Source organism: Novosphingobium sp. 63-713 (assembly GCF_001898925.1).
Lineage (GTDB): Bacteria > Pseudomonadota > Alphaproteobacteria > Sphingomonadales > Sphingomonadaceae > Novosphingobium.
The window spans coordinates 111,499-168,988 of record NZ_MKVS01000027.1 but is presented as its reverse complement, the minus strand read 5'-3'; the positions used below and the strand labels follow the sequence as shown (position 1 = coordinate 168,988).

The window sequence follows — 57,490 nt, the reverse complement described above, 5'->3', positions numbered from 1 at the left end:
CTGCGTCATACCAGCCCCCGCATCATCGCGGCCATCGCATGGCTCCCGGTCTCTTCCAGCCCTGCGGCGACCTGTTCGCGCAGGTCCGCGCTCTTGTTCTGCGAGAGCTTGAAGGTCGGGCGCCACGCCTGCACCTCCATCTCAAAGCCGACAATCGCGCCCATCAACTTGTCGATATAGGCCGGGTCGGATTTCTCCATCGTCCATGCGGGCGGGGGCAGCTTGGCCTCCTCCTGCGCGGACAGCGCCTCCAGCAGGCCAAATAGCCCGTCGCGGTCCATCCGGCGCACCGGCCCTTCCATTTCCAGCGCGACATAGTTCCATGTCGGCACCTGATTGGGATCCTCGCCGTACCAGCGCGGCGAGACATAGGCGTCCGGCCCGTTGACCACCGCCAGCGCCACCATCCCGTCCATATGGCGCGCCAAGGCATTGCCGCGCGCCATATGGAATTGCACCGCCCCATCGCCGGTCGAAACCAGCGGCACATGCGCCACGCGCGGACCGTTCGGCGTGGTGGCGAACACCATGCCAAAGCCGATCTCGCGGATCAGACGTTCAAACAGCGCGCGATCATCATGACGAAAGGCCGGATTGGGGTGCATTAACGCTGGCCCCGGGGGGCGGGCGGCCTACCGGAGGGCTTGCCGGCGGGCCGACCTGCAGGCTTCCCCGCAGGTTTTGCCGCTTGGCGGGGACCGGTCGGTTTCGCGCTGGGCTTGCTGCCCAGGCCCTTTTTTGGGCCGGATTTGCGCGGGGCTTCGGGTCGTGCGCCGGGACTCTTTCGCGAATCGCTCTTGCGCGAATCGTTGCGCGCGCGGCCCGTGTCGGCCCGGCCGCGGCGTTCGCCCTTGCGCTCCTTGCGGTAGTCCTTGGCATGGGCCTTGGCTGCCGCCTTCTTTTCCTCGCGTCCCCATTCGCCGGTGGGATCGGGGATATATTCGCCTTCGGATTCCTCAAAACCCAATTGCGCAAGGCTGGCGGCCATATGGTCGGGCAGGGGCGCCTCAACGTCCAGCGGCGTGCCATCGGGATGCTCGATGATCAGGCGGCGGGCATGGAGATGCAGCTTGCGGCTGATGCTGCCCGAGAGGAAAGCGTCCGGGCCGCCATATTTGCCGTCGCCCACGATGGGATGGCCGATGGCGGCCATATGCACGCGCAACTGATGGGTGCGCCCCGTCAGCGGTTGCAGCTCGACCCAGCAGCAGCGGTTGCCCGCGCGGTCGATCACGCGATAGCGGCTTTTGGAGGGCTGACCATGTTCGGATTGGTCGACCATCATCTTTTCGCCGCCCGATCCGGGCTGCTTGGCCAGCGGCAGGTCGATCAGCCCTTCGTCGATCGAGGGAACGCCCACCACCAGCGCCCAATAAACCTTCTTGGCCGTGCGCCCGGAAAAGCGCTTGGAAAAGAAGGCCGCGCTGCCCGGCGTGGCGGCGACCAGCAGCACGCCCGACGTGTCCTTGTCCAGACGGTGGACAAGGCGCGGGCGGGGGCCGCCATTGGCATAGGCGTCGAGCAGGCCGTCGACATGCTCGAACGTGCCGCTGCCGCCCTGCGTGGCCAGACCGGGGGGCTTGTTGATGACGATGGCGCTGGGGTCGCGGTGCAGCACGATGGAATCGGCCAGTTCGAGCTGCGCTTCGGTCAGCGGCTTGCGGGCGCGCACGCCCTTGCCGCCGCCGATGCCGACAATGCTGTCGCCGGGTGGCACGCGCAGGGTCTGGCCCTTGGCCACGCGGTCTTCGGGGGCGGCGCGCTTGCCGTCGATGCGGATCTGGCCGGTGCGCGCCCAGCGGCTGATCGTGGCAAAGCCGATCTGGGGCAGGTGGCGCTTGAACCAGCGGTCCAGACGAATGCCGTCGTCATCGCGGCCGACGACAAATTGGCGCACCTGATTGGAAGAAGTTTCATGATTCATAGGCCGCCCCTAGCTTATGGCGGGCCTTGCGTATAGTCCGGGGCACCTGCCCGGGCCCGGCGCGGGGCATAAAATGCGGGTGGGGTGTTGTCATCGCGCTGTTTTTGGGCTTTAGAGCCGCTCCGCGCCGTGGTTGGCGAGTCACGTTTTGGTTGATCGCAGCTTGCCTTTGACCCGCGACTCTGCTAGCGGGCCGCAAATCCAGCCGACCCCACAGGGATTCGGCGCAAGTTTCGTTGCAATCCCTTGGGTGAACCCCCGCTCGATCGAGATGGGTGGGGCTCTGGCCGACAGATATTTGAGGTGGTTCTTTTTATGCAGATTCTCGTCCGCGAAAACAATGTCGATCAGGCCCTGCGCGCTCTCAAGAAGAAGTTGCAGCGCGAGGGGGTGTACCGCGAGATGAAGCTGCGTCGCCACTATGAAAAGCCCTCGGAAAAGCGTGCTCGCGAAAAGGCCGCCGCTGTGCGCCGCGCCCGCAAGCTGGAGCGCAAGCGCGCCGAGCGTGACGGCGCCAAGTAAGCGCCTTTCGGTCTGAATAGGCCGAATCAAAAAGCCCGCTGGCCCGGCTGTCTGTGAAGATGGCCATGGTCGGCGGGCTTTTTGCTGTGCGTGTTCCAGATCATCTTGGGCAAATTCATGGTCTTTAAGACCTGTGTTGCGCTTGCACAGTCTATGGCGCGCCTGTAGGGAGGCGGCCAAGAGTTGGGCCGTATCCGGCCATTGATCGCATAGGACAGGATTGCACCATGACCGAGATCACCCGCGTTCCCCTTCAGCCGCTGAGCAAGGGTTCGGTTTCGAAAATCTGGCTTGGCACGCTGGTGGCCGTGCTGGTGGGCGGGACCGTGGCCGTGGCTGCACGGCCGCCTCTGGTGGGCGTCAAGACGCTGAAGGCAGGCGAAGGCCCGAACCCCACCGTGGCCGATCTGGTGATGGTCAATTATGTCGGCAAGCTGGATAACGGCACCGTGTTCGACCAGAACAAGAATGTCGTGATGCAGATGCAGGGCACGATCCCCGGCTTCGCCAAGGCGCTCGCCCAGACGCAGCGCGGCGGCAAGTATCTGGTCAAGATCCCCGCCAAGCTGGCCTATGGCGACCATGCCGCTGGCGCGATCCCGGCCAATTCTAACCTGACCTTCGAGCTGGAAGTGATCGATTTCCGCAATCAGGCCGAGGTGGAAATGCAGCGCCGGATGATGGAGCGCATGATGCGCGCGCAGGGCGGCGCCGGTGCGGCTCCGAGCGGCGAAGCACCTGCGGCTCCGGGCGCGGAATAATCCCGCTTGCTTGAAGCGCCGCCTTTGCGGTGCTAGCGAATATACGGCGCGAGGGGCGAGTATGCCCCTCGCTTTGTTTGTGGGCCGGGATTTCCGGCTTGGTTTTAATGGCAAAGGTTGTTGCATGTCGGTCGATACCGCCACAGTGGCCCGGATCGCCAGTCTTGCCCGCATCAAGGTAAGCGAAGGCGAGTTGGAAGCGATGGTTCCTGAACTCAATGGCATCCTCAATTGGGTGGAACAATTGGGCGAGGTGAATGTCGAAGGGGTCGAGCCGATGACGGCCGTGATCCCCAATACGCTGCGCCTGCGCGCGGATGTGGTGAATGCCGATCCGCTGACGGGCGGCGGGATTCGCGATGCGGTGCTGGCCAATGCGCCGGCGGCCGAGCATGGATTTTTCGGCGTGCCCAAGGTGATTGAATAATGACTGGTTTGACCGATCTGGGCCTGATCGCGATCCGCGATGGCGTGGCCAAGGGCGAATTTACCGCTGTGGAAGTGGCGCAGGCATTCAATGCCGCTGTGGCCGAGGCGCAGGAAGCGCTGAATGCCTTTATCGTGACCACGCCTGAAGCGGCGCTGGCGGCGGCCGAAAAGGTCGATGCGACCCGCGCGGCGGGCAAGGAACTGGGCAAGCTGGCGGGCGTGCCCATCGGCATGAAGGACCTGTTCGCCACCAAGGGTGTGCAGACCTCGGCCGCATCGAAGATTTTGGAAGGCTTCAAGCCGCAGTACGAATCGACCGTCTCGCAAAAACTGTGGGACGCGGGCGCGGGCATGTTGGGCAAGCTCAACCTTGACCAGTTCGCGATGGGTTCGAGCAATGAGAGCAGCGCCTTTGGCCCCGCGATCAGCCCCTGGCGCCGCAAGGGCGACACGGCGGCGTTGACGCCAGGCGGCTCTTCGGGCGGTTCTTCGGCGGCGGTGGCGGCCCGGCTGTGCCCGGCGGCGACCGGCACCGACACCGGCGGCTCGATCCGCCAGCCTGCGGCCTTCACCGGTATTTCGGGCATCAAGCCGACCTATGGCCGCTGCTCGCGCTGGGGCATCGTGGCTTTTGCGTCCTCGCTGGATCAGGCCGGGCCGATGGCGCATGACGTGGCCGATTGCGCGCTGATGCTCGAAGCCATGGCCGGATTCGATCCCAAGGATGCGACCTCGCTGGACATGCCGGTGCCCGATTGGTCGGCGCTGCTGAACGCGGATCTGAAGGGCAAGAAGGTCGGTATTCCGCGCGAATATCGCATTGAAGGCCTGAACGCCGATGTTGCCAAGGCCTGGGATGATGGCATCGCCTGGCTCAAGGATGCCGGAGCCGAGGTGGTGGATATCAGCCTGCCGCATTCCAAATATGCGCTGGCGACCTATTACATCATTGCGCCTGCCGAGGCTTCCTCGAACCTCGCGCGTTATGATGGCGTGCGTTACGGTCTGCGCGATCTGCCCGATGGGGCGAACCTTCAGGACATGTATGCCGCCACCCGCGCCGCCGGTTTCGGAGCAGAGGTCAAGCGCCGCATCCTGATCGGCACCTATGTGCTCTCGGCCGGTTTTTATGACGCCTATTACACGCAGGCGCAGAAGGTCCGCACGCTGATCTCGCGCGATTTTGAAGAAGCCTTCAAGCAGTGCGACGTGATCCTTGCACCGACCGCGCCGACGCCTGCCTTTGCGCTGGGCGAGAAGAGCAATCCGCTTGATCTCTATTTGGGCGACGTGTTCTCGGTGCCGGCTTCGCTGGCGGGCCTGCCCGCGATGAGCGTGCCTGCGGGGCTGTCCTCGGACGGTCTGCCGCTGGGGCTTCAGATCATTGGGCGGCCTTTCGATGAACAGGGCGTGCTGAACGCGGGCCTTGCAATCGAACAGAGGGCGCAGTTCTCGGCCAAGCCGGAGAAGTGGTGGTAAGCCTGCTCGATCTGCTGGAACTGGCCGGGGATGTATTGGAATTCACTCCTCTGCGCCGGTTCCGGCGGAACGATGATGATGCCGCGCCGCGCCGGAAACGGACGGAGCGGTTAAAAGATGAAGGAGTGAAGGGGCAGCATCGGCTGTTCTCTCGCTCCAAGAGTGGACCGACAGACAATGGCTGAATCAACCTATCGTATTCAGGGCGCAACGGGCGAATGGGAGGTCGTGATCGGCCTTGAAGTCCATGCGCAGGTCACCAGCAACGCCAAGCTGTTTTCGGGCAGCGCCACGGCCTTTGGCGCCGAGCCGAACAGCCAGGTGTCTTTGGTGGACGCGGCGATGCCCGGCATGTTGCCCGTGCCGAACATGGAATGCATCCGTCAGGCGGTGCGCACCGGCATGGCGATTGAGGCGGCGATCAACAAGTGGTCGCGCTTTGACCGCAAGAACTACTTCTATGCCGACCTTCCGCAGGGCTATCAGATCAGCCAGCTCTATCACCCGCTGGTGGGCGAGGGATCGCTGACCATTGAGGCGGACGAGAAGGCGGGCATTCCCGAGCCCAAGGTCATCGGTATCGAGCGTATCCATGTCGAGCAGGACGCAGGCAAGCTGATGCACGATCAGCACCCGACCATGTCCTATGTCGACCTGAACCGCTCGGGCGTGGCACTGATGGAAATCGTCAGCCGCCCCGATATGCGTTCGCCCGCAGAAGCAGGGGCTTACCTGTCAAAGCTGCGCCAGATTGTCCGCTATGTCGGTTCGTGCGACGGCAATATGGATCAGGGCTCGATGCGCGCGGACGTCAATGTCTCGGTGCGCCGTCCGGGGGATGAATTCGGCACGCGCACGGAAACGAAGAACGTCAATTCGGTGCGCTTCGTGATGGCCGTGGTGGAATCCGAGGCCAAGCGTCAGGTCGCACTGATCGAGGACGGGGGCAAGGTGGTGCAGGAAACGCGCCTCTACGATCCGGACAAGAACGAGACGCGCAGCATGCGCTCGAAGGAAGATGCGCATGACTATCGCTACTTCCCCGATCCCGACCTGTTGCCGCTGGTTCTCGACGATGCCTTCCTAGAGGAATGCCGCGCGTCCTTGCCCGAACTGCCCGATGCGAAGCGCGCGCGTTATGTCGATGGTCTGGGCCTGTCGGCCTATAATGCGGGCGTGCTGACCAATGACGTCGATACGGCGCGCTGGTTTGAAGCGCTGCTGGCGGCCACGGCTTCGGCGCAGAATAAGCCCGAGGCCGATGTGGCCAAGCAGGCCGCCAACTGGCTGCTGTCGGAATTCTTTGGCGCGCTGAACAAGTTGGGTAAGGACCTTTCGTCCAGCCCGATCAGCCCTGAAGGCGCGGCGGAACTGCTCGCGCTGGTGGGCAATGGCACGATCTCCGGCTCCATCGCCAAGCAGGTGCTGGAAAAGATGCTGGAAACGGGCGACGCGGCGGGCGTGATCGTCGAGCGCGAAGGGCTCAAGCAGAACTCGGACACGGGCGCGATCGAGGCGGTGATTGCCGAAATCCTGACCAAAAACGCCGATAAGGTCGAGCAGTATCGCGGCGGCAAGGAGGCCCTCTTCGGCTTCTTCGTCGGCCAGACCATGAAGGCGATGCAGGGCAAGGCCAATCCGCAGATCATCAATGAACTGTTGAAGAAGGCTTTGGCTGGGTAAAGCAAGGGGGGTGCCTCCGGCGGGTTAAGGGCCTCGGCCCTTAACAATCCCCATACTGTATGCGTTGTGCTATTGGTTCGACTGAGGTTGAAGGGTGCTGCGTTTGAATTGAAAAAGCCTGCGGCGCCGATTGAATCGCGCCGCAGGCTTTCATTTTAATCGGCTTGCGGATCAGCGCCCCGGCCGAACCGAGGCGCTACCCCATAATGGGATTGCAAAGGGACCAAGTCCCTTTGCCCGCCGGAGGCAAACTTACTTGCCCCCCGACACCTCCACCGGCAACCCCACATCCTTCAACTGCGCCTCAACCTTGGCCTTGTCGCCCACGACCACGAAGGTCAGGCCATCGGGTTGCAGATATTCCGCCGCCTTGGCCTCCAGCGTCTTGGCATCGATGCTGCGATAGAGCGTGGGCAGCTTGCTGTAATAGTCATCCGGGCGGCCGAGGCGCTCATTGGCGGCAATCGCGCCCAGCACCTGTCCGTTGGTTTCAAACTTGTTGGGCAGGCCGCGGATATTGCCGTCGGTCACGCGCTGCAATTCCTCGGCGGTGACGGGTTTGGCGCCCGGAAACGCCTTCATGTCGGCAATCATCGCCTTGATGGAATCGCCGGTGCGGTCGGTCTGGACCGGGGCAAAGAGGATCATGCTGCGCGCGCCCAGAGGCTGGCGAACGGCGGTGGAGACGCCGTAGGACCATGCCTTTTCCTCGCGGATATCGAGGTTGAGGCGCGAGAGGAACCCGCCGCCCAGCACTTCATTGGCTAGGTCGAGCGCTTCCTGCCCCGGCGCCCGCCCGTCGATGGGTAGAACCTTGCCCGCCACGATCATGGATTGGGGCGAACCGGGCCGGTCGATCAGCACGATGCGCGGGTGCGCCGTGGGCAGCGCGGCATTCAGCGCCTTGACCGGCTTGGCGGCGGCTGGCGCCTTCCACACGCCCAGCGCCGTCTCCAGCTTGGGCAGCAATTCCTCCATCGTGATATCGCCGACAACCGTCACGCGGGCTAGATCGGGCCGCAGCCACTGGTCATGCGCGGCGTGCAGATCCTGTGAGGTCAGCGCCTTGAGCGAGGCGGCATTTCCCAGCCCGTCGGAGGCATGGCCATAGGGATGGTTCGGCCCGAACAGCAGTGGATTGATCGCGCGCAGCGCCACGCCGCGCGGATTGGCCATCGTCTGAGCCAGCGCGGCCAGGCGCTGATCCTTGACCCGCGCCACCTCGGCCGGGGCAAAGGCGGGATGCAGCAGCACGTCCGTCATCAGCGAAAGCGAGGGGGCCAGATTGGCAGAAAGCGCCGAGAGCGTGATCGAACTCGTATCCAGACTGCTGCCCGTTTCAATACTCGCGCCCAGCCGCTCCTCTTCCTCCAGCACCTGCACCGCGCTGCGGGTGGTGCCGCCGGTGGCGTCCTTGACCGTGCCTTCCTTCAGCATCGAAAGCATCAGCCCCTGCGTGCCGGGCGTGTTGAGCGAGTCCGCCGCGATCCCTGCATCAAAACCGATGCTGACCAGCACCTTGGGCACCGCCGTGCGCCGCGCCAGCGTGACGGGCATCCCATTGGACAGCGTCGCATGCTGAACCGAGGGGAAGGCCAGTTCGCCCACCGGGGCCACTTCGGGCACCTTGCGCGGGGGCGATTGCGGCACGGGCGGCACGGGGGCCTTGGCATCGGGCTTGGGCGCGGGGCGCGTTGCTTCATCGCCCCATCCGCCCAGCAATTCGCCCTTCTGCTTGCGTTCGCCGGGCGTCACGGCAATCGCCAGCACGGGCCGCTTCATCCAGCGCCCGGTCGCCGCCTTGATCTGGGCAGGCGTCAGCGCGGCCAGTTCGGCCAGATCCTTCTTATACTGTGCCGGATCGCCCGAATACATCAGCCCCTCGGCCAGCGTGGTGCCCTTGCCGCCAAAGCCGCCGACAACCTCCAAAGCGCCGATCTCCGCCGAGACCGAACGGGTGGCGGCCCGCTTGACCTCATCGGCATTGGGCCCTGTGGCCAGAAAGTGCGCTATTTCCGCATCCAGCGCCGCCTCGGCCTTGGCGCGCGGCACGCCCGGTTTCACATCCATCGAGATTTCGAGGAAGCTGACCTGTTCATGCGTCTCGAAATCGGCGCTGACCGAGACAGCTACCTGCTTGCCCCGGACCAGCGCATTGTCGAGCCGCGATGAGGCCAGCCCGCCCAGCACGCTCATGCCCATATCCAGCGCGGCGGCATCCTTGTCATTCAGCCCCGGCCCGGACCAGATCCGCATGATCCGCGTGGTGGCCACCTTGTCCTGCATCTCGACCCGCTTGGGGGCCTTGAGCGTTACAGGGCCCGCCGCAACGGGTTTCACCGCCGGACCGGAAGGAATGTCGCCAAAGTATTTTTCCACCAGCGGCCGGGCGCTTGCCGCGTCAATATCGCCCGTCAGCACCAGCACCGCATTGTTGGGCGCATAGTGATCGGTGAACCAGTGGCGCACATCCGACAGGCTGGCCGCATCAAGGTCGGCCATCGAGCCGATGGTCTGATGCCGATAGGGGTGGCCGATGGGGAACAGGCCGTCGGTTTCGGCATAGCGCAAGAGGCCATAGGGCTGATTGTCACCCTGCCGCTTTTCGTTCTGCACCACGCCGCGCTGCTTATCCAGCTTGTCCTGCGTCACCGCGCCCAGCAGGTGCCCCATGCGGTCGCTTTCCAGAAACAGCGCCAGCGGCAGCGCGCCGGTCGGCACGGTTTCGACATAGTTGGTGCGGTCATACCATGTGCTGCCATTGGTGCTGGTCGATCCGGCGGCTTCGAGCGGCACGTCGAAATTGGTCACATTCTCGCTGCCGCCAAAGAACAGATGCTCGTAAAGATGGGCAAAGCCGGTCTTGCCGCGCGGCTCATGCTTGGACCCGACGCGGAAATAGGTGGTCACCCCGATGATCGGCGCCTTGCGGTCGGTATGGACCAGAACCGTCAGTCCATTGGCCAGCTTGAAGCTCTCGTAGGGAATATCGACCTTCTTGACCAGTTCGGCCAGAGGCGTGGTCGATGGAGCTTGGGCAGAGGCGGGCTGGGTGGAAAGGGCGAGGGCAAGTGCCAGCAGCGGCGCGGAAATTTGGTGTCGCATGGTGTTTCCCGTCAATGGAATGCACCATGGGTAGTTTCATCCCCGGCCTGTCGCAAGGATGAACCGCGCGGCAGGCCGGAGAGGGAGGTCAGAAGCCGTAGATCATCCCTGCGACCACCTGATGGCGATCAAAGCTGACGCCGGTCTTGGCGCCGTTGATGCTCAATTCGCCATAATTGGTATATCGATATTCAAGGCGCATACGCACCTTGTTGAACATATATTCGGTGCCCACCCCGACGCGGATGCCGTCCATGGTCTGGCTGCCGTGATAGATATTGGCGCCGGTGGCATCGGCAATATCCAGCGTGCCCAGCGCATTGGAATAGCCCGCCTTGGCATAGGTCAGCAGATGCGGGGCGACCATATAGCCGAATTTGGCGCCGACAAAAATGTCGCGACCAACGCCCACCTTGAGCGAGCCGATCCCGTTTGCCGATTCGCGCAACGCCGCCGTGCTGCCCATCACTTCGACTTCAAAGCCAAGGCGGCTGCGCTCGCCCGTGCGCGTGTCAACGCCCACAACGCCGCCATAGGTCACGCCGCTGCGACCGATGGTCGTGGTTGAATCGCTGCCGATCACACTGTCATAGCCCACGATCGGGCCGGCATAGACCTCCATTTCGGGATTTTGATAATCGATGCGCGGCGATGCGGCCATGGCGGGCGATGCGGCCAGAGCGGTCATGGCCACGGTTGCCGCCAGGACATGGCGGGCGGCAAAAAGACTGGTCATTCAGGAAATCTCCGAGGAGTTGAAACGGGACGAACCTGTCTTTTTTGGCTGGACTAGGGTTAATTACTGGTTCTCGTCTTTGATTTTATTTTACAATTTTTACCCCCATTCCTGTGCATGGCCCATGCTTGCCTGTTGGGAAATCTTGCCTATGCTGACATGCGTGTCAGTTTCCCATAAAGAGAGATGCATGCCTGCTCTTGCCAAGTTTTCCGCCTGCCTGATCCCCGCGCTGCTGTTGGTCAGCCCGGCCCATGCCATTGAATCGGTCGAGGCGACCGAGGCCATGTATGAAGAAGCGGGCGCGCCGCCCGCCGCCAAGCCTGCAGCCAAGGTTGAAGCTCCGACGCGCGCCGAAGCGGACATGCCGCTCGACCCACGCTTTTCGGCCGAGCGCATCCGGTCCGACATCGCCTTCTTTGCCGACGATCTGCTCGAAGGGCGCGATGTTGGCAGCCGGGGCCATGAGATCGCCGCACGCTATGTGGCGCAGCGTTTCGCCTCGCTGGGCCTGACGCCGATGGGCGACATCGGCCCGGACGGCAAGCGCGGCTGGCTGCAACGCATCACCTTTCAAAAAACCTCCTATGCCGATGGCCCGGCCGGGATGGAGATCACCGGCCCGGCGGGCAAGACCACATTCGAGCATGGCAAGCAGGTGATGGTTTCGGCCAGCGCCAATGAGCCCAAGCTGGATATCGCCGCGCCGCTCGTCTTTGTCGGCTATGGCATCGACAATGATCTGTTGGGCATCAACGATTACAAGGGGCTGGATGTAAAGGGCAAGATCGTGGTCGTGTTGCGCGGCTATTCGGCGGGCATGGCCAGCGAGGAGGGCGCGCATCTGTCGGCCACCAAGGCGCAGATGGCGCAGGCCCATGGCGCGATCGGTGTGATCACCTTGAACACCAACGCATCGGCGCGGGTGCGGCCTTGGGAAAAGGCGCTGCAATATGCCTTCTATCCCAGCTATGCTTGGGTGGGCGAGGACGGCAAGGCGAATGAGGCCGCGCCGGGCATCCGTGTGGCCGGGGCGATCAGTGATGAGGCTGCCGCAGCATTCCTGGCGGGCGCGCCGCGCACGCTGGCGCAGATCCGCGCCGAGGCCGACAAGGTGGGCGGACGGCCCAAGGGCTTTGCGCTCAAGACCAGCTTGCGCGCCTTTTCGACCAGCAAATCCGAGCGCGTGACCAGCCCGAACATCGTGGCCATGCTGCCGGGCGGCGATCTGAAGGATCAAACGGTGGTGCTGTCGGGCCATCTGGACCATCTGGGCGTGGCCGCGCCCAAGCCGGGCGATGCGCCGGGCAAGGACCGCATTTACAACGGCGCGATGGACAATGCGGCGGGCAGCGCCACCACGCTGGAGGTCGCCCGTGTGCTGTCCGAGGACAAGAAAGGCCCGCGCCGCTCGGTGGTCTTCCTGATTTCGACGGCGGAGGAAAAGGGCCTGCTGGGCGCCGATTATTACGCCAACCATCCCACCGTCCCGGCGGCAAGCATTGTCGGCAATGTCGATCTGGATATGCCGGTACTGCTCTATCCGTTTACCGATGTGGTGGCCTATGGCGCGGATCATTCGACGCTGGGGCCGATTGTGGCTGCCGCGGTCAAGCCGATGCAGGTCAGCCTCTCGCCCGATCCGATTCCGGCCGAAACGATCTTTGTGCGTTCGGACCACTATCGCTTTGTGCGCAAGGGCGTGCCTGCGGTGTTCCTTGCCACCGGCTATGCCAATGGCGGGGCGGCGGCCAATGAGGCGTTTCTGGCCAAGACCTATCACCAGCCCAATGACGACATGAATCAGGCATGGGACTGGCGCGCGGGCGCCCGCTTTGCCGAGGCCAATTATCGCATCACCCGCGCCATGGCTGATGGCGATACGCCGCCACAGTGGTTCAAGGGCGATTTCTTTGGCGATACTTATGCGGCAGGGGCGGCCAAGGCAGCGAAATAAACCGGATTGCTCCGCATCAAAGAACGGGGAAACATGGGGCGGTAAATTCTTGTTGCAAGGGCTTGTGTGGCGATTTTGTCACACTACCTTGTGAGGCAACGGAGGAACCGACCCCATGAACCTCGAAAAGTTTACTGACCGCGCCAAGGGTTTCCTGCAAGCCTCGCAGACTTTGGCGATCCGCCTGAACCACCAGCGCATCACGGCGGAGCATATTCTGAAAGCCCTGCTGGAGGACAGCGAGGGCATGGCCAGCGGGCTGTTGCAGCGTGCGGGCGGTAACCCCGCCATCGCCAGCGCCGAGCTGGACAAGGCTCTGTCCAAGATCCCGGCGGTGTCGGGATCGGGCGCGCAGGCGCAGCCGGGCCTCGATAATGATGCCGTGCGCGTGCTGGACAGCGCCGAGCAGATTGCCACCAAATCGGGCGACAGTTTCGTCACCGTAGAACGCATCCTTGTCGCGCTGGCTTTGGCCACGACGACGGCCGCCGGTCAGGCGCTGAAAGCCGCCAATGTCACGCCTCAGGCGCTGGAGGCCGCGATCACGGCCCTGCGCGGCGGGCGCACGGCGGACAGCGCGGGGGCAGAAAACGCCTATGACGCGATGAAGAAATATGCCCGCGACCTGACTCAGGCGGCCAAGGACGGCAAGCTCGACCCGGTCATCGGGCGTGACGAGGAAATCCGCCGCACGGTGCAGATCCTGGCCCGCCGCACCAAGAACAACCCCGCGCTGATCGGCGAACCGGGCGTGGGCAAGACCGCGATTGCTGAAGGTCTCGCGCTGCGCATTGCCAATGGCGATGTGCCCGACAGCCTCAAGCATCGCCGGTTGATGGCGCTCGACATGGGCAGCCTGATCGCGGGCGCCAAATATCGCGGCGAGTTCGAGGAGCGCCTGAAGGCGGTTCTGGACGAGGTGAAGGGCGCGGAAGGCGAGATCATCCTCTTCATTGACGAGATGCACACGCTGATCGGCGCGGGCAAAAGCGAAGGCGCGATGGATGCGGGCAATCTGCTCAAGCCCGCTCTGGCGCGCGGCGAATTGCATTGCATCGGCGCGACCACGCTGGATGAATACCAGAAGTATGTCGAGAAGGACCCTGCGTTGCAGCGCCGGTTCCAGCCCGTTTTCGTGGGCGAGCCGACGGTGGAGGACACGATCTCGATCCTGCGCGGGTTGAAGGAGAAGTATGAGCTGCACCATGGCGTGCGGATCGCGGATAATGCGATTGTCGCGGCGGCCACCCTGTCGAACCGCTACATTGCCGACCGCTTCCTGCCCGATAAGGCGATCGACCTGATGGATGAGGCCGCAAGCCGCATCCGCATGGAGGTGGAGAGCAAGCCGGAAGAGATCGAAAACCTCGACCGGCGGATCATCCAGCTCAAGATCGAGGAAATGGCGCTGGCCAAGGAGAGCGATCAGGCGTCGAAGGACCGGCTGGCCGCGCTGCGCGAGGAACTCGCCAATGCCGAGCAGAAGTCGGCCGAGCTGACCACCCGTTGGCAGAACGAGCGCGACAAGATCGCCGCCGAGGGCAAGATCAAGGAGCAGCTGGACGCCGCGCGCATCGAGCTGGAACAGGCGCAGCGCAAGGGCGATCTGGCCCGCGCGGGCGAGCTGTCCTATGGCCGCATCCCCGATCTGGAACGTCAGCTTTCCGAGGCGCAGTCTCAGGCGCAAAACGCCATGCTGCGCGAGGAAGTGACCGCCGATGACATCGCGGGCGTGGTCAGCCGCTGGACCGGCGTGCCGGTGGATCGCATGCTGGAAGGCGAGCGGGAAAAACTGCTGCGCATGGAAGAAGTGATCGGCCAGCGCGTGATCGGGCAAAAGGATGCGGTCGTGGCCGTGTCCAAAGCGGTACGCCGCGCCCGCGCCGGTCTGCAGGACCCTAACCGCCCGCTGGGCAGCTTCCTCTTCCTGGGCCCGACGGGCGTGGGCAAGACCGAGCTGACCAAGGCGTTGGCCGGGTTCCTGTTTGACGATGACAGCGCGATGGTGCGCATCGACATGAGCGAGTTCATGGAGAAGCACGCTGTCTCGCGTCTGATCGGCGCTCCTCCGGGCTATGTCGGCTATGATGAGGGCGGCGTGTTGACCGAGGCGGTGCGGCGGCGGCCCTATCAGGTCGTGCTGTTCGACGAGGTGGAGAAGGCCCACAGCGATGTGTTCAACGTGCTGCTGCAGGTCCTCGACGATGGCCGTCTGACCGATGGGCAGGGCCGTGTGGTGGATTTCACCAACACGCTGATCATCCTGACGTCCAACTTGGGCAGCCAGTATCTGGCCAATCTGCCCGAGGGCGGCGATGTGGAAAGCGTCGAGCCGCAGGTGATGGAAGTGGTGCGCAGCCATTTCCGGCCTGAGTTCCTCAACCGTCTGGATGAGATCATCCTTTTCCACCGGCTGGGTCAGGAGCATATGGCGCCCATCGTCGATATCCAGGTCGCGCGGGTGCAGAAGCTGCTGAAGGATCGCAAGATCACTTTGGCCATGACCGATGCGGCCAAGCGCTGGCTGGGCCGGGTCGGCTATGATCCGGTCTATGGCGCGCGTCCGCTGAAGCGCGCGGTGCAGCGCTACCTGCAGGACCCGCTGGCCGAAAAGCTGTTGGGAGGCGAGGTGCCCGATGGCAGCACGGTCAATATCGAGGAAGGCGATGGCGCGCTGAATATCAGCGTGGCGTGATGAAAGGGGCCGGGATAAGATCCCGGCCCCTTTTCGCATCAGCTGGGCGGAATAAAGGCCTGCTGGATCGCCTGAAATTCCTCGCGGGCTTCGGCGCGAGCGCTGTGGGCGGCCAATGCGGGATAATCGCTGAGCGTTACCAGCCAGCCATAGGCTTCGGACACAAAGCGCGCGACCACGGCACCGGCGATGTCATCATGGCCCGGCGCATCGCCATGCCACCAATCGCCATCGCGGGCGGCGCATTGTGCGTTCAATGCGGCCATGCCATCGCGGATCTGGGCTTCGCTGCGCTGGGTGAAAAACGGATCGACCTCGCCGCCGAACCGGCGCGTGTAGAAATAGGCCACCGCCTTGTCGGCCACCGCCGTGGCTGTGGCGATGCGCTTTAACGCGGCGCGGCGGGCCGGGCCATGGGCGGCGATCAGGGCTTTATCGCGGCCATGGACCTCATCGAGATGGTCGAGGATCGCCCCGCTCTCGATCAGCACTTCACCATCGTCGAGCACTAAAGTCGGCACCCGCTTCAATGGATTGAGGTGGGCGAATTTGTCGCCATCGCCCATCACCGAGAACGGGCTGTGTTCGAATGCCATGCCATAAATCCTCAGGGCAATCCCGACGCGGCGGACAAAGGGGCTGTCGAACTGGCCAATCAAAAGCATGGGTATTTCCTTTCGGCCGCAGACTGCACGGGTGCGCAACTCTTGGCAAGAGAAGCGAAAAGCGGTTTCGGCGCCGCGTTCCATCGGCTAGGCAACCAGCAGGACACAGGAGTTTGAGCCTATGAGCGCATGGCATATCGGGGTGATTGGCGGATCGGGTCTGGCCGAAGGGATCGGGCTTGAAGGCGCGCAGGAGATCGCCGTCGAAAGTCCGTTTGGCGCGCCCAGCGGCAGCGTCACCACCGGCACGCTGGACGGCGTGCGCTTCACCTTTTTGCCTCGCCACGGGCCCGGCCATGCCATCCCGCCCGGCGAGATCAACTACCGCGCCAATATCGACGTGTTGAAGCGCTGCGGCGTGACGGATCTGGTCTCGCTCTCGGCGGTGGGATCGCTGCGTGAGGAATATGCGCCGGGCCATTTCGTCTGCGTCGACCAGATGATCGACCGCACGCAGGGCCGCTCGCGCAGCTTTTTCGGCAGCGGTATGGTGGCGCATCTAGCGCTGGCCGATCCGGTCTGTCCGCGCCTGTCGGAATTGCTGGCGCTTTCGGCGCATCACGCGGGCGGCACCGTGCATCCCAAGGGCACCTATATCGCCATTGAGGGACCGCAGTTTTCGACGCGAGCTGAAAGCCGGATGTATCGCGGCTGGGGTGCCGACGTAATCGGCATGACCGGCTTTCCCGAGGTGCGTTTGGCGCGTGAGGCCGAGCTGCCCTATGCGATGCTGGCGATGGTCACTGACTATGATGCCTGGCGCGACGAGGAAGCGGGCGTCGAGGCCCATGAAGTCTTCGCCACGATGAAGGCCAATGCAGCGCTGGCCCGCGCGGCGGTGCGTGAATTGGCGCGCCTCTTGCCCCCCGTGCGTGAGGGCAGCCCGATTGACCGGGCGCTCGACGGCGCCTTTGCCACGGCCCCGGCGCAGCGCGATCCGGCGCTGTTGGCGCGGCTGGATGCGGTTGCGGGTCGCGTTCTGCGGTAAACGGAAAACGCCCCCGCCGTTTCCGGCAGGGGCGTTTCCTGGCATCAGAACTGATCAGGCCTGACGGTTGCGCCAGCTGTCGGCATAGGCGTCACGCGCCACTTCCGAATAGGGCACCGAGGCGATCACGGCCTTGATCTCGGTCTGCACGTGGCGCTCGACGGTGGGCTTGCGCGTGCCGCCATCGGGTTCACCCCATAGCAGCGTGACCTGCGTGCCGGGTGTGGCGACGCTTTCGTCCACCATGGCCAGCGTCAGGAACTTGCCCTCATTGGCGGTATAGCCGATCCAGGTGGAAAGGCCGACCATCTTGCCATCCTGCAGCACCTGATCGAACGGGTGCATCGCATAAACGGCGCTGGGATATTCCATGAACTTGGCGCGGTCGCCCTTGGAGAGCGCCGAAGACTGGACGCGCATCACGTCTTCATTGTCCAGCGCCAGCGTCACCTTGCGGCGGTGGGGGCCAGCGGCCTTGGCTTCCAGCGCCTCACGGCCGATGAAGTCATGGTCGAATTTCACAAACGGACCATAGCCCAGATCCCACGGGGTCAGGTAATAGCCCTCGATGCTCTCGGGGATGTACGATCCGCCGATCGAGCACTTGGCTTCATAGGAATTGGCCGATGCCCATTCGCGGAAACCCTTCGAGCCTTCGCCGGTATAGGTGGCGGGCAGCGGCGAGGGGATCCAGCCCGATTCCAGCGTGTTCGACGAATAGGTACGGCCGCCGCACAGCGTCAGGCCATAATCCTTGCCCGCTTCGACCAGCGCGCCATGGACAGCGGCGTAATCTTCCCAGGGGCCGAAGAGTTCATAGCCCGGCTGGCCCGCCATGCCGTGACGCAGCGCGCGCACCTTGGCGCCGCCGAATTCCAGCGTGGTCATGTGGAAGAACTTGAGGTCGGGCGCGTCATAGCCCAGCGCCTTGGACAGCACGGCCATCGCATTGGGGCCCTGAAGCTGGAAGCGGTAGTTCTTGCGCTTGCCGTCGGTGCGCATGGCCCAGCGTTCGTCGCGCTCGACCTTGACGTCCCACTTGCCGGTGGCGGCATGATATTCGACCCATTCGATCGCGGGGGCGCGGCCCACCAGATTGAACAGGTTTTCGCCCAGATAGAACAGGATCACGTCACCGATCACATAGCCTTCGGCCGTGCAGGGCACGAACTGCTTGGCGCGGTCGGGCACAAAGCCCTTGAAGCTGTTGATGCCCAGATAGTTGAGCATGGCAAAGGCGTCGGGGCCCGACACTTCCAGATCGACCATGTGATACGACTGGTTGAACAGCACGGCGGTCTTGGCCCAGGCCTGCTGCTCGGTGCGCCAGTTCGAATATTCGGCCGGAACGCCGGGATAGACATTGGGGCCGACCTGCGCGTTGCGCAGCATTTCGACAATGTCGCCGCTGGCATCGAGGACATCTTGCAGGCTTTGGGTCATCTTACTCTCCTTATGTGGATCTTGGTGTTCAGGCGCGCTGGGTCAGCCAGCGGGCGATGATCTGGGTGAAGGCTTGCGGACGCTCGATGGGCAGGAAGTGGCCCGCATCGGGCACGATTTCCAGCGTCGCGCCGGGAATGGCTTCGGCAATGGCGCGGGCCTGCTCGGGCGGGCTCCACACATCCAGCGCCCCGGTGCAGGACAGCACCGGCATGGTCAGCGTGGGCAGCAAATCCTCCAGCGACGGGCGCGAGAGCAGGGCCTCGATCTGCGCCTCAAAGGCGGAGAGGCCCTGTTCAAGGCACATGGCGGTCAATGGACCCATCAGCGCGGGGCGATTGTCGGGCGCGATCATCGGCGGCAGCCAGTCGGCCACCAGCGCCTCCATCCCATATTCGCGGCCCTTGTCGCGCAGGGCATAGCGCTTGTCCGCCTCGCCCGCGCCCACAGGATGCGTGCCGGTGGAAACCAGCGCGAGCCGCTCGACACGCTCGGGCGCACGACGCGCGACTTCCAAGGCCACGCGCGCGCCCATCGAATGGCCCAGCAGGGCAAAGCGTTCGGGCGCCTGCGACAGCAGCCGTTCCGCCATCGCGCCCAGCGAATCCACCGTACCCCAACCGGGCAGGGCGGTGGCCTGCGGCAGGGCGGCGCACTGCGCGGCAAAGACCCGCGAATCACAGATCAGACCGGGAACCAGCAGCAATGGGAGGTTTTCAGGCATCGTTTCCCGCATTTTTCTCGTCCATGAAAAATTCATCTATACGAAATTATCGCCCTGCGCTAGAGGACACTTCAAGTCACACGCATTTCGTTTTAGTATGCGTCGCATACAAAATATCCGTCCCCGATGAGGCAGGCATCCAAGCCCCCATCGCCGGGCGCCAGAGAGAAAGGGCAGAGGACCATGGTGGCCATTTCACAGATCCACCCCAATTGGGAACGCGCGCCGGACGGTATTACCGACGGATTTTCCTTGGAAATCACGGCCAAGGATGTCGATTCGCTGCGCGCCGCCGCGCCCGCCATTCCGCCCGAAACGCCCATCGCCGTCACCTTCCTGCCAGGCGAGGAAGCGCCCGCGCGAATCGCCGCCGCCAAGGCCGTACGCGCGCTGGGTTTTGAGCCGATGCCGCATTTTTCCGCCCGCCGGATCACCAGCGAGGCTGAATTCCAGGATTACCTCGACACCGTTGTGCAGGAAGCGGGCGTGCGCCGCTGTTTTGTCATCGCGGGCGATCCCGAACATGCTGCGGGGCCCTATAATGATTCGAGCGAACTGATCGCCACCGGCCTGTTTGAAAAGGCCGGGATCAAGGCAATCGGCGTGGGCGGGCACCCGGAAGGGCACCCCAACATGAGCGAGGAGCAATGCTGGGAAGTGCTGGCCCGCAAATGCGTGGACATCGACGCGCGCGGCATGGCCCCGCTGGTGGTCACGCAATTCGGTTTTGACCCCGATGCGGCGCTCAATTGGCTGGTGGCCCTGCGCCAGCGCAGGATTGTTGCGCCCGTGCGCATCGGCGTGCCGGGGCCTGCGGGCATCAAGACCCTGATGCGCTTTGCCGCGCGCTGCGGCGTGGGCGCCTCGGCCAGCGTGCTGGCCAAATATGGCATTTCGATCACGCAATTGCTGGGCAGCGCCGGGCCGGACAAGCTGGTTGACGCGCTTGCCAAGGGCCTGAATGAAAGCCATGGACCGGTGCGGTTGCATTTCTATCCGTTTGGCGGGCTGGAAAAAACCGTGGCGTGGATCAACGGGTATCGCAAATCACGCGCCTGATACGGCGCGAACAGGAAATAAGCGCCGGCGCTCAAATGCGCCGTGCGGGAGAGAGAAAGGATCAATGCAAGTGACCACGTCTGACCACGACACTGTTTGTACGCTGAGCCTGTCCTGTGGGGACCAGCCCGGCCTTGTGGCCAAGGTGGCGGGCTATCTGGCGGGGCGCGGCGGCAATATTCTCGATGCCCAGCAGTTCAACGACCGCCTGACCGACCGCTTTTTTATGCGCGTGATCTTTGCCTTGCCCCAGGGCGATACGGCCGAGGAATGGCGCGCCCATTTCGGCGATCTGGCCGCCGAACATGCGATGGACTGGCGCCTGCGCGTCCATGGCGAAAAGCAGAAGGTCGTGCTGATGGTCAGCAAATTCGACCATTGCCTCGGCGATCTGCTCTATCGCTGGCGCATCGGCGAGATCGACATGGATGTGGTGGCGATCATCTGCAACCATGACCGCAAGCATATCACCACCAGCCTGATCGGCGATCTGCCCTTCTATCATCTGCCGATCACCAAGGACACGAAGGCGCAACAGGAAGCGCAGATCAAGGCCATCGTGACCGAAACGGGGGCCGATCTGGTGGTGCTGGCGCGCTATATGCAGATCCTGAGCGACGATCTGGCGGGCTTCCTGTCGGGCCGCTGCATCAATATCCACCACTCGTTCCTGCCCGGCTTCAAGGGCGCCAAGCCCTATCATCAGGCCTATGAGCGCGGGGTCAAGATGATCGGTGCAACGGCGCACTACGTGACCGCCGACCTCGACGAAGGTCCGATCATCGCGCAGGACGTGGGCAGCATCAGCCACGCCCATGCGCCCGAGGACCTTGTACGCAAGGGCCGCGATATCGAACGCCGCGTGCTGGCCGAAGCGGTCAAGGCGCATCTGGAGGATCGCGTGTTCCTCAATGGCCACCGCACCGTGGTATTCCCGGGCTGATACAGGAGGCGGGGTGTATGGATAGTGTGATCTCTCTGCGCCCCGCGCCTGTTGCGGGCTATGAGGTGGCCGAAACGGTGGTGCGCCTGTCAGGTTTCGAGGTGATGGCCGCCGTCGGTGTCAATCATGGCGAAATCGGGCGGCGTCAACCGCTGGTCATCTTCGCCGAACTGGGCCTTGGTGTGGGCGCCATCGACCGGCTGGAGCAGACCGTCGATTATCGCGATATCGGTGCGGCGGCGGAACGCCTTGCGCGCACCCACATCGATCTGATCGAGAGCTTTGCCCGGCAATTGGGTGAGGCTTGTCTGGGGATGGGGTCGGTTTTGTGGGCGCGTGTGCGGATTGATAAGCCTGAGGCGGTTGATAATGGGATGGCCTCGGTGTCGGTGATGGTGCGGGCGGTTTAATCGCGGATTTTATGCCTCCGGCGGGTTAAGGGCGGGGGCCCTTAACAATCCCAATACTGTGTTTGTTGCGCCATGGGTTCGGCCTTGTGCAAGTTTGCCGCGCCGCAGGCTATAAAGCCGCTTTGCGGATTAGCGCATGTCGGCCATGTTGCGCGCACCCATTAACGGGATTGCAAAGGGACAAGTCCCTTTGCCCGCCGGAGGCCAATTTTCCTCCTTCTACCGAGGATCAATCCGCAACCCCGCCGCCCTCCTGAACAGTTCTAGCACCAGCGGATCGCTCTCCTCGGCCCGGATCGCGGCCTGAAACTCGATCCCGCGTTTTGGCCGGGGCCACACTTCCTGCAGCCGCCCGTCTGCGACCGCCTCGCGCGTCATGGTTTCGGGCAGCAGGGCCATGCCTTGCCCCGCCGCGATGATGTCGATCAGCATCCGGGCGTTGTTGCAGGTGCGGATCGCGGGTAGGGCATCGCCCGAGAGGGTTTCGAGCATGACCTGATGCAGCGGCGACTGGCGGGGCAGGGACCAGAGCGGGGGCGTCGCGCCCTCGCGCATAGCCGCCGCCGTCGTGGGTGAGGCCAGCCATTGCAGCGCCACCCCGCCGATCGATGCGGTCTGCAGCCCCGGACTGGCCACTGGGCCGGCCAGAAACACCAGGTCGCTCGTTGCGCCCAGCAGATCCTGCAGCAATTGTGCGGTCAGGCTTATCGTGATGTCCAGCGTCACAGCGGGCATGTCGTGCTCGATCTCGGCCACGAAACCCGGCAGGCAGGAGGCCGCCGCGATCTCGCCGGTGCCGATGCGCACGACGCCGCGCGCGCCCGCCAGATTGTCCGCCGCCAGCGTCCGTTCCAGCGCCGCCCAAAGCGGTTCGGTATCGCGCACCAATTGCCGCCCGCGCACCGTCAGCAGCATCCGCCGCCCCTCGCGCCGGAACAGGGGATAGCCGATCTGCGCCTCCAATTCGCGTACGCGGGCCGAGATGGTGGGCTGGGTGGTGTTCAGTCTCTCCGCCGCCGCTGCAAAGGTGCCGAGGCGCGCGATCCAGAGCAGGGTTTCAAGGTGATAGAGGGCGATGCGGTTCAATTTATGCCTCCGGCCAGCAAAGGGCGGGGGCCCTCTGCAATCCCGTTAATGGGGTGGCGCCATGGGGTCGACGTTGGGCGGCGCGGCGACTTCAATTTCCATCCCCAGTATCGGGATTGTTAAGGGCCCCCGCCCTTAACCCGCCGGAGGCACCTTTCTCTGCACATTCCAATACATCACCACTACCTATCAATAACCCAAAAAAACTATCATTAGAACACATCATTTTCCTTCGATACAGTCACCCCTATATCAATCCCGAGAGAGAGGGAGCTGTATGGCGAGCAAGGTTTATCCCAGCGCAGAGGCCGCGCTGGAAGGGGTGTTGCGCGATGGTTTGCTGATTGCCAGCGGGGGCTTTGGCCTTTGCGGCATTCCGGAGCGTCTGCTGGATGCGATTCAGGCCAGCGGAGTCAAGGATCTGACCTTTGCCAGCAACAATGCGGGCATTGACAATGAAGGCATCGGCAAGCTGCTGCGCACGCGGCAGGTGAAGAAAATGATCTCGTCCTATGTAGGCGAGAACAAGGAGTTCGAGCGTCAGTATCTGGCGGGCGAGCTTGAGGTGGAATTTACGCCTCAGGGCACCTTGGCCGAGCGTCTGCGCGCGGGCGGGGCGGGCATTCCGGGCTTTTACACCAAGACGGGCGTTGGCACGCTGGTGGCCGAGGGCAAGGAAACCAAGATCTTTGACGGCCAGGAATATGTTCTGGAGCAGGGCATTTTTGCCGATCTGGCCATTGTGAAGGGCTGGAAGGCCGACACCACCGGCAATGTGATTTTCCGCAAGACGGCGCGCAATTTCAACGTGCCCGCCGCCACCGCCGGCAAGATCACCGTGGTCGAAGTTGAGGAGATCGTCGAGCCGGGGCAGCTTGATCCCGATGCGATCCATCTGCCCGGTGTCTATGTTCAGCGCATTGTGCTGGGCAGCTATGACAAGAAGATCGAATTCCGCACCACCCGTCCGAAGGAGGCCTGAGCAACATGGCTTGGAACCGCAATGAAATGGCCGCCCGCGCCGCGCGTGAGCTTCAGGACGGCTTTTATGTGAACCTTGGCATCGGCATCCCGACGCTGGTGGCCAATTACGTGCCCGAAGGGCTCACCGTGACGCTGCAGAGCGAAAACGGCATGCTGGGCATCGGCCCGTTCCCCTATGAGGGTGAGGAAGACGCCGACCTCATCAATGCGGGCAAGCAGACGATCAGCGAACTGCCCCATTCGGCCTATTTCGACAGCGCGCAGAGCTTTGCCATGATCCGTGGCGGCCATATCGACCTGACCGTCCTTGGCGCGATGGAAGTGTCGGAAGGGGGCGACATTGCCAACTGGATGATCCCGGGCAAGATGATCAAGGGCATGGGCGGGGCGATGGATCTGGTCGCGGGCGTGAAAAAGATCATCGTGGTGATGGAGCATTGCGCCAAGGATGGCAGCCCCAAGTTCATCCCCGCCTGCACGCTGCCGCTGACGGGGCGCAATGTGGTGGACATGATCGTGACCGATCTGGCCGTCTTTGCCCGGCCCGATCACAACAGCCCGTTCAAGCTGGTCGAACTGGCCCCCGGCGTTACGGCCGAGGAAGTGCGCGAAAAGACCAGCGCGCATTACGTCGAATAAGGCAAACCGCCTGACAGGAAAAAGGCCGGGGCGGAGATGATCCGCCCCGGCCTTTTCTTTAATCCACTACCACCGCGCCGCCTTGCGGAGGAGCCGGTTTGCGCGTGCACCACAGCAGCGCCAGCATGGCAATGCAGCCCATGCCCGCAAACCAGAAAATGTCGAGCGAGGAGAGCAGATAGGACTGGTTCACCATCTGCCCGGTCAGCGCGCCGGTGGCCTGCGCCTTGCTCATGCCGATGGTCTGCAAATGGTCCATCGCCTGAACATAGGCCGGATTGCCCGGATTGGCGGCCTCGGCCAGACGGCTCTGGTGCAGCACTTCGCGCCGGTCCCAGAAGGTCGTGGTGATCGAGGCGGCAAAGGCGCCCCCGGTAATGCGGGCAAAGTTTGAAATGCCCGTGGCCGAGGGAATGCGATGCGGCCCCAGCCGGTCAAACGACAGCGTGGTCATCGACATGAAGAATGTGCCCATCGCCGTGCCCTGAACGATCGAGGGCAGGACGAAATGCCAAAGGTCGGTATCGGGGGCAAAGCCGGTGCGCATCATATAGGACACCGCAAAGGCCAGCAGCGCATAGGTGGCGACATAGCGCAGATCGAGCGTACCCGCCGCCCGCGCCACCAAAGGCGCCAGCAAAAAAGCCACCATGCCCGCAGGCGCCGACACCAGCCCCGCCCATGTCGCGGTATAGCCCTGCTGGGTCTGCAGCCAGAGCGGCATCAGCAGGTTGCTGGCAAAGAAGAAGCCATAGCCCAGACAGAAGCACAGCGTGCCGATGGCGAAATTGCGGCTCTTGAACAAGGTGAGGTCGACCGCCGGGTGCTCCTCGGTCAATTCCCAGATCAGCCAGGCAAAGAAGCCAAGGACCGCCACCACCGACAGCGCGCAGATGAAGGTGGAATTGAACCAGTCCTCATCCTTGCCAAGGTCGAGCACGACCTGAAGCGAGCCGACCCACAGGATCAGCAGCGCCACCCCGCCCCAGTCGAAGGGCAGCTTGACCGGCGGCGTATTATAGGCCCGCATCCGCGCCATCAGCACACCCACGGTGATGAAACCCACCGGTACGTTGATGAGGAAGATCCAGCCCCAGTGATAATTGTCGGAAATATAACCGCCAAGGATCGGCCCCAGCACCGGCCCGACCAGAGCGGTCATCGACCAGATCGACAGGCCAACGGTGCGCTTTTCGGGCGGGAAAATTGCCAGCAGCAGCGCCTGGCTGCCCGGAATCATCGGACCCGAAACCGCGCCCTGCAACAGGCGGAACACGATCAGCGAAGGCAGCGACCAAGCAATCCCGCAAAGGAACGAGGCCAGCGTGAAGAGCGCCACCGAGGCGATGAACGTGTTCACCACGCCAAAGCGCCGCATCAGCCACCCGGTCAACGGCACGGTCACGCCATTGGCCACGGCAAAGGCGGTAATCACCCATGTCGCCGTGCTGCTCGCCTCGCCCAGATTGCCCGAGATCGTGTTGAGCGCAACATTGGCGATGGTGGAATCCAGCACCTGCATAAAGGTGCCCAGCGCAAGGGCGAAGGCCGCCGAAAACAGCGCCGCGCCATGCAGCGGCGGGGGCGTTGCGGGCGAGGGGCTGTTATCCTCAACCGCGAATTCGCTCGCGTCCAGATCTTGCGAGGGGGATTGGCTCATGACCTCTGCCTTCAGCGGCCGGCGTTTGCCGCGATGATCCGGCGGATGCGCGCCTCGATCTCGGGGCTGACGGTATCGACGGGTTCACTGGCCTGCGCGGCGGCGGGGATCGCGGTCACAGGCTGTCCGGTGCCCTGCGAAGTGTCGACCTTGACCGTCACCGACAGGCCGAGGCGCAGCGGGTGTGCGTCCAATTCCTTGGGGTCAAGCGCGATGCGCACCGGCACACGCTGGACCACCTTGATCCAGTTACCGCTGGCATTCTGCGCGGGCAGCAGCGCGAAGGCCGCGCCCGAACCGGCCGAAAGGCCGATGACCTTGCCGTGGAACACCACCTTCTTGCCATAGGCGTCGGAATGCAGTGTGGCCGATTGCCCGATGCGTAGATTGGCCAGCTGCGTCTCGCGGAAATTGGCGTCCACCCAGACCTTGCGCAGCGGCACCACCGACATCAGCGGCGCGCCGGGCGCAACCTGCTGGCCCACCTGCGCGGCGCGCTGGGCCACCACGCCATCGACCGGCGAGGAAAGATGCATATGCGAGCGCACGATGGCCGCGCGCTTGACCGCCGCGATCGCGGCCAGAACCGCCGGATTGCCCGCCACATCGGTGCCGCCCACGGTGCTTTCCGCGTCCGCTCGATGACTGCGCGCCAGATCCAGATTGGCCTGCGCCATGCGCACGGCCTCGCCGGCATGGGCGACTTCTTCGGCGGAAATGGCGCCCGAGGAGACAGCCTTTTCGCGGCGCGTCAGATCGCTCCTGGCGGCGGCAAGGCGAACCTCGGCCTGCGCGATTTCGGCATCGGCAGTGCCCACCTTGGTAAAGCCCGAGCGCACCGTGCGCGCCGCGCGGGCCAGTTCGGCCTCGGCCGCGGCCAGTTGCGCATCCGCCAGCGCCGGATCTAGATCGACCAGCGGCTGGCCCGCCTTGACGCCCTGCGTGCTTTCGGCATGGACTGCAATGACGGTGCCGGGATCGCGCGCGGTGATCTGCGTGACATTGCCCGCGACATAGGCGTCATCGGTTTCCTCGTTGGCCGCGCTCATCATCGTATAGACACCGTAACCGGCAAGGCCGACCAGAGCCGCCACGCCCAGCATCAAAAGGCCTTTGCGGCGGGCGGCGTTCTTGGCCGGGGGAGGGCTGTAGCTGTCGGCCATGGCGGAGGTATTGTCCTTGTCAAAAGAATGGTTTTGCTGGTTCATGGCGATTACTTTCCGGCCGGGGCGGGGGCGCCCGCCTGCTGATCGGGGATCGGGGCAAACCCGCCGCCCAGCGCGATCAGCAACTGAATGCGTTTGACGGCCCCGTCGGCGGCCAGATCGACCTGCGCCTGACGCGCGGCGAGCAGGCGTTCGCCCGCGCTCAGCACGTCCAGATTGGTCGAGAGGCCTGATTGCAGCCGCACCTTGTCGAGCGAAACAGTTTTTTCCAGCCCGGCGAGGATCTCGGCCTGCTGGCGTGCATCCGCCCGGTTGGTGTCTACGCCCGAAAGCGCATCGGCCGCCTCTCGCACCGCGCCCACCACCGCCTTGTTATACTGGGCAATGGCAATGTCGGCGCCTGCCACAGCCTGCCGATATTGCGCGCGGATCGCCCCGCCCGAAAAGATCGGCAGATGGATGGCGGGGCCAAACCCGCCCGTCAGCGCGCTGCCGGTGAACAGCGAGCCGATGCCCAGCGCCTGCGCGCCCACAAAAGCCCGCAGATTGACGTTGGGATAGAAATCGGTCTTGGCGATCTTCTCGCCCGCCATCGCCAGTTTGACCTGTTCGCGCGCGGCCAGCAGATCGGCCCGGCGCGCCAGCAGGTCTGCGGGCAGGGTTTCGGGAACGGGCAGCGCCTTGTCCAGCGCCAGCGTTGGCGCGGTCAGCCCGGCGCCGTAATCAGGCCCGCGCCCGACCAGAGCTGCCAGCGCATGAACGGCCAGCGCTCTTGCGCCCAGCGCGCGGGTCAGCGCCTGTTCGGCCTCCGATTGCAGGGTGCGCGCGCTGGCGATGTCAAATTCATTGCCAAGGCCCGCATCGCGCCGCCCCGTCACGATCCGCAGCGAGGCCGAGCGCGAGGCGACGAATTCACGCGCGATCCGGGCCTGTTCCTCGGCGCGGGCGAAATTGACATAGGCCTGCGCGACATTGCCCGCCAGCGCCACGCGGGCGGCGGCCAATTGCAGCTCGTTGGCGTGGGTATAGACCTTGGCGGCCAGCACCAGTTCCTTTTGCCGTCCGGCCAGATCGAGCGACCAGTCGAGATTGGCCTGCGCGTTGGAAATCCACGTCCACGATCCGCCTAGCGGTGCGGGATAGATATAGCGGTTCGACAGGCGCTGATCCATCGCCGAGGCATCGGCTGAGACCTGCGGCAAAAGGCCCGAACGCGCCGAGGCGATCAACTGGCCCGCCATGCGCAGCCTTGCGGCGGCCTCGTCCAGCGAAGGATTGCCCGCCAGCGCATCGGCCATGATGCGGTCAAGCTGGGGGTCGCCCAGCGCCTGCCACCAGTCGGCGGCCACCGGCACAGGCGCCGTATTGGTCAACCCCAGGTCGGCGGCCTCGCGGGGTTTCAACTGCGGCCTGTCATGGGGCAGGGCGGCGCAACCGGCCAGCATCGGCCCGGCCAGCAGGGAGAAAGTCAAAGCCATGGCCATCTTTGCCGATGCCCGCGGCTTTGTAAGGGATTGAGTCATGGGTAGCTTTCGTTCCTCTTCCTGACGGATTTCCGGGGGCCGACAGGAAGTTTTGCAAGGGCGGGCCAGAGGCAACCCGTCCTGATACTGACAATTGTGTTATAGTGCAGCGCAGCGTCAAGGATTATCCGCCCCGGCGGCATAATAGTGTTTCCCAATTGACTATAATGACCACTCAATCTTTGTATCCATTGGCCCATTTCGGCAGGGTCAGATGCGGGCGCAGAAAATCCAGCAGCGCGCGCACCCGCGCGGGGCGCGCCCGGCCCGGCGGCGTGATCAGATAGAGCGGGCCGGGCGGCGTGCTCCAATCCGGCAGCAATTCGATCAGGCGGCCCGCGCGGACATGATCCCACACGAAATATTCCGCCATCAGCCCGATGCCCACCCCCGCCACCAGCGCAGGCACCAGCGCATCGGCATGGTTGGCGCGATAGCGGCCATTGACGCGCACGGTTACAGGATCCTCGTCGCCGCGGGCGAATTGCCATTCGTGGCTGTTGGCGATGTGGCTGGGCAAGACGGCGGGATAGCGGGCCAGATCATGCGGCGTTTGGGGCGTCCCCAGCCGCTCGAGCAATTCGGGCGCCCCCACGAGCGGGCGGCGCAGCGAGGACAGGCGAACTGCGCGCAGGCTGGCGGAATCGCCATCGAGCCCCACCTGAATGGCCGCATCGAACCCTTCGGCCACCAGATCGACCCGGTTTTCGGTCAGCACCAGATCGACCTCGATCTCCGGATTGGCCTTGAGGAACTCCGGCAGCACCGGCGCGATCACTTCAACGCCCAAAGCGCTGATCGTGGCGATGCGCACAAGGCCGCGCGGGATGGCGGCTTCGTCCAGAATATCGGCCTCGATTGCCGCGCCGTCGATCAGAATGCGCGCTGCCCGTTCCAGCGCAAGGCGGCCCGTTTCGGTCAGCGACAATTTGCGCGTGGTGCGGTGGAAGAGGCTGGCGCGCATCCTGTGTTCCAGCCTTGTTACGGCCTTGGACACGGTCGTCTTGGCAAGGCCCAACTGCTCGCCCGCGCGGCTGAAACTGCCGCATTCGGCCACTTTGGCAAAGATGGCCCATGCTTCAAGATCGGGGAGCGAATGCGGCATGGCGGCCTTTTGCCCCATGCGCGCAGGAAGGGGAAGGGGGCTGTACGCCCGCCTTCCCCTCAAGGCATCAGAGTTCTTCGGGCCAGTAGAGGCGCATCGGATTGGTAACGAGCAGCTTTTGCTGAAGCTCGGCGGTGGGCGCGATGCGCGGGATCATGTCGACGATATGGCCATCATCGGGGATCGCCTTTTCCATGTTCGGATGCGGCCAATCGGTGCCCCAGATGCAGCGGTCCGAATAATCGGCCACCAGCGGCGCGACGGCGCGGGCGAAATTGTTCCAAGGATCGCCTGCGGCCAGATCGAGGCGATCCGGGCAGGTCGGCTTGAACCAGATGTCGGGGCGAGAGTCGAGCAGACTGCGGAACGCCTTCATGTCGGCGCCATCGGGGCCTTGGGTCACATCGGGGCGGCCCATGTGATCGACCACCACCAAACGCGGCAGAGCGGCAATGAAGGGGCGCATCTCTTCAAGGATATCAGCCTCGAAATAGATGACGATGTGCCAGTCCTTGGGCAGGCGATGGGCCACTTCAAGGAACTTGTCCTTGGGCGCGTCATCGACCAGACGCTTGAGAAAGTTGAAGCGGATGCCGCGCATCCCGCCTTCGTGGAGAGCCGCGATTTCCTCGTCGCTGATCGCCGGATCGACCACGGCCACGCCGCGCGCTTTCCCGCCCGACACCGCGATGCCGTTGAGCGTAGCGGCATTGTTGGTGCCGTGGCACGAGGCCTGAACGATCACATTGCGCGAAAAGCCCAGATGATCGCGCAGGGCGAACAGCTTGTCCGGGCCGGCGTCTTCGGGCAGATATTTCGCCTTGGGGCTGAAGGGGAAGTCGGCCATTGGGCCAAACACATGGCAATGCGCATCAATCGCGCCCGGCGGCGGGGTATAGGTCGGCTTGGACGGATTGCCGTGCCAGCTGGTGATACGTTCAGACATTGATCTCTCCTGATTATCCGAAAACGGTGCCGTCCATCAGCTTGCGCGCGGTGCGCAGCAGGGCAGCGGTCTTCACATCGCCCGCTTCATCGGTTTCCAGCACGCAGGTCATCTCGCCGGTGGGATGCTCGACCGACAGGGTCTTGCGCGCACCTTCGGGGATCTGCGCCACCTCGGCGGCGGGCGAGCCCTTGAGCAGGCAGGCCGTGGCCACGGACACCGCGCCCAGAACGCCGATCGTGGCATGGGCGCGATGGGGGATGAAGCTGCGCACCGTGACCGCGCCGCCGTTCTTGGGCGGGGCCACCAGCATCATCTTGGGGACGGATTTTTCCTTCACATCGCCAAGATTCATTCGCTCGCCCACAGCCAGACGGATCGCCTCGATCTTCGCTTTCAGCTCGGTGTTGGCGTCCAGCCGGTCGCGGTCCTCATAGCCGGTGATGCCGACATCTTCAGCCTTGAACACAACGCAGGGCATCCCGTTGTCTATCAGCGTGACGCGCACGCCATTGACCTCGTCCACTGCATTGCCGGTGGGCAGCAGCGCGCCGCAGGAGGAACCGGCCGTGTCACGAAATTCCAGCGGGACGGGAGCATGGCTGCCGGGAACGCCGTCGATTTTCGCCTCGCCCTTATATGACACCACGCCGCCCGGCGTCTGGACCGTGGCGACGGCCACCTGCCCGGTGTTTTCCATGAAGATCGCCACGCGGGTTTCTTCGCCCGTAGCTTGGATCAGCCCGCGTTCAATCGCAAAGGGGCCGACACCGGCCAGAATATTGCCGCAATTCTGCGCGTCGGTCACAATCGCCTGATCGACGAAAACCTGCAAAAACAGATAGTCCACGTCAATGCCGGGACGCTCGGATTTGCTGACCACGGCCACTTTGCTGGTCAGCGGATCAGCGCCGCCCATGCCGTCGATCTGCACCGGATCGGGCGAACCCATCACGCCCAGCAAAAACGCATCGCGCGTGGCGGTGTCCGCAGGCAGGTCGGATTTCAGGAAATAGCCGCCCTTGCTGGTGCCGCCGCGCATCCACATACAGGGGGAGATGATCTCTGTAGGCATGGGAATGGTTCCCTTTTTTGGGATTTCAGAAGGTTATAGATGCGAGGGTCGAGACCCTCGCGCTCCCATTACTGTCTTTGTTGCGCCTCGGGTTGGGCGTTTGGGTGTCGGACGCGCTCTTGGAGCTTTAAAGCCTGCGGCGCGGATGGCACTGGCCTCACCGCGCCGCAGGCTTTAATAATGACTTTGCCCCAAAACACCGCCTCGGCCATCGAGGCGCACCCCCATTAACGGGATTGCCAAGGGACGAGTCCCTTGGCCCGCCGGAGCACCCTTCACCTTCAAACGTACTTCAACCCTTCTTTCTCCAACCGCTCACGCATGTTGTAGATGTCCAGACCCAGCACCCCGGCGGCCAGCTTTTCGCGCTTGGCCGCTTCGTTGGCCTCACGAGCCTGCGCGGCTTTCAGCACTTCGGCGGCTTCCTCGCGGCGAACCACGCAGACGCCATCGTCATCGGCCACGATCACATCGCCCGCGTTGACCAGTTGGTTGGCGCAGATGATGGGGACGTTGACGCTGCCCAGCGTGTTCTTGACGGTGCCTTGGGCATAGACGGCCTTGGACCAGACGGGGAAGTTCATCTCGGTCAGGTCGCGCACGTCGCGCACGCCTGCATCAATGACGAGGCCACGGCATCCGCGCGCCTGCGCGCTGGTGGCCAGCAGGTCGCCGAAATAGCCGTCTTCGCAAGGCGAGGTGGGGGCAAGGACGAGGATGTCGCCTTCTTTCAGCTGTTCGATGGCGACATGGACCATCCAGTTGTCGCCGGGGGCGGCGCTGATCGTCACGGCGCTGCCTGCGATGCGCGCGCGGGGATAGATCGGGCGCATGTAGCTGGCCAGCAGGCCCTTGCGGCCTTGCGCTTCGTGAACGGTGGCAACGCCGCAGGCGGCGAGGCCGTCGATGACATCAAGGGGTGCGCGCTCGATGTTCTGGACGACGATGGAAGACATGAAGATCCTCTCTGGATGGTCGATAGGTTGGCTGGCATGCGACATGCGCCGGGGCGCCGTCACGCTCCAATGCGAAGTTGTCTAAGGTCATAAGTTTCTGCTAAATGTGCGAGCATGATCGAAAATGGAATCGGGGATCGCCCGCTCAATATCCGCCATTTTGCCGCGCTGGCCGCGACCGTGCGCCATGGCAGCCTGACGCGCGCCGCCCGCGCGGTAAACTTGACCCAGCCCGCCTTGACCCAGGCCATCGCTGGTCTTGAGGCGAGCCTTGGCGTGACCCTGTTTGAACGCAGCGCGCAAGGTATGACGGCCACCGAACCGGCGCTGCTGATGGCCCCGCGCGCCGAGGCTGCGATCGACCATATCGGCAGCCCGCGTGTCACCGGAACCCAGCTTCGCGCGCTGCTCGCGCTGGCCCGCGCGGGCAGCTATGCCGGGGCGGCCGAGGCGACTGGCCTGTCCTCGGCCAGCCTTCACCGCGCGGTGGCCGATCTGCAAGTGGCGCTGGGCCAAAGGCTGGTGGACCGGCGCGGGCAGCATGTCGCGCTGACGCCCACGGGCCAGCGGCGCGCGCGCGGGTTTGGCTTGGCCATGGCCGAATTGCGCGCGGGCTTGGCCGAGGTGGCGACATGGCAGGGCAAGGCGGCCGGGCGCATCATCGTGGGTGCGATGCCTTTGTCGCGCGCGCGTTGGTTGCCCGAGGCGATCAGCCGGTTTGCCCGCGAATATCCCGGTGTGGGCGTGATGGTGGTCGAAGGGAGCCATGGCGAATTGTCCGGCCCGCTGCGCGATGGCGAAATCGACCTGATGCTGGGCGCCCTGCGCGAAGGGGCCGAGGCCGAAGGGCTGGCGGGCGAGGCTGTGTTCGCCGATACGCCGGTGCTGGTGATGCGCAAGGGCCATCCGTTGGAGTCTGTGGCCGAGCCGGGGGCGGAACTGGCGGATTATCCGTGGATATTGCCGGGTTCCGAAACACCGCTGCGCCGCCATTGGCAGACGATGCTGCGCGCGCTGGGGGCCGAGCCGCCGCGCGTGGCCATCGAATGCGGGTCGGTGATGACGATCCGGCAATTGCTGCTCGACAGCGACAGCCTGACCCTGCTCAGCCGGTCGCAGGTAGCGGTCGAGCTGGACGCGGGCGTGTTGACCGCGCGCGATCTCGTTTCGGGCTTTACGCGCAGCATCGGGATCACCACGCGGGCGGGCTGGCGGCCGACCGCAACACAGGAGGCCTTTGTGGCGATGCTGCGCGAATGCGGAGCCGGCCAAAGCTGAACGATGGGCAAAGCTGACGGGCTTTGTAAAAACTTATGGTGGCGGATGCCTTTCGATTGGTGCGCGCGCGAGGCTTGGCGGCATGGCTGTAGGGATAAGGAGATTCGTTCGTGTCACATACTATATCCCTGATCGGCTATGGCGAGGCAGGCTCCACCTTTGCCCGTGCGGGCGGCTGGGGTGAGGCAGCGGACGGGGCGGGCGGCAATGCGCGCGCCGGTGTGTGGGATGTGCGCCCCGAAAGGCTGGCGCTGGCCGCGCAGGACGGGCTGATGGTGGCGCGCGATGCGCAGGAGGCTCTGGCCGGGCGTGCGATGGTCCTCTCGCTGGTGACGGCCGACAGCGCGTTGCCCGCCGCGCAGGACTATGCCGCATTCCTGCCCAAGGGCGCAATCTGGGCCGACTGCAATTCCGTGGCGCCGGGCACCAAGCGCGAAGCCGCCGCCGCAATCGAAGCGGCTGGCGGCTGCTATGTCGATGTCGCGGTGCTGGCCCCGGTCGATCCGGCGCGGTTGAATGTGCCGCTGCTGCTGGCCGGGCGTGAGGCGGGGCGGGCCGAAGCCATGCTGCGCGAGGCCGGTTTCAACAATATCCGCATCGTGGGCGATGAAGTGGGCCGGGCATCCGCGATCAAGATGATCCGCAGCGTCATGGTCAAGGGCATCGAGGCGCTGACCGCCGAAATGATGCTGGCCGCGCAGGAAGCGGGGGTGGTCGATGAGGTGCTCTCCAGTCTGGACGCCAGCGAGAAGGCTTGGCCCTGGGCCAAACGTGCGGCCTATAACATCGAGCGGATGGTGACGCATGGCGCCCGCCGCGCCGCCGAGATGGAGGAATCGGCCAAGACCCTGACCGGGCTTGGCATCGAGCCGATGATGACCAACGGCACCGTTCTGCGCCAGCGCGACATGGCGGGCCGTAAAGAGAGATTGATCGAGGGAAAGGAGTAAACCCCCGTGAGCCTGATTATTGACTGTCATGGCCACTACACCGTTCTGCCCAAGGGGCATGACGCGTGGCGTGAGGAACAGAAGGCCGCCTTCAAGGCCGGCGTTGCTGCTCCGGCCTATCCGAAGATCAGCGACGATGAAATCCGTGAGACGATTGAGGCCAACCAGCTTCGCCTCATCAAGGAACGCGGCGCGGACCTGACCATCTTTTCGCCCCGCGCCAGCGCGATGGCCCCGCATGTCGGCGATCAGAGCGTGGCCGTTCCCTGGGCGCAGGCCTGCAATGATCTGATCGGGCGCGTGGTGGATCTGTTCCCAGGCGTGTTCGAGCCGGTCTGCATGTTGCCGCAATCGCCTGAGGCGGATCTGACCAACTCGATCAAGGAGCTGGAGCGCTGCGTCAACGAGATGGGCTTTATCGGCTGCAACTTGAATCCTGATCCGGGCGGCGGCTATTTCAAGCATCCGCCGCTGACCGACGAATACTGGTTCCCCTTCTATGAGAAGATGGTCGAACTTGACGTTCCGGCGATGATCCACGTTTCGGGTTCGTGCAACCCGGCGATGCATGCCACAGGCGGCTATTACATTGCGGCCGACACGATTGCCTTCATGCAATTGCTCGAAGGCGATCTGTTCAGCCGCTTCCCCACGCTGCGCTTCATCATCCCGCACGGCGGCGGCGCTGTGCCTTATCACTGGGGCCGTTATCGGGGCCTTGCCGACATGCTGAAAAAGCCGTCGCTCGACACCCATCTGATGAACAACATCTTTTTCGACACCTGCGTCTATCACCAGCCCGGCATCAATCTGCTGGCCGATGTGATCGACAACAAGAACATCCTGTTCGGGTCGGAAATGGTGGGCGCGGTGCGCGGGATCGATCCCACCACCGGTTTCTATTTCGACGACACCAAGCGGTATGTGGATGCGCTGGAGATTTCGGATGCCGAACGCCACGCCATCTTCGAGGGCAATGCCCGCCGTGTGTTCCCGCGTCTGGACGCCAAGCTGAAGGCGCGCGGCCTGTAATCAACGATCTGCCCCGTCCGGCGTGCCGGGCGGGGACGGGTTTGGGAGAATGAAGATGGCTGAGAACCCCACACAGAATATTCACGAATATCTGGCCGAATTCGACGATATTCCCGGCACGCTGGTCTATACCGCTGCGCGCGCGCGCCGTGGCTATTGGATCAACCAGTTCGCCATGAGCATGATGAAGCCGGAAAACCGCGAGCGTTTCAAGAAGGACGAGCGCGCCTATCTGGACGAATGGGATATTTCCGAGGAAGGCAAGCAGGCGCTCCTGCGCCGTGATTACAATGCGCTGCTCAAGCTGGGCGGCAACGTCTATTACCTGTCGAAGCTGTTTTCGGCCGACGGCATTCCCTTTGCCGAGGCATGCAGCACGATGACCGACATGACCTGGCCCGAATATCGCCAGATGATGCTGGATGGCGGACGCAGCCCCGAGGGCAACCGTTCGATCCGCGAAAATCTTGCCGCCGCCGCCGCGGCCGCTCAGAAAAACTAAGGGGAGAGAAGATGGCCAAGATTACCGCCGGTGTCGGCTCCAGCCACGTGCCCCTGTTGGGCGTGGCCGTGGATCAGGGCAAGGAAAAGGACGATTATTTCGGCCCGATCTTCCGTGGCTATGACTGGACGCGCGAATGGGAAAAGGCTGAAAAGCCCGATGTCGTCGTGCTGGTCTATAATGACCATGCCAGCTATTTCGACATGAACATCGTGCCCACCTTCGCCATCGGTTGCGGCGAGCGTTTCGGCATTTGCGACGAGGGCTGGGGCCCGCGCCCGGTGCCTGAGGTCGAGGGGCACCCCGATCTGGCATGGCACATTGCCCAGAGCCTGATCCTCGACGATTTCGACATGACCATCTTTAACAAGTTGGATGTCGATCACGGTCTGACCGTGCCGCTCTCGATGATGTTCGGTCAGCCTGAAAAGTGGCCCTGCAAGGTCATCCCCTTTGCCGTCAACGTCGTGACCTATCCGGTGCCCTCGGGCAACCGCTGCTGGGCGATCGGCGAGGCGATCAAGAAGGCGGTCGAGAGCTTCCCGGAAGATCTCAACGTCCAGATCTGGGGTACTGGCGGCATGAGCCACCAGCTTCAGGGACCGCGCGCGGGCCTGCTCAACCGCGAATGGGACAACAAGTTCCTCGACATGCTGGAAAGCGACAATGACGATGTGCGCCATATCCCGCATATCGAATATCTGCGCGAAACCGGCAGCGAAGGCATTGAAATGGTGATGTGGCTGATCATGCGCGGCGCGATGGGCAAGAAGGTGAAAACCCTTCACCGCCATTACCATATCCCGTGCAGCAATACGGCCATCGGCCATATCGTGCTGGAACCTGCCGAGTAATTCCCGATGCCGGGGCGCTGCATGGCGCTCCGGCCATTCCTATCACGGAGTATCCTCTCATGCGTATTGCCCTTGCCGGCGCCGGCGCCTTTGGCGAAAAGCACCTCGATGGCCTGAAGAATATCGACGGCGTTGAAATCACCTCGATCATCAGCCGCACCGGCGAACAGGCCGCTGCGGTTGCCGCCAAGTATGGCGCCAAGCACAGCTCGACCGAACTGGATGATGCGCTGGCCCGTGATGATGTGGACGCGGTGATCCTTTGCACCCCCACCCAGATGCACGCCGCGCAGGCCATCGCCTGCATGAAGGCGGGCAAGCATGTGCAGGTCGAAATCCCGCTGGCCGACAGCTGGGCCGATGCGCAGGAAGTGCTCAAGGTTTCGCAGGAAACCGGCAAGACCTGCATGGTGGGCCACACGCGCCGCTTTAACCCCAGCCACCAGTATGTGCACAACAAGATCACGGCGGGCGAGTTCAACATCCAGCAGATGGATGTGCAGACCTACTTCTTCCGCCGCAGCAACATGAACGCCAAGGGCGAGCCGCGTTCCTGGACGGATCACCTGCTCTGGCACCATGCCGCGCATACGGTTGACCTGTTCGCCTATCAGGCGGGCAAGATTGTCGCCGCCAATGCCATCGAAGGGCCCTATCATCCCACGCTGGGCATCGCGATGGATATGTCGATCCAGCTCAAAGCCGAGTCGGGCGCGATCTGCACCCTCTCACTGTCCTTCAACAATGACGGCCCGCTGGGCACCTTCTTCCGTTATATCGGCGACACCGCCACCTATATCGCACGCTATGACGATCTGGTCGATGGCCGCGAAAACGCCATCGACGTGTCGAAGGTCGACGTGTCGATGAACGGCATCGAATTGCAGGACCGCGAATTCATCGCCGCTATCCGCGAAGGCCGCGAGCCGAACTCTTCGGTGGGCAAGGTGCTCGATTGCTATCGCGTGCTGGGCGAATTGGAAGTGCAGTTGAATGCGATGAAGAAGTAAGTGGAATGATGCGAGGGACTCGTCCTTCGCGCTCCCGTTACTGTCTTAGTTGCGTTTATGGTTCGGCCTTACGTGTCGGACGCGGCGTTGAAATGTAAAAGCCTGCGGCGCTATCGAGTGTAACCTCGCCGCGCCGCAGGCTTTTATCATATCATGTCATTTCCAATGCCGTCCCTTCGACAAACCCGGTAATGGGATTGCAAAGGGACGAGTCCCTTTGCCCGCCGGAGGCATAAAACCCGCCATTGAATAAGGACCTCTTCAATGCCCATCACCCGCAAACTTGGTGGCAAGGATGTGAATCCCATCGGTCTTGGCTGCATGAATGTCAGCTGGGCCTATGCCGCGCCGCCGCCGCCCGAAGAGTCCGCCAAGCTGCTGCATCTGGCGCTCGATCTGGGCTATGGCCATCTCGACACAGCCCGGCTTTACGGCGGCGGCAAGAATGAGGAACTGATCGGCGAAACCCTGAAGGGGCGGCGCAAGGAATTCTTTCTGGCCAGCAAGATGGGCCTGATTGCCGATGGTCAGCGCCGCTATGTCGATTGCAAGCCCGAGACGATCAAGGCCGAGGTGGAAAAGAGCCTGAAGGCGCTCCAGACCGACCATATCGACCTCTATTACATGCACCGCCGTGATTTTACCGTTCCCATCGAGGAGAGCGCGGGCGCGATGGCCGATCTGATCGCAGCTGGCAAGATTGGCGGCTATGGCCTGTCGGAAATGAGCGCGGACACGTTGCGCAAAGCTCATGCCGTCTGCCCCGTCACCGCCGTTCAGACCGAATACTCGCTTTGGACCCGCAACCCCGAACTGGGGGTGCTGCAGGCCTGCGGTGAGCTGGGCGTGGCGCTGGTGGCGTTCAGCCCGCTGGCGCGCGGGGTGCTGGCCAATGGGGTGCGCGAGCCCTCGGCGCTGGAGGACAAGGATCTGCGCCGCACGCATCCGCGCTTCAATGGCGAAAACTGGCCCAAGAACCTCGCGCTGGTCGATGCGTTCAACGCCATTGCCGGGCGGGAAGGGGTATCGCCTGCGCAATTGTCGCTGGCATGGGTGCTTTCGCGGGGCGATCATGTGCATGTGATCCCCGGGACGACCAACCCGGATCACCTGCGCGAGAACGTCCAGCGTCCTGACTGGCGCCCTTCGCAGGCCACGCAGGCCGAGCTGGACGGGCTGATCAACCAGCACACCGTTTCCGGTCCGCGCTATCCCGCCGCGATGCAGGCGACCATGGATACCGAGGAATTTGTCTGAATAAAGAAAGGGCGGGGATTGGACCCCGCCCTTTTCTTCACTTTTTGGTTTCGCGTTCCAGCTTGACCCCGAACAGTTCGAGCCGGTGGTCGACCAGACGATAGCCCAGCCTCTCGGCAATCTGACGCTGCAGTGCTTCCAGCTCGGGATCGACGAATTCGATCACATGCCCGGTTTCCACATCGATCAGATGGTCATGATGCGCCTCGGGCGCGGCCTCATAGCGGGCGCGCCCATCGCCGAAATCGTGGCGGTCCAGAATGCCCGCTTCTTCAAACAGGCGCACCGTGCGATAGACCGTGGCAATCGAAATGCCCGGATCGACCGCCGTTGCGCGCGCGTGCAGCTGGTCTACATCGGGATGATCGTCGCTCTCCGACAGCACTTTGGCGATCACGCGGCGTTGCTCGGTGATGCGCAGGCCGCGCTGCTGGCAAAGGGTTTCGATGTCGATTTGCTGATGCACTGGGGGTCCGTGTCTTTAAAAAGGTTTGCCCTACCGACTATGGAGCCGGCAGGGCAAAACTTCAACCTGCTATGCGGTGATAAACGGTGGCAAAAGCCCCGTATCGCCGGTCGCCTCAGGCAGCAGCCTTGGGCTTACGGCCGCGCTTCACGCTGGGCTTGCGGCCCAGGCCGATCGACTTGGCCAGCTCGCGGCGCTTTTCGGCATAGTTGGGGGCAACCATCGGATAGTCGGCGGGCAGGTTCCAGCGCGCGCGATACTGTTCCGGGGTCAGATTGTAGTGAGTCGCCAGGTGGCGCTTGAGCATCTTGAGCTTCTTGCCGTCTTCAAGGCACACAATGTGATCGGGCTTGACCGAAGCGCGGATCGAGACAGCCGGTTCGGGCGGCGTTTCCACCGGAGCCGAAGGTTGACCAAGACCCGACAGGGCATTGAAAACATTGGTGATGAGGGCGGTAACTTCCTCAACGCTGACGCTGTTGTTGCTGACATGCGCGGCAACAATGTCCGACGTCAGGGTGATGAGGGTTTCCTTGGAATCGACTTCGATCGTGCTCATGGGATGTAGCCTTCTCTTTTGCTTGTGACCCGATTGTCTGTTTTTGTTTGTTTTGTTTATGCAGCTCCATCCCAGCTGCACCAGGCTCTATTGCGACGATTTCAAGAATTATTCAAGATGCAGAATTAGAAAATTTGAACATACATTGGAATGACGCCTTTTTTCGGCTCAATCAGTTGTTCTGTTCATCTACGGGAAAGGAAAATGTGACCGCATCAATCCTCTCACCATCGGCGCAACGGTAATACTTAGGTCGAAGGCCCACCGGAACGAAGCCTGTGGCGCGATAAAGAGTTTCGGCCGGATTGCCGCGCCGCATTTCAAGCATCACCTTGCGGACGCCCGATCTTTTCATGTCGTCTAATGCTCTGACTAATAATCTGGCGCCAAGGCCGCGGCGGCGCCACTGGGGCGAAACGGCAAAAAGCAGCAGTTCGGCCTCATCGAAAATCTGCCGGACCAGCGCAAAACCGGCCGCATCCTCGCCTTCCTCCGGCGCGGCGCCATGGGGCGCGATCAGCCAGTAATGCGTGTTGCCGATCGCCAGCGCGCTTTCGATCTGCATCCGGTTCCACGCCTCGCCCCAAAACGGTTCAAAGGCGGCGTCCATGACCTCCATGATGCGGTCAACATCGTCTTTGGGCATCATGGCTTTAGCAAATCCTGCGAATCAGGCGGCGGAGACGGCGGGCGTATCGGGCAGGCGCCCGCCCGGAAGGCGGGCATCAGGCGCGCGGCCGTAAAGCGGGGTGAGATCGTGGGAGAAATGGGCCGGGTTCAACCCCGCCACCGCGCGCGCATCGGGCCACAGTGCCAGCGCCAGTCCGTCCGCGCCGCCCGTCGCCCGCCGCCCGGCCAGCAGCGCTTCGGCCTGACTGCCCGCGACCAGCGCCTCGCCATGGGCCATCGCGGCCTCCGGGCGCTGCGAGAGCAGATCATCCAAGGCGCGCCCTTGGGCATCAAAACTTTGCGTGAACCATTCCCCATGGCCGCCGGTGGTGGCCACGCGCACCGGACCACGCTCACGCAAAAGCGCCATGGACGCGATCAGCGCCAAAGTGGGATAGCCGTAAACCGGCGCGTTCCACGCCAGCCCAAGCGCCCGCGCGGCGGCAAGGCCGATACGCAATCCGGTAAAACTGCCCGGTCCGCGACCCACAGCAATCGCTCCGGCCCGCCCGCGTTCGGGCAAGGCGGCGATCATCGGCACCAGCGCTTCGGCATGGCCGCGCCCCAATTGCCGGTATTCGCCCGCCACGAGCCCGCCATCCTGAAACAGCGCCACAGAGCAGGCCTCGGTCGTGCATTCAATGGCCAGCCAGCGCCCAATGCGCGGATCAGGCCCCGACACTGCCAGGCTCACGCCGCGCGAACCTCGGTCACCTCGGGCACGTAATATTTGATCAGGCTTTCAATCCCATTCTTGAGCGTGGCCGAGGATGAGGGGCAGCCCGAACAGGCGCCCTGCATCTGTAGGAACACCACGCCATCGCGGAAACCGCGATAGGCCACATCGCCGCCGTCATTGGCAACGGCAGGGCGAATGCGGGTTTCGATCAGATCCTTGATCTGGTCGATGATGTCGGCATCCTCTTCGCGGTCGCCGGGGAAGTCCTCCTCAGCCGGGACGGCGATGCCGGCGGCGGTTCCGGCGGCAAACAGGGGAGCCTCGGAAATGAAATGGTCGAGCAGCATGGCCACGACCTGCGGCTTGAGATCGCTCCACCCTGCGCCATGCCCGGCGGTGACCGAGATGAAGTCGCGGCCGAAGAACACGCCCGTGACGTCGCCAAGGCTGAACAGCGCAGCGGCCAGCGGCGAGGCTTCGGCCTGTTCCTCATCGATAAATTCGCGGGTTCCGGCCACCATGACCTGCCGCCCGGGCAGGAACTTGAGCGTGGCGGGATTGGGCGTGGTTTCCGTCTCGATAAACATGCGCGCTGATTTAGGAGCGTTGGCCGGTATCGACAAGGGTGGAAAAGCCATTTGTCAGGCAAATGTTGCAGTTTTGACGATGTAAAGTGGTCGCTGTTCACTGGCCTTTAAGGATGGGCCTCCCTATAGCTTGGATTATGAGCCATTTCTCCCGCGCCCCCCGCCTGCTTTCGCTTGTCATCTCGCTGGCGCTGATCGGCGCTCAGACGTCCTCGGCCCGCACCGCCTCGGTGCTGCCGCCTTTGCCATCACAGGATGCGCCATGGCTCTATAAGGGCAGCGATGTGCCCCATGATCGCGAATGGTATTTCGGCGTGCTGGACAATGGCGTGCGATGGGCGGTGCGCAACAATCAGGTCCCGCCTGGGCAGGTGTCGATCCGCGTGCGCGTCGATGTGGGCGCGATGCATGAAAAGCCGCAGGAGGCAGGATTTGCCCATCTGATCGAACATCTGGTGTTCCGCCAGAGCCGCTATCTGCCCCAGGGCGCGGCGATCCCGACCTGGCAACGCCTTGGCGCGACATTCGGCAGCGACACCAATGCCGAAACCACACCGACGGCCACCACCTACAAAATCGACCTGCCCGATGCCTCACCCGCCACGCTGGATGAGAGCATGAAGCTGATTTCGGGCATGGTGTTCGCTCCCAACCTGTCGGACAACGATATTCGTATCGAGGCCCCCATCGTGCTGGCGGAAAAGCGCGAGAGGGGCGGCACGGCCGAACGCCTGATGATCGCCATGCGCAAGCTGATGGCCGAGGGGCAGCCTCTGGCCTCGCATGTCACGGTGGGCGATGTCGAAACGATCAACGGTGCGCGCCAGAACGCATTGCGCGCCTTTCACCAGCGCTGGTATCGCCCGGAAAAGGTGACGGTGGTGGTGGCGGGCGATGCCGATCCGCGCCTGACCGCTGCGCTGGTGACCAAATGGTTTGGCGAGTGGAAGGCAAGCGGACCGGCCACGCCCGACCCTGATTTCGGCGAGCCCACCACGCCTGCGGGCGCCGATCCGGCCAATCCGGTGGGCGCCGCGCAAGTGTTGATCGAGCCGACCGTGCCGCGTTCGCTGATCTATGCCGTGCTGCGCCCCTGGCATGAAAAGCAGGATACGGTGGTCTATAACCAAGGGTTGATGCTGGATCAGCTGGCGCTGGCGATCCTCAACCGCCGGTTGGAGGCGCGGGCGCGTTCGGGCGGCAATTTCCTCTCGGCGCGGGTCGATCAGGAAAATGAATCGCGCTCGGTCGATGGCACTTTCGTCACCGTCTCGCCGCTGGACGGCAATTGGCGCGGGGCGCTGTCGGAGGTGCGCGGGATCATTGCCGATATGCTCGACCGCCCGCCCAGCGTCGAGGACATCGCGCGCGAAGCTGCCGAAATGAATGTGGTTTTCGAATCGCAGGTCCAGCAGCGCGCCCTGCTTCCGGGCGGCAAGCTGGCCGATGATCTGGTGCAGGCGGTCGATATTCACGAGACGGTCGCCTCTCCGGCCGTGGTGCAGGATATTTTCAAGCAGTCGATGCCGCTTTTCACCCCGCAGGCGGTGCAGCAGCACGCGCGCAGCCTGTTTGCCGGCAGGGTGATCCGCTCGCTCTATGTCACGCCGGACAAGAGCGAGGCCAGTCCGCAGGATCTGCGCGCTGCGCTGCTGACCAAGGCGGTGCCCGATGAACGCGCCCGCGCCGCGCAAAAGCCGATCAGCTTTGCGCAATTGCCCGCTATCGGCGCACCCTCGGCCCCGCCCGAGGTACGCCCGACCGGTATGCTGGATGTGCAGGAGCTGACTTTTGCCAATGGGGTGAAGGCGCAGTTCTGGCCTACAAAGGATGATCCGGGCCGGGTAATCGTCAAGGTCCGCTTTGGCGCCGGGTGGCAGGCGTTCAAGCCCACCGACAATGCCTATGCCACGCTGGGCCAGTTGGCGCTGGTCAGCTCGGGCGAGGGGCCGCTGGGGCAGGAGGAGCTGGACCGGATTTCGACAGGGCGCAAGCTGGGTTTCGATTTCCGTATCGATGACGGCTCGTTCCAGTTTACCGGCGAAACGCGGGCGGAGGATCTGGAGGATCAGCTCTATCTGTTCGCCGCCAAATTTGCGATGCCGCGTTGGGATTCGGGGCCCTTGCTGCGCGCGCGCGCAGCGGGCAAGATCCAGTTTTCCTCCTATGCCGCCAGCCCGCAAGGGGTGATGGAGCGCGACCTGCGCTATCTGCAGCGCGGCAATGACGAGCGCTTTGCCGTGCCCACGCCGGAACAATTGGACAAGGTGACGCCTGAGGGCTTTCGTCAGGTCTGGGCGCCGATTTTGGCGCAGGGGCCGATCGAGGTGCAGGTGTTTGGCGATTTCGACAGCGCCAAGGGCATGGAAGCGCTGCAAAAGACCTTTGGCGCGCTGGCGCCGCGAGGGCCCCTGCAACCGGCCACGACCAAGGGCTATGCCTTTGCCCGGCCCGGCGCGCAGCCGGTGGTTGTCACCCATGAGGGCGATGCCAATCAGGCCGCCGCCGTGGTGACATGGCCGACCGGCGGCGGGGTCGAGGGGCTGAGCGAGAGCCGCCATCTCGAAGTGCTCAGCCAGGTCTTTGCCAACCGCCTGCTGGCCGCGATGCGCGAAAAGAGCGGGGCTTCCTATGCGCCGCAGGTGTCGGCCGACTGGCCCATCGACCTGCCCGGCGGCGGCACGCTCTCTGCCAGCGCGCAGGTGACGCCGCAGATGGTGCCGCTGTTCTTTGAAACGGTGGACCGGATCGCGGCGGATCTGGCCACGCGCAAGATCCCGGCCAGCGAACTGGCGCTGGTGACCGAGCCGCTGCGTCAGCAGGTGGCGCGCGCCTCGTCGAGCACCGCCTTTTTCATGAGCCAGATCGAGGGCGCCACGCAGGACCCGCGCCGCTATGCGCAGGTGCGCGGGTTGATGGCCGATTATGTCAATGTGAAGCCCGAGGAGCTTCAGGCGCTGGCGGCGCGCTGGCTGGTCAAGGATCGCGCTTTCCGTCTGGCGATTGTGCCGGAGCGTAAATAGGCCGAAATTCTGCCTGCGATGGGGGCATTCATGCTCTCCATCGCGGGAATTTCCGTTCAATCTGATCGAAAAGAGCGGCTATCCATGCGCCGCATAGACCTGTATGGGCAGCAACCTTGTCTGGCGCCAGGCAGAATCACATCTTGGGATTCACGGCAGAGGACAGGATCTGTTTCGTAGTATGTACTAAATGGTACATCTTTCGTCAAGGCCGTAGTGTGATGCGGCGTGTGGAGTAAGGAAAAGTGGCAAGCAACTGGACCCCGGAAAGCTGGAAGACCCGCGAGGCGCGGCACCTTCCCGTGTATCAGGACGCCGAAGAACTCGGCCGGGTGGAGCAGACGCTGGCCAACTTTCCCCCCTTGGTTTTTGCGGGCGAGGCGCGTGCGCTCAAGGCTGAGCTGGCCAAGGTGTCGGCGGGCAAGGGCTTCCTGCTGCAGGGCGGCGATTGCGCGGAAAGCTTTGCCGAATTCCACCCCAACGCGATCCGCGACACGTTTCGCGTGCTGCTGCAGATGGCGGTCGTGCTGACCTTCGCCAGCAAGCAGCCGGTGGTCAAGGTGGGCCGCATCGCGGGCCAGTTCGCCAAGCCGCGCAGCGCGCCGACCGAAAAGCTGGGCGATCTGGAGCTGCCCAGCTATTTCGGCGACATCATCAACGGCAGCGATTTTACGCCGGAATCGCGCCGCAATGACCCGAACCGTATGCTTCAGGCCTATGGCCAGAGTGCGGCAACGCTCAACCTCCTGCGCGCCTTTGCCAGCGGCGGTTATGCGAACCTGCGCCAGGTGCACAAGTGGACGCTTGAGCATCTCGACCATAGCCCCTGGGGCGAACGTTTCAGCGCCATGGCCGACAAGATTGGTGAGGCGCTGGACTTCATGGCGGCCTGCGGCGTCGATCCGCAGAGCGTGCCCCAGCTTCAGGGCACCAATTTCTACACCAGCCATGAGGCGCTGCTGCTGCCTTATGAGCAGGCGCTGACGCGTCAGGATTCGCTGACCGGCGAATGGTATGACTGCTCGGCACATATGCTGTGGATTGGCGACCGCACGCGCTTCGACAATTCCGCGCATGTCGAATTCCTGCGCGGCGTGGGCAATCCGATCGGCGTGAAGTGCGGGCCGTCGCTGGCGCCTGAATTGCTGCTGCGTCTGCTGGATCAGCTGAACCCGGCGCGCGAAGCCGGCCGTATCACGCTGATCGCCCGTTTCGGCCATGACAAGGTTGAGGCTCATCTGCCCGCTCTGGTGCGCGCGGTGAAGGCCGAGGGTCATCCGGTGGTGTGGTCGTCCGATCCGATGCACGGCAATGTCGTCAAGTCGGACAGCGGCTACAAGACCCGTCCGTTCGAGCGTATCCTCAAGGAAGTGCGCGACTTCTTCGCCGTGCATCGCGCCGAAGGCACCCACGCGGGCGGCATCCATATCGAGATGACCGGCAAGAATGTGACCGAATGCACGGGCGGTTTGATCGATGTGACCGATGCGTCGCTGGCTGATCGCTATCACACGCATTGCGACCCGCGTCTCAATGGTGCGCAGTCGATCGAGCTGGCCTTCCTGCTGGCCGAGGAACTGAACAGCGAGGCGCAGGAGCGCCGCGCGGCCGCCTGATCCGGCCGATCCGAACCAAAGGGGAGGGGGCCAGAACGGCCCCCTTTCTTTTTTCCGCCACCCGGCTAAGTCACGGATATGACAGAGACGAAATCCTCTCCGCTGAGTGTTGCCCTGATCGTGCTGGCCGTGGTGCTTTCGGGCATCATCCATATCGCCATGCTTTCGGCGCAGCGCGAGGGCATTCAGGCCGCTCTTGCCGCGGCAGACGCCACCACGATGGTCGAGGCGATGAAGGCGCGTGAGACGATGCTGATTGCGCAGGCCAATCAAGGCGGGCTGGACGGCGACGTGCGCGCAGGCGCCTTGGGCGAGGCGGCGGTGCTGCGTCAGGGCAAGCTGAGCGCTCAGCCGGGCGGTCCGCGCGCGCCCGGCATTGACGCCATCGCCACGCGGATCGCGGGCCTGCGGGCGGAGGCATCCTCTGCGGCGGAGCGCAGCGGCCAGCTTGGTCTGGCCGAAAGCGCGCTGTTGCTGGGCATTTTGTTGCTGGCCTTGTCGCAGATCATGGCGGCCCGGCTATTCCTTTGGTTGGGTGCGGGCCTCGGTCTTGCCGGAATCGCTCTGGCGGCCTTGGGTGTTTTGGGGGGAGTAATGGCATGAACCTGCATCTCTGGGGGCTCTATTGCCTCACCGTGTTTCTCATCAGCGCCTCGCCGGGGCCGAACATGCTCCATATCATGAGCCGCAGTGTCGAGCTGGGCCTGCGTGGGTCGTTTCCGGCCATGGCTGGCTGCATGAGCGCCCTGGTGGTGATGATGACGGCCAGCGCGCTTGGCCTGACCGCGCTGCTCTTCGCGCTGCCCGGGGCGTTCGAGGTGCTGCGGCTCGTGGGCACGGCCTATCTGGTTTATCTGGGCATCAAGGCATGGCGAGCGCCCGTTACCGATGAGGCCGAGGAAGCGGTCGAGTTTGAACGCCCCGGCCTTTCGCGCTGGGCCGTCTATCGCGGGGGCTTTACCATCGCCATTTCGAACCCCAAGGCGCTGCTCTTCGCCGCCGCCTTCCTGCCCCAGTTCATCGACCCGGCGCAGCCCAAGGCGATCCAGCTTTCCATCCTGATCGGCACCTTCGCCGTGATCGAGACCTTCTGCTACTTTACCTATGCCGTCGGCGGCAGGGGTCTTGCCGGATGGTTGCGGCGCCCCGCCGCCCAGCGCTGGTTCAACCGCGTGACGGGCACGGTGTTTGTTGGCTTTGGCGCCATGCTGTTGCGGTCGCAGAAGGCTTGAGGGTTTAGGAGGGTGCCTCTGGCGGGCAAAGGGGCGGGGGCCCTTTGCAATCCCGTTAATGGATGGCACTTGATTGGCTTTGTCGCTCTATTCCGCGAAGCGGTTTAATAGCCTGCGGCGCGGTAAGTTTGCGCCAGTTTGCCCCGAGCCTCAACATTGATCGTAACTGGATTGCAAAGGGACCGAGTCCCTTTGCCCGCCGGAGGCCTCTTGCTGACCCCCCCATCAAACCCCATCAAGGCACCAAAACACTCGCTCCTACCGTCTGGCGTCCCTCCAACGCGCGATGGGCATCGGCGGCATCGGTCAGGGCAAAGCTTTGCCCCACCGGCACTTTGACCGCGCCGCTCTCCAGCATTTCGAAGAGGCGCGCCACGCCCGCTGCGCTCTCCGCCGGGGTGGCGTAATAGTCCCACAGCCGAGGCCGCGTGACATAGAGCGAGCCCGCCGAGGCCAAGGCGCCCAGCGCCACCCCTGTCACTGGCCCGCTGGCATTGCCGAAGGACAGGATGGTGCCGCGCGGCCGGACCGAGGCCAGCGACACCGGCCAAGACGCCGCGCCCACGCCGTCGAAACTGGCCGCAACGCCGATGCCGCCGGTGATCTCGCGCACTTGCGCCGCCACATCGGGCGAGCCGGACAGGAGAACGGTTTCGGCCCCGGCCTCGCTGGCCATGGCCGCCTTGCTTTCGGACCCGACCACTCCAATCACCCGCACGCCCAGCGCATGAAGCCATTGCACGAGGATCTGCCCCACGCCGCCCGCCGCCGCATGCACCAGCGCCCATTCGCCTTCCTTCAATGCCACCGCGCGCTCGACCAGAAATTCGGCCGTACAGCCCTTGAGCATGGCCGCCGCCGCCGTTTGCGCGCTGATGCCATCGGGGATGCGGAACCATCCCGAGGCGGGCGTTATCCGCGCCGTGGCATAAGCGCCCAGCGCCGGGCCAAAGGTGGCCACGCGGTCGCCGGGCTTGAAGGCCGCCACATCCGACCCCACCGCCTCGACCACGCCTGCCGCCTCGCTGCCTAACCCCGAGGGCAGCGGGCAGGGGTAGAGGCCCGAGCGATAATAGGTGTCGATGAAATTCAGCCCCACCGCCTCATGCACCACGCGGATTTCGCCGGGGCCCGGCTCGTGCAGATCGACTTCGTGCCAGCGGATAACTTCAGGCCCGCCGGTCTGGGCGAAATAGGCTTGCAGAGCTTTCATCGTGTCATCATCCTTCCGGACCGGCAAAGCCTGGTAGATAGGCCGCTTTGGGACTATTGGCCAATTTCAGCGCCTTGGCCAGCGCGGCGACGAAATTTTCTTCGAGCTTGTCGCGTTTTATATGGTCGCGGAAGAAATCGGCCCATAAAAACTCCGCATAGGGCGTCGATGTCTTGGCATAGCCGCCCCCGCGCCGGACCGCGCCTGCCAGCGATCGGAACGGATCATCGGCCAGTTTGCCCACATGGCGCGGCAGATCCGACCAGTCATGCCTTTTGCCATTGTCATCATAGGGATGGAGCCAGTTGTTATAGTCCATCACTGAAAAGAACCGCTTCTTGCTCAGCTTGCCCAGCCGCGCCTCGACCGAAACCAGCACTTCCTCGACGCCTTCCTCATAAAGCGCGCGGGCCAGATGGTGATGGTCGATCACCCACCATGTGTCGCCCGGACCATGCACAACCGGGATCAGATGCTGGCCCAGCCATTGTCCGGCCTCTTTCTGTTCACGCCAATGCTGCTGCTTGTCGCGCACTTCGGCCATGCCCACCGTCATTTGCGTCGGGCGCAGATCGCGCAGCCGGACCGGATTGAGGACCGGCTGGACCGGGTGGTTCATGGCCATAATCGGGCTCTCCTTTTCCTCAGACGGCGCTATCCTGCCATGATGCCCCCGCCCGCGCCACGGCGTCGGCCACCGAAAATGTCGAATCCTGCGCCAGTTGCGCCATGCCCGCCACCACCAGCACATCGCGCACCCGGTCATGCGCGCGCGCCAGCAGCACGCGCTGCCCATGCTGCGCCCGGTCGAGTACGAATTCGCCCAGCGCGTCGATGGCGGTCGCGTCCAGATCGTTCGATTCCTCAAGGCTGAGCACCACCACGGGCGCGCCCGATGCCGCCGCCCGCGCCGCGATCAGGTTCAGCACGCTTTCCGCATTGGCGAAAAACAGCGGCGCATTGGGGCGAAACAGCGCGATATTGGCGGGCACGCGGGCATCGTCATGGCGGGCAATATCCACGTAATCATGGCTATCGCCCACCTGGCCCAGCGTGCTGATCGAGGGATGGGCAAGATCATAGAGCAGCATGGCGATGGACAGCGCAATCGCCGCCAGCATCCCGTTAAGTACCCCCAGCGCCAGCACGCCGACCGCGGCGGCCACCGCCACCCAGCCATCGCGCCGCATCTGAAACAGGCGCCGGATCGGAGCGGGATGGAGTGCATGGGTCAGCGCGGCGATCACCACGGCTGCAAGGATCGGCTCGGGAATCCGCCCGATGGCGGGCGCGGCAAACAGCGCGAGGCCCAGCAGCGCCAATGCCGCCACAATCGCGGCCCATCGGCTCTGCGCCCCCGCCGAGGCATTGGCATTGGCCGCCGAAAAGCCCGCGCCCACCGGCATGCCCTGCGCCAGCCCTGCGGCCAAGTTGGCCAGCCCCAGCGCGCTCAGCTCGCGGTTGGCATCGACCCGGTCGCCATTCTGCAGGGCCAGACTGCGCATCGTCCCCCAGCTTTCGGCAAACAGAATGAGCGCGACCGGCGCGGCGATCTGGGCCAGACGCGGCAGCAGCGCCAAGGGCGGCAGCGCGAAATCGGGCCATGTCAGAGCCACCTGACCCACCAGCGCCACGCCCCATGCCGCCGGGTCCAGCCACCAGCCCAGCAACAGCCCGCCGCCGATCACCATCAACGATCCGGGCCAACGCGGCGCTCGGCGCAGCGCCAGCAGCGCCGCCAGCGCCCCTAGCCCCAGCAGCAGACTGGGCCAGTTGGTGCGGGGCAGCGCCATGGCGATTTCGCCCAGCAGCCGCCACATCGGCGCCCCCGGCACGCTGATCCCCAACAGATGCGGCAATTGGCGCGCCATGATCGTGACCGCCAGTCCCATCGCAAAGCCGCGCAGCACAGGCCGCGAGATGAAACCGGCCAGACTGCCCAGCCGGAACGCACCCAGCGCGGCAAAGATCAGCCCTGTCATCACCACCAGCGCTGTGGCCGCTGCGCCCTTATCGCCCAAGCCCTCGACCGAAAGCCCAATCAGCGCCGCGCCCAGAATGGCCGCCGACGAAGATGTGGGCGCAATCACCGCATATCGGCTGCGCCCGACCACCGCATAGGCCAGCGCGCCCGCCACCGCCGCCACAATCGCCCGTCCCGGCGCCAACCCTGCCATCCCGGCATAGGCCACCGCTTCGGGCAGGAGCAATCCGGCAAGGCCAAGGCCGGTCAACAGATCGCGTCTGGGCATGCTCTCCATCGCGCTATGCATGGACCCGGCATCATGCAAGTCAAGCCGCGTGCATCAGTCTTCCACCGGTTCGACATCGACCGACACGGACAGGTTTTGCCCCGCGCCGCCCAGAAACACGCCGTCGATCGGGGCGATATCGGCATAATCGCGCCCCATGGCGACAAAGATATGGTCGGTCCCGGCCAGCACGTCATTGGTGGGATCAAAACCGACCCAGCCGATGGCCTGACCACACCACAGCGCGGCCCAGGCATGCATCGCATCGGCCCCCACCAGACGCGGCTGGCCCGGCGGGGGCAGCGTGCGCAGATAGCCGCTGACATAGGCCGCCGGAATGCCATGCGCCCGCGCAGCCACGATCATCACATGGGCGAAATCCTGACACACGCCGCGCTTTTGTTCAAAGGCGTCCTGAGCGGTGGTGGTTACACTGGTTGCCGTGCCGTCATAGGCAAAGCTCTCATGGATGGCCTTCATCAATGCGTGACCTGCGGCCAGCACGCTTTGATCGGCGGCCAAAAAGGGGGCGGCCCACTCGGCAATCGCGGTCGATGGCGGGGCCATGGGTGAGGCGAAGAGGTAAGAGGCCGGGCCCATCGGCGACAGATCGGGCAGCGTCAGCGCAGCGGCGCGGATACTGCCAATATCGGGGGCGCCTGCGTCATCGGGCGAGAGGGCCGGTTCACTCACCTCAATATCGAAACGGCTTTCGATGCTCAGCTCTGAAAGCGCCTCGCGCAGGATCACGCGGTGGCGGTGGACGATCCACGGGCCATCCCCGGCCTCGATCTCGGCGGGGGGCGGGTCGAGCTTCAGTGCGAAATTTTCCACCCGCTGTCCCGGCCAGAGCGCCGGTTTCAACCGCAGGTTGAGCCGCGCCAGACGCACCACGCCGTCATAGCGCAGGCTGGTGGTATGATGGATGCGATAGCGCATGAAAGGGTCAGCCTTGCAGCGGCGTGCGGCCCGCGACCGCCGCATCGAATTGCAGGAAATAGCGCGCGGAAATCGAATCCGAGAGCGCCTGAAGCCGCAATTCGATCTCGGCCATGCGCTGTCCGTCGAATTGATCGACCGTCAGGCTGATGAGAGGGGCCAGCACCGCGCGCACCTCGCGCAGCGGCGCCTCGGGCAAGGCATCCTCGCGCAGTGAGGGCAGGGCGGCGATATGGCGCTCAATGGCCTGCACCTGATGGACAAGGCTACGCGGATTGTCGGGGTCGAGCAGCAGGAGGTCATAAACCGGATCGCGCAGCGGCGCCGAAAGATAGCGCGAGCGATAGGTGATCTGGCTGTCGAAAATGTCGAGCAGAGTGTTGAGCCGGTCGCTCTCCTCGCCCGCGCCTTCCAATTGGCGTGCGATGCGACACAGCGAAAGGGCGCGCTCGATACGACGCCCCATGTCCAGAAAACGCCATGCGGGCCCGCGCACCATATCCTCCGCGCCAAGGCCGGAAAGCGCGGCGAAACGTTCAATCAGCTCCCGCGCCATGCGCAGCAGCACGCCGGGCCGATGCGAATCGAGCAGCGGCAAAGGCCGACTGGCGATCCGCCAGAAATCAGGCGCGAAACGGTCGCGCAGCGATTGGCCCACATTGCGCTGGGTGTTGAGCAGCGCGGCCACCCCGCCCGGCAGGCCCTGTTCCACCAGCGCCGCGCGGCATGCCTCGGCGGGCGAGAGTGCGCTGTGATCGGGCGCCAGCGCGCCCCAATTGGCCAGCAGATCCACCAGCCTTGCGCGCACCTCGGGATGGCCGCTGGCCCCCGCATCCACTTCGATCCCTCCGCCCAGAATCGAGCGGACTACGCGCACCGTCATTTCCGCGCGCTCGCCATAGCGGCCGAACCAGAACAGATTGTCGGCCGCCTGCGCCGCCAAGACGCCGCCATCGCGCCGGATCGCGGGCGCGCCGGTCAGGGTGACGCGGCTGAAACGCTCCTCATCGGCCTCGTCCACCACGCAGACATCGGCCGACAGATCGCCTTCGCCCATCAGCGTCGAGGCGATCTTGCCCGAGGAGGACAGGCGGGCAAAGCCCCCCGGCATCACCACCCATTCGCCATCGGCCCCGCGCGCCACAAAGGCGCGCAGTGTGAAGGGGCGCGGCTCGAACCGGTCGTCGATCAGCGCGGGCGTGGTGGACAGGTTGATGATTTCCTGCGCGCAATAATCCATCGGGCGGCGCGCCATGGCCGCCAGCAGGGCCTCGCGCGCCTCGGGCGTCAATTGCGCGCCATGGGCGGGCTGAACCGCGGCCAGCCCCTCGACCCTTTGGCCAAAGGCGGGAGCCACCATCAATTCATCCAGCCGCCCGCGCACCAGATCCGCCTCGGCCTCGCCCCCGCACCACCATGTGGCGACATTGGGCAGCAGCGGGTCCTCGCCCAGCAGGGTTTGGAACAGGCGCGGCAGGAAGGCGGCAAAGGCGGGCGCCTCGACCACCTCGACGCCAGGCCAGTTGGCCATGGCCACTTGTCCGCCGGTCCAGCAATCAGCCAGATCGGGCACGCCAATCGTCGAGCGCGCATCGAAATTGAGCGGATCGAGCGAATTAGTGTCGATCCAGCGCCACAGCGCATCGACCCGCTTCGGCCCGCCGATAGTGCGGACATAAAGCTTGCCGTCGATCACCGACAGGTCGCGCCCTTCGACCAAAGGAAAGCCAAGATAGCGCGCCAGATGGGCCTGTTCTGGATAGGACTGGTTGAACCGCCCCGGCGTCAGCAGCGCGATCCGCGGCGATTCGCGGGGGCAATCGGCCGAGAGCCCCTGACGCAATTGCCCAAAGAAGCCCGCCAGCCGCCGCGCGTGAATGTCCGAGAGCAGCGACCCCGTCCCGCGCGAAAGCGCCAGCCGGTTTTCCAGCGCATAGCCCACACCATTGGCCAGCCGCAGCCGGTCGCCCAGCACGCGCCATTGCCCGTGCGGCCCGCGCGCCAGATCGACCGCATAGACATGGATATAATGGCCCCGGCGCGGCAGAACCCCGCCCATCGCGCGGGCGAAATAGCGGCTGCCCGCAACCACGGCGGCGGGGATATGTCCTTCACGGACCAGATCCTGCGGGCCGTAAATATCGCCCACCACAGCTTCGAGCAGGCGCGCACGCTGGATCAGCCCTGCCTCGACCTTGGCCCATTCCTGCGCGCCGACAATCAGCGGCATCGGCGTCAGGGGCCAGCTGCGCTCCTCCGCATCGCCGGTCATGCGGAAACTCATGCCCATGTCGGCGATTTGGCGCGCCAGCAATTCCTGCGCCGACAGGCCCGAATCCTGCGCCAGCGTATGGAGCCCGTCCGCCATCATCCGCCATTTGGCGGCGACCTCGGGCGGGGCATGGCGAAACAGGTCGCCCGCATCCACGTCGACCGGATAGTCCTTCAGCCAGTCCACCGGCTGGGCCTTGCGGGGCGCACGGGTGGCCAAGTTACCCCAGCCAGCCGGGGCGGCGCAGGTCGAGCGTCATCGGAAATTCGCCGTGCCACTCCTGTGCGGGTGCGGGCTGAAACCCCGGCGTATGGCCGATGTCGAAGAAGCGCGCCTTGCGCCGCCCCTCGGCCTCGAATGCGTTGACAGGCACTGTATCGTAATTGCGCCCGCCCGGATGCGCGACCTCATAGACAGCGCCGCCAAGGCTGCGATGGTTCCATGTGTCATAGATGTCGAAGGTCAGCGGTGCATGGGGCGGCAGCATGGGATGGAGGCAATTAGACGGCCACCACGCCTTGTAACGTACGCCGCCCACGCCTTCGCCCGGCGTGCCGGTGGGGTTCATGGGAATGCGGCGGCCGTTGCAGGTGATGATATGGCGTCCGGCCACCAAACCAGTCGCGCGCACCTGCAAACGCTCGGTCGAGGAATCAACGAAGCGCACCGTCCCGCCGATCGCACCCGTCTCGCCCAGCACATTCCACGGCTCCAGCGCATGGGCGATTTCCAATTGCACCCCGCCGCCTTCGGTCGTCCCGTGGATGGGGAAGCGGAACTGGCGCTGGGCCTCAAACCACACGGGGTCGAAATCATAGCCTGCGCGGCGCAGATCCGACAGCACATCGAGGAAATCGGCCCAGACGAAATGGCCCAGCATGAAGCGGTCGTGCAATTGCGTGCCCCAGCGTACCAGCGGCCCGCCCTGCGGCTCGCGCCAGAACCAAGCGGCCAGCGCGCGGATCAGCAATTGCTGGGCAAGACTCATTTTCGCGTCTGGCGGCATCTCGAAACCGCGAAATTCGACCAGACCGAGGCGGCCCGTGGGGCCATCGGGGCTGAACAATTTGTCGATGCAGATCTCGGTGCGATGGGTGTTGCCCGTCACATCGACCAGCAGATTGCGAAACAGGCGATCCACCACCCATGCTAGCGGTTGCGGCTGGTCCGGGCCGGGCACCTGCGCCAGCGCGATTTCCAGCTCGTACAGCCCGTCATGGCGCGCCTCGTCGATGCGCGGGGCCTGACTGGTCGGGCCGATGCACAGGCCCGAAAACAGATAGGAGAGCGAGGGGTGCCGCTGCCAATAGGTGACGAAGGATTTCAGCAGATCGGGGCGGCGGATGAACGGGCTGTCGAGCAGGCTTGGCCCGCCCAGCACGATATGATTGCCCCCGCCGGTGCCCACCGCGCGGCCATCGACCATAAAACGGTCCGCCGTCAGCCCGACCTCGCGCGCGACATCATAGAGCGTTTCGGTGATGTGCACCGATTCGCGCCAAGAGGCCGAGGGCTGGATATTGACCTCGATCACGCCGGGGTCAGGCGTGACCTTCAGCACCATCAGGCGCGGATCGGCGGGCGGAGGATAGCCCTCGATCCGCACCGGCAGCCCGCTTTCCTGCGCCACATGCTCGACCGTGGCGATCAAGTCGAGGTAGTCCTCCAGCGTTTCGACCGGGGGAATAAAGACACAGAGGTGATCGCGCCGCGCCTCGACCGTGATGGCGGTGCGCACCACGCCTTCGATGGCGACCTGTTCGACATAGGTGTTGCCGCTGGCTTGGCCGGGGGCATCCGATACGCGCTGAAACGCGCCCTGCGTCCGGGCGGCGGCTTCGCGCTCGGCCGCCAGACCATAGAAATCGGGCAAAGGCGCCAGCGGCGCGGCGGTGTCCTGCGGGTTGATGAAAGGATAGTCTGAGGCTGCCACATGGGGCAGCGAGGAAAGCGGCAGGCGATAGCCCAGCGCCGCATCGCCCGGCACAGCATACAGCGCCCCGCGCCGCAGCCGCCACTTTTCCGACCGCCAGCGCCGGATCGGCTGATGCGCCGCCTGCCACCAGCGCTGGACCGGCAGGACATAGCCGACCGGCTTGTTCAGGCCGCGCTGGAACGTGCGCATGAAGCGGGCGCGTTCCTCCGGATTTTCCAGTTCGGGATCATCGGGGGCCACATTGTCGGGCAATTGCGCCTCGCGCACGATCCATTCCACCGCGTCTTCATAGACCGGCTGAACAAATTCCTCATCCACACCCAGCGTGGCGGCAATGCCGCGCATCACCTGCTCCGCGCTTTGCGGTGCCACCTCGGGCGGGGGCGTTTCGCGCGGCAAGGTCTCGCCCGCGATCAGCGTCGCATCGCGCCACACCGGAACGCCATCCTTGCGCCAATAGATCGAATAGCCCCAGCGCGGCAGGCTTTCCCCCGGATACCA

The 57,490-nt window shown here is 64.1% G+C and carries 52 protein-coding genes (2 of these 52 running past the window's edge); 25 read left to right on the top strand and 27 right to left on the bottom strand.

Features of this window, described 5'->3' with window-relative positions; translation table 11 throughout:
• The 3 genes in view from BGP00_RS14815 to BGP00_RS14805 are tightly spaced (each overlapping or abutting the next) and all read right to left on the bottom strand, a layout consistent with a single transcriptional unit that may run on beyond the window.
• Positions 1-9, bottom strand: partial view of an HAD-IA family hydrolase gene (locus BGP00_RS14815; protein WP_292691073.1) — the 5' end (the start) only. Its footprint begins 657 nt before the window's first position; the window shows 9 of its 666 coding nt (coding positions 1-9); its start codon is at positions 7-9; its stop codon lies off the left edge, out of view.
• Positions 6-605, bottom strand: coding sequence for an FMN-binding negative transcriptional regulator (locus BGP00_RS14810; RefSeq protein WP_292691075.1), 600 nt, complete (start codon positions 603-605; stop codon positions 6-8). The genes BGP00_RS14815 and BGP00_RS14810 overlap by 4 nt, the downstream gene beginning before the upstream one ends.
• Positions 605-1,924: an RluA family pseudouridine synthase gene (locus tag BGP00_RS14805; protein WP_292691077.1), complete on the bottom strand. Its 1,320-nt coding sequence runs from the start codon at positions 1,922-1,924 to the stop codon at positions 605-607. Before BGP00_RS14805 ends, BGP00_RS14810 begins: the two co-directional genes overlap by 1 nt.
• 315 nt (positions 1,925-2,239) lie before the next feature.
• Between BGP00_RS14805 and rpsU the strand changes: the two genes are divergently transcribed.
• The 6 genes from rpsU (at position 2,240) to gatB (ending at position 6,798) form a co-directional block, all read left to right on the top strand.
• Positions 2,240-2,446: a 30S ribosomal protein S21 gene (rpsU, locus tag BGP00_RS14800; RefSeq protein ID WP_168603737.1), complete on the top strand. Its 207-nt coding sequence runs from the start codon at positions 2,240-2,242 to the stop codon at positions 2,444-2,446.
• 227 nt (positions 2,447-2,673) lie between these two features.
• The gene (locus tag BGP00_RS14795) at positions 2,674-3,207 is read left to right on the top strand and encodes an FKBP-type peptidyl-prolyl cis-trans isomerase (RefSeq protein ID WP_292691080.1); all 534 of its coding nucleotides are present in this window, start codon (positions 2,674-2,676) and stop codon (positions 3,205-3,207) included.
• Between the two features lie 124 nt (positions 3,208-3,331).
• Positions 3,332-3,634 (top strand): Asp-tRNA(Asn)/Glu-tRNA(Gln) amidotransferase subunit GatC, encoded by a 303-nt coding sequence (gene gatC / locus BGP00_RS14790; RefSeq protein WP_168603735.1) that lies wholly within the window; start codon positions 3,332-3,334, stop codon positions 3,632-3,634.
• Positions 3,634-5,115 (top strand): Asp-tRNA(Asn)/Glu-tRNA(Gln) amidotransferase subunit GatA, encoded by a 1,482-nt coding sequence (gene gatA, locus BGP00_RS14785; RefSeq protein WP_292691083.1) that lies wholly within the window; start codon positions 3,634-3,636, stop codon positions 5,113-5,115. The genes gatC and gatA overlap by 1 nt, the downstream gene beginning before the upstream one ends.
• Positions 5,109-5,300, top strand: coding sequence for a hypothetical protein (locus BGP00_RS14780; protein ID WP_292691085.1), 192 nt, complete (start codon positions 5,109-5,111; stop codon positions 5,298-5,300). The genes gatA and BGP00_RS14780 overlap by 7 nt, the downstream gene beginning before the upstream one ends.
• Positions 5,293-6,798, top strand: a complete 1,506-nt coding sequence (gatB, locus tag BGP00_RS14775) for an Asp-tRNA(Asn)/Glu-tRNA(Gln) amidotransferase subunit GatB (RefSeq protein WP_292691087.1) — start codon at positions 5,293-5,295, stop codon at positions 6,796-6,798. The genes BGP00_RS14780 and gatB overlap by 8 nt, the downstream gene beginning before the upstream one ends.
• A gap of 252 nt (positions 6,799-7,050) precedes the next feature.
• On the opposite strand, the gene BGP00_RS14770 is transcribed toward gatB, so the two are convergent.
• Together BGP00_RS14770 and BGP00_RS14765 are read right to left on the bottom strand one after the other, a co-directional pair.
• Positions 7,051-9,903 (bottom strand): pitrilysin family protein, encoded by a 2,853-nt coding sequence (locus tag BGP00_RS14770; protein ID WP_292691089.1) that lies wholly within the window; start codon positions 9,901-9,903, stop codon positions 7,051-7,053.
• Positions 9,904-9,991: 88 nt separating this feature from the next.
• Positions 9,992-10,639 (bottom strand): outer membrane beta-barrel protein, encoded by a 648-nt coding sequence (locus BGP00_RS14765; protein ID WP_292691091.1) that lies wholly within the window; start codon positions 10,637-10,639, stop codon positions 9,992-9,994.
• A 190-nt stretch (positions 10,640-10,829) separates the two neighbouring features.
• On the opposite strand from BGP00_RS14765, the gene BGP00_RS14760 reads away from it, so the two are divergent.
• Both BGP00_RS14760 and clpB read left to right on the top strand, forming a co-directional pair.
• Entirely contained in the window at positions 10,830-12,596 is a 1,767-nt protein-coding gene (locus BGP00_RS14760) for a M28 family metallopeptidase (RefSeq protein ID WP_292691093.1), read from the top strand.
• A 115-nt stretch (positions 12,597-12,711) separates the two neighbouring features.
• Positions 12,712-15,291 carry an ATP-dependent chaperone ClpB gene (clpB, locus tag BGP00_RS14755; RefSeq protein ID WP_292691094.1) on the top strand — a complete coding sequence of 860 codons (2,580 nt, stop codon included), beginning with the start codon at positions 12,712-12,714 and terminating at the stop codon, positions 15,289-15,291.
• Between the two features lie 38 nt (positions 15,292-15,329).
• Here clpB and BGP00_RS14750 read toward each other — a convergent pair whose 3' ends face one another.
• Positions 15,330-15,956 carry a glutathione S-transferase family protein gene (locus BGP00_RS14750; RefSeq protein ID WP_292691096.1) on the bottom strand — a complete coding sequence of 209 codons (627 nt, stop codon included), beginning with the start codon at positions 15,954-15,956 and terminating at the stop codon, positions 15,330-15,332.
• Between the two features lie 121 nt (positions 15,957-16,077).
• Here BGP00_RS14750 and mtnP point away from each other — a divergent pair, with 121 nt between their 5' ends.
• Entirely contained in the window at positions 16,078-16,944 is an 867-nt protein-coding gene (gene mtnP / locus BGP00_RS14745; protein WP_292691097.1) for an S-methyl-5'-thioadenosine phosphorylase, read from the top strand.
• A gap of 54 nt (positions 16,945-16,998) precedes the next feature.
• Here the strand turns inward: mtnP and BGP00_RS14740 are convergent, their stop codons facing one another.
• Both BGP00_RS14740 and BGP00_RS14735 read right to left on the bottom strand, forming a co-directional pair.
• Positions 16,999-18,387, bottom strand: a complete 1,389-nt coding sequence (locus tag BGP00_RS14740) for an aminomethyl transferase family protein (protein ID WP_292691099.1) — start codon at positions 18,385-18,387, stop codon at positions 16,999-17,001.
• A gap of 28 nt (positions 18,388-18,415) precedes the next feature.
• Entirely contained in the window at positions 18,416-19,111 is a 696-nt protein-coding gene (locus BGP00_RS14735; protein ID WP_246870151.1) for an alpha/beta fold hydrolase, read from the bottom strand.
• Positions 19,112-19,297: 186 nt separating this feature from the next.
• Here BGP00_RS14735 and BGP00_RS14730 point away from each other — a divergent pair, with 186 nt between their 5' ends.
• From BGP00_RS14730 to BGP00_RS14720, 3 genes are all read left to right on the top strand, one after another.
• Positions 19,298-20,170 (top strand): methylenetetrahydrofolate reductase, encoded by an 873-nt coding sequence (locus tag BGP00_RS14730; RefSeq protein WP_292691288.1) that lies wholly within the window; start codon positions 19,298-19,300, stop codon positions 20,168-20,170.
• A 70-nt stretch (positions 20,171-20,240) separates the two neighbouring features.
• On the top strand, positions 20,241-21,113 hold the full coding sequence (purU, locus tag BGP00_RS14725) for a formyltetrahydrofolate deformylase (protein ID WP_292691102.1): 873 nt from the start codon (positions 20,241-20,243) through the stop codon (positions 21,111-21,113).
• 17 nt (positions 21,114-21,130) lie between these two features.
• Complete coding sequence (locus BGP00_RS14720) at positions 21,131-21,523, top strand: dihydroneopterin aldolase (RefSeq protein ID WP_292691104.1); 393 nt, start codon at positions 21,131-21,133, stop codon at positions 21,521-21,523.
• A 219-nt stretch (positions 21,524-21,742) separates the two neighbouring features.
• On the opposite strand, the gene BGP00_RS14715 is transcribed toward BGP00_RS14720, so the two are convergent.
• Positions 21,743-22,609 carry a LysR family transcriptional regulator gene (locus tag BGP00_RS14715; protein WP_292691106.1) on the bottom strand — a complete coding sequence of 289 codons (867 nt, stop codon included), beginning with the start codon at positions 22,607-22,609 and terminating at the stop codon, positions 21,743-21,745.
• A 277-nt stretch (positions 22,610-22,886) separates the two neighbouring features.
• Here BGP00_RS14715 and BGP00_RS14710 point away from each other — a divergent pair, with 277 nt between their 5' ends.
• Together BGP00_RS14710 and BGP00_RS14705 are read left to right on the top strand one after the other, a co-directional pair.
• On the top strand, positions 22,887-23,591 hold the full coding sequence (locus BGP00_RS14710; protein ID WP_168603722.1) for a CoA transferase subunit A: 705 nt from the start codon (positions 22,887-22,889) through the stop codon (positions 23,589-23,591).
• Between the two features lie 5 nt (positions 23,592-23,596).
• The gene (locus BGP00_RS14705; protein ID WP_168603721.1) at positions 23,597-24,232 is read left to right on the top strand and encodes a CoA transferase subunit B; all 636 of its coding nucleotides are present in this window, start codon (positions 23,597-23,599) and stop codon (positions 24,230-24,232) included.
• Positions 24,233-24,290: 58 nt separating this feature from the next.
• Here the strand turns inward: BGP00_RS14705 and BGP00_RS14700 are convergent, their stop codons facing one another.
• The 7 genes from BGP00_RS14700 to ligK form a co-directional block, all read right to left on the bottom strand.
• Entirely contained in the window at positions 24,291-25,892 is a 1,602-nt protein-coding gene (locus BGP00_RS14700; protein WP_292691109.1) for a DHA2 family efflux MFS transporter permease subunit, read from the bottom strand.
• Between the two features lie 11 nt (positions 25,893-25,903).
• Entirely contained in the window at positions 25,904-27,055 is a 1,152-nt protein-coding gene (locus BGP00_RS14695) for an efflux RND transporter periplasmic adaptor subunit (protein WP_168604083.1), read from the bottom strand.
• A 50-nt stretch (positions 27,056-27,105) separates the two neighbouring features.
• On the bottom strand, positions 27,106-28,536 hold the full coding sequence (locus tag BGP00_RS14690) for an efflux transporter outer membrane subunit (RefSeq protein ID WP_292925762.1): 1,431 nt from the start codon (positions 28,534-28,536) through the stop codon (positions 27,106-27,108).
• A gap of 220 nt (positions 28,537-28,756) precedes the next feature.
• Positions 28,757-29,686 carry a LysR family transcriptional regulator gene (locus tag BGP00_RS14685; RefSeq protein ID WP_292691114.1) on the bottom strand — a complete coding sequence of 310 codons (930 nt, stop codon included), beginning with the start codon at positions 29,684-29,686 and terminating at the stop codon, positions 28,757-28,759.
• A 67-nt stretch (positions 29,687-29,753) separates the two neighbouring features.
• The gene (locus BGP00_RS14680; protein ID WP_292691116.1) at positions 29,754-30,632 is read right to left on the bottom strand and encodes an amidohydrolase family protein; all 879 of its coding nucleotides are present in this window, start codon (positions 30,630-30,632) and stop codon (positions 29,754-29,756) included.
• Positions 30,633-30,645: 13 nt separating this feature from the next.
• Positions 30,646-31,707 (bottom strand): 4-oxalomesaconate tautomerase, encoded by a 1,062-nt coding sequence (locus BGP00_RS14675; RefSeq protein WP_292691118.1) that lies wholly within the window; start codon positions 31,705-31,707, stop codon positions 30,646-30,648.
• A gap of 281 nt (positions 31,708-31,988) precedes the next feature.
• Positions 31,989-32,663 (bottom strand): 4-carboxy-4-hydroxy-2-oxoadipate aldolase/oxaloacetate decarboxylase, encoded by a 675-nt coding sequence (gene ligK, locus BGP00_RS14670; RefSeq protein WP_183621694.1) that lies wholly within the window; start codon positions 32,661-32,663, stop codon positions 31,989-31,991.
• A gap of 114 nt (positions 32,664-32,777) precedes the next feature.
• On the opposite strand from ligK, the gene BGP00_RS14665 reads away from it, so the two are divergent.
• The 7 genes from BGP00_RS14665 to BGP00_RS14635 all read left to right on the top strand — a co-directional run bounded on the left by BGP00_RS14665 (position 32,778) and on the right by BGP00_RS14635 (position 39,546).
• The gene (locus BGP00_RS14665; RefSeq protein WP_168603715.1) at positions 32,778-33,941 is read left to right on the top strand and encodes a LysR family transcriptional regulator; all 1,164 of its coding nucleotides are present in this window, start codon (positions 32,778-32,780) and stop codon (positions 33,939-33,941) included.
• Between the two features lie 110 nt (positions 33,942-34,051).
• The gene (locus tag BGP00_RS14660) at positions 34,052-34,891 is read left to right on the top strand and encodes an NAD(P)-dependent oxidoreductase (RefSeq protein WP_292691122.1); all 840 of its coding nucleotides are present in this window, start codon (positions 34,052-34,054) and stop codon (positions 34,889-34,891) included.
• A gap of 6 nt (positions 34,892-34,897) precedes the next feature.
• Entirely contained in the window at positions 34,898-35,923 is a 1,026-nt protein-coding gene (locus tag BGP00_RS14655; RefSeq protein ID WP_292691124.1) for an amidohydrolase family protein, read from the top strand.
• Between the two features lie 55 nt (positions 35,924-35,978).
• Entirely contained in the window at positions 35,979-36,425 is a 447-nt protein-coding gene (gene ligA, locus BGP00_RS14650) for a protocatechuate 4,5-dioxygenase subunit alpha (protein WP_292691126.1), read from the top strand.
• Positions 36,426-36,436: 11 nt separating this feature from the next.
• Complete coding sequence (locus BGP00_RS14645; protein ID WP_168603711.1) at positions 36,437-37,279, top strand: class III extradiol dioxygenase subunit beta; 843 nt, start codon at positions 36,437-36,439, stop codon at positions 37,277-37,279.
• Positions 37,280-37,338: 59 nt separating this feature from the next.
• Complete coding sequence (locus BGP00_RS14640; protein WP_168603710.1) at positions 37,339-38,289, top strand: Gfo/Idh/MocA family oxidoreductase; 951 nt, start codon at positions 37,339-37,341, stop codon at positions 38,287-38,289.
• Positions 38,290-38,553: 264 nt separating this feature from the next.
• Positions 38,554-39,546: an aldo/keto reductase gene (locus BGP00_RS14635; RefSeq protein ID WP_292691128.1), complete on the top strand. Its 993-nt coding sequence runs from the start codon at positions 38,554-38,556 to the stop codon at positions 39,544-39,546.
• Between the two features lie 37 nt (positions 39,547-39,583).
• On the opposite strand, the gene BGP00_RS14630 is transcribed toward BGP00_RS14635, so the two are convergent.
• From BGP00_RS14630 to BGP00_RS14610, 5 genes are all read right to left on the bottom strand, one after another.
• Complete coding sequence (locus BGP00_RS14630) at positions 39,584-40,012, bottom strand: Fur family transcriptional regulator (RefSeq protein WP_168603708.1); 429 nt, start codon at positions 40,010-40,012, stop codon at positions 39,584-39,586.
• A gap of 115 nt (positions 40,013-40,127) precedes the next feature.
• Complete coding sequence (locus tag BGP00_RS14625; RefSeq protein WP_168603707.1) at positions 40,128-40,571, bottom strand: MucR family transcriptional regulator; 444 nt, start codon at positions 40,569-40,571, stop codon at positions 40,128-40,130.
• A gap of 172 nt (positions 40,572-40,743) precedes the next feature.
• Complete coding sequence (locus tag BGP00_RS14620) at positions 40,744-41,220, bottom strand: GNAT family N-acetyltransferase (RefSeq protein ID WP_292691130.1); 477 nt, start codon at positions 41,218-41,220, stop codon at positions 40,744-40,746.
• 21 nt (positions 41,221-41,241) lie between these two features.
• Complete coding sequence (gene tsaB / locus BGP00_RS14615; protein WP_292691132.1) at positions 41,242-41,934, bottom strand: tRNA (adenosine(37)-N6)-threonylcarbamoyltransferase complex dimerization subunit type 1 TsaB; 693 nt, start codon at positions 41,932-41,934, stop codon at positions 41,242-41,244.
• On the bottom strand, positions 41,931-42,506 hold the full coding sequence (locus BGP00_RS14610) for a NifU family protein (protein ID WP_168603706.1): 576 nt from the start codon (positions 42,504-42,506) through the stop codon (positions 41,931-41,933). Before BGP00_RS14610 ends, tsaB begins: the two co-directional genes overlap by 4 nt.
• 137 nt (positions 42,507-42,643) lie before the next feature.
• On the opposite strand from BGP00_RS14610, the gene BGP00_RS14605 reads away from it, so the two are divergent.
• The 4 genes from BGP00_RS14605 to BGP00_RS14590 all read left to right on the top strand — a co-directional run bounded on the left by BGP00_RS14605 (position 42,644) and on the right by BGP00_RS14590 (position 48,377).
• On the top strand, positions 42,644-45,529 hold the full coding sequence (locus tag BGP00_RS14605; protein WP_292691134.1) for a M16 family metallopeptidase: 2,886 nt from the start codon (positions 42,644-42,646) through the stop codon (positions 45,527-45,529).
• A 245-nt stretch (positions 45,530-45,774) separates the two neighbouring features.
• Entirely contained in the window at positions 45,775-47,145 is a 1,371-nt protein-coding gene (locus BGP00_RS14600; RefSeq protein WP_168603704.1) for a class II 3-deoxy-7-phosphoheptulonate synthase, read from the top strand.
• A 78-nt stretch (positions 47,146-47,223) separates the two neighbouring features.
• Positions 47,224-47,748, top strand: coding sequence for a DUF4337 family protein (locus BGP00_RS14595; protein ID WP_292691137.1), 525 nt, complete (start codon positions 47,224-47,226; stop codon positions 47,746-47,748).
• Positions 47,745-48,377, top strand: a complete 633-nt coding sequence (locus BGP00_RS14590) for a LysE family translocator (RefSeq protein WP_292691139.1) — start codon at positions 47,745-47,747, stop codon at positions 48,375-48,377. Before BGP00_RS14595 ends, BGP00_RS14590 begins: the two co-directional genes overlap by 4 nt.
• A 235-nt stretch (positions 48,378-48,612) precedes the next feature.
• Here the strand turns inward: BGP00_RS14590 and BGP00_RS14585 are convergent, their stop codons facing one another.
• The 6 genes in view from BGP00_RS14585 to BGP00_RS14560 are tightly spaced (at most 54 nt apart) and all read right to left on the bottom strand, a layout consistent with a single transcriptional unit that may run on beyond the window.
• A complete protein-coding gene (locus tag BGP00_RS14585) occupies positions 48,613-49,590 on the bottom strand; it encodes a quinone oxidoreductase (protein ID WP_292691141.1) in 978 nt (325 codons plus the stop codon).
• A gap of 7 nt (positions 49,591-49,597) precedes the next feature.
• Complete coding sequence (locus tag BGP00_RS14580; RefSeq protein WP_292691143.1) at positions 49,598-50,215, bottom strand: ParB-like protein; 618 nt, start codon at positions 50,213-50,215, stop codon at positions 49,598-49,600.
• A gap of 19 nt (positions 50,216-50,234) precedes the next feature.
• Positions 50,235-51,842 (bottom strand): SulP family inorganic anion transporter, encoded by a 1,608-nt coding sequence (locus BGP00_RS14575; RefSeq protein ID WP_292691145.1) that lies wholly within the window; start codon positions 51,840-51,842, stop codon positions 50,235-50,237.
• A 54-nt stretch (positions 51,843-51,896) separates the two neighbouring features.
• A complete protein-coding gene (locus tag BGP00_RS14570; protein WP_168603700.1) occupies positions 51,897-52,781 on the bottom strand; it encodes a transglutaminase family protein in 885 nt (294 codons plus the stop codon).
• Positions 52,782-52,788: 7 nt separating this feature from the next.
• Complete coding sequence (locus tag BGP00_RS14565) at positions 52,789-55,272, bottom strand: circularly permuted type 2 ATP-grasp protein (protein ID WP_292691147.1); 2,484 nt, start codon at positions 55,270-55,272, stop codon at positions 52,789-52,791.
• 1 nt (position 55,273) lies between these two features.
• Positions 55,274-57,490 carry the 3' portion of a DUF2126 domain-containing protein gene (locus BGP00_RS14560; RefSeq protein WP_292691148.1) on the bottom strand. It continues 1,143 nt past the right edge of the window, so only the last 2,217 of its 3,360 coding nucleotides appear in the window; its start codon lies off the right edge, out of view; it ends in the stop codon at positions 55,274-55,276.

Coding starts and splice junctions, on each gene's coding strand:
- BGP00_RS14810 (WP_292691075.1), bottom strand. CDS start 605: ATGCACCCCAATCCGGCCTTTCGTCATGATGATCGCGCGCTGTTTGAA.
- BGP00_RS14805 (WP_292691077.1), bottom strand. CDS start 1,924: ATGAATCATGAAACTTCTTCCAATCAGGTGCGCCAATTTGTCGTCGGC.
- rpsU (WP_168603737.1), top strand. CDS start 2,240: ATGCAGATTCTCGTCCGCGAAAACAATGTCGATCAGGCCCTGCGCGCT.
- BGP00_RS14795 (WP_292691080.1), top strand. CDS start 2,674: ATGACCGAGATCACCCGCGTTCCCCTTCAGCCGCTGAGCAAGGGTTCG.
- gatC (WP_168603735.1), top strand. CDS start 3,332: ATGTCGGTCGATACCGCCACAGTGGCCCGGATCGCCAGTCTTGCCCGC.
- gatA (WP_292691083.1), top strand. CDS start 3,634: ATGACTGGTTTGACCGATCTGGGCCTGATCGCGATCCGCGATGGCGTG.
- gatB (WP_292691087.1), top strand. CDS start 5,293: ATGGCTGAATCAACCTATCGTATTCAGGGCGCAACGGGCGAATGGGAG.
- BGP00_RS14770 (WP_292691089.1), bottom strand. CDS start 9,903: ATGCGACACCAAATTTCCGCGCCGCTGCTGGCACTTGCCCTCGCCCTT.
- BGP00_RS14765 (WP_292691091.1), bottom strand. CDS start 10,639: ATGACCAGTCTTTTTGCCGCCCGCCATGTCCTGGCGGCAACCGTGGCC.
- BGP00_RS14760 (WP_292691093.1), top strand. CDS start 10,830: ATGCCTGCTCTTGCCAAGTTTTCCGCCTGCCTGATCCCCGCGCTGCTG.
- clpB (WP_292691094.1), top strand. CDS start 12,712: ATGAACCTCGAAAAGTTTACTGACCGCGCCAAGGGTTTCCTGCAAGCC.
- BGP00_RS14750 (WP_292691096.1), bottom strand. CDS start 15,956: ATGCTTTTGATTGGCCAGTTCGACAGCCCCTTTGTCCGCCGCGTCGGG.
- mtnP (WP_292691097.1), top strand. CDS start 16,078: ATGAGCGCATGGCATATCGGGGTGATTGGCGGATCGGGTCTGGCCGAA.
- BGP00_RS14740 (WP_292691099.1), bottom strand. CDS start 18,387: ATGACCCAAAGCCTGCAAGATGTCCTCGATGCCAGCGGCGACATTGTC.
- BGP00_RS14735 (WP_246870151.1), bottom strand. CDS start 19,111: ATGCCTGAAAACCTCCCATTGCTGCTGGTTCCCGGTCTGATCTGTGAT.
- BGP00_RS14720 (WP_292691104.1), top strand. CDS start 21,131: ATGGATAGTGTGATCTCTCTGCGCCCCGCGCCTGTTGCGGGCTATGAG.
- BGP00_RS14710 (WP_168603722.1), top strand. CDS start 22,887: ATGGCGAGCAAGGTTTATCCCAGCGCAGAGGCCGCGCTGGAAGGGGTG.
- BGP00_RS14705 (WP_168603721.1), top strand. CDS start 23,597: ATGGCTTGGAACCGCAATGAAATGGCCGCCCGCGCCGCGCGTGAGCTT.
- BGP00_RS14700 (WP_292691109.1), bottom strand. CDS start 25,892: ATGAGCCAATCCCCCTCGCAAGATCTGGACGCGAGCGAATTCGCGGTT.
- BGP00_RS14695 (WP_168604083.1), bottom strand. CDS start 27,055: ATGGCCGACAGCTACAGCCCTCCCCCGGCCAAGAACGCCGCCCGCCGC.
- BGP00_RS14690 (WP_292925762.1), bottom strand. CDS start 28,536: ATGGCTTTGACTTTCTCCCTGCTGGCCGGGCCGATGCTGGCCGGTTGC.
- BGP00_RS14685 (WP_292691114.1), bottom strand. CDS start 29,686: ATGCCGCATTCGCTCCCCGATCTTGAAGCATGGGCCATCTTTGCCAAA.
- BGP00_RS14680 (WP_292691116.1), bottom strand. CDS start 30,632: ATGTCTGAACGTATCACCAGCTGGCACGGCAATCCGTCCAAGCCGACC.
- BGP00_RS14675 (WP_292691118.1), bottom strand. CDS start 31,707: ATGCCTACAGAGATCATCTCCCCCTGTATGTGGATGCGCGGCGGCACC.
- ligK (WP_183621694.1), bottom strand. CDS start 32,663: ATGTCTTCCATCGTCGTCCAGAACATCGAGCGCGCACCCCTTGATGTC.
- BGP00_RS14665 (WP_168603715.1), top strand. CDS start 32,778: ATGATCGAAAATGGAATCGGGGATCGCCCGCTCAATATCCGCCATTTT.
- ligA (WP_292691126.1), top strand. CDS start 35,979: ATGGCTGAGAACCCCACACAGAATATTCACGAATATCTGGCCGAATTC.
- BGP00_RS14645 (WP_168603711.1), top strand. CDS start 36,437: ATGGCCAAGATTACCGCCGGTGTCGGCTCCAGCCACGTGCCCCTGTTG.
- BGP00_RS14640 (WP_168603710.1), top strand. CDS start 37,339: ATGCGTATTGCCCTTGCCGGCGCCGGCGCCTTTGGCGAAAAGCACCTC.
- BGP00_RS14635 (WP_292691128.1), top strand. CDS start 38,554: ATGCCCATCACCCGCAAACTTGGTGGCAAGGATGTGAATCCCATCGGT.
- BGP00_RS14625 (WP_168603707.1), bottom strand. CDS start 40,571: ATGAGCACGATCGAAGTCGATTCCAAGGAAACCCTCATCACCCTGACG.
- BGP00_RS14620 (WP_292691130.1), bottom strand. CDS start 41,220: ATGATGCCCAAAGACGATGTTGACCGCATCATGGAGGTCATGGACGCC.
- BGP00_RS14610 (WP_168603706.1), bottom strand. CDS start 42,506: ATGTTTATCGAGACGGAAACCACGCCCAATCCCGCCACGCTCAAGTTC.
- BGP00_RS14605 (WP_292691134.1), top strand. CDS start 42,644: ATGAGCCATTTCTCCCGCGCCCCCCGCCTGCTTTCGCTTGTCATCTCG.
- BGP00_RS14595 (WP_292691137.1), top strand. CDS start 47,224: ATGACAGAGACGAAATCCTCTCCGCTGAGTGTTGCCCTGATCGTGCTG.
- BGP00_RS14590 (WP_292691139.1), top strand. CDS start 47,745: ATGAACCTGCATCTCTGGGGGCTCTATTGCCTCACCGTGTTTCTCATC.
- BGP00_RS14585 (WP_292691141.1), bottom strand. CDS start 49,590: ATGAAAGCTCTGCAAGCCTATTTCGCCCAGACCGGCGGGCCTGAAGTT.
- BGP00_RS14580 (WP_292691143.1), bottom strand. CDS start 50,215: ATGGCCATGAACCACCCGGTCCAGCCGGTCCTCAATCCGGTCCGGCTG.
- BGP00_RS14575 (WP_292691145.1), bottom strand. CDS start 51,842: ATGCCCAGACGCGATCTGTTGACCGGCCTTGGCCTTGCCGGATTGCTC.
- BGP00_RS14570 (WP_168603700.1), bottom strand. CDS start 52,781: ATGCGCTATCGCATCCATCATACCACCAGCCTGCGCTATGACGGCGTG.